51 protein-coding genes and 1 riboswitch (2 of these 52 cut by a window edge) are annotated in these 57,671 nt (G+C 48.2%); of the genes, 21 read left to right on the top strand and 30 right to left on the bottom strand.

Annotation, left to right across the window (positions count from 1 at the left end; translation table 11 throughout):
• Positions 1–604, bottom strand: partial view of an MFS transporter gene (locus tag MTBPR1_RS11665; protein WP_069189184.1) — the 5' portion only. It extends 599 nt beyond the left edge of the window; only the first 604 of its 1,203 coding nucleotides appear in the window; its start codon is at positions 602–604; the stop codon falls past the left edge of the window.
• A 290-nt stretch (positions 605–894) separates the two neighbouring features.
• On the opposite strand from MTBPR1_RS11665, the gene MTBPR1_RS11660 reads away from it, so the two are divergent.
• Positions 895–2,430 carry a YifB family Mg chelatase-like AAA ATPase gene (locus MTBPR1_RS11660; RefSeq protein WP_069189183.1) on the top strand — a complete coding sequence of 512 codons (1,536 nt, stop codon included), beginning with the start codon at positions 895–897 and terminating at the stop codon, positions 2,428–2,430.
• Between the two features lie 19 nt (positions 2,431–2,449).
• Here MTBPR1_RS11660 and MTBPR1_RS11655 read toward each other — a convergent pair whose 3' ends face one another.
• The 7 genes from MTBPR1_RS11655 to ftsE form a co-directional block, all read right to left on the bottom strand.
• A complete protein-coding gene (locus MTBPR1_RS11655) occupies positions 2,450–3,943 on the bottom strand; it encodes a DEAD/DEAH box helicase (RefSeq protein WP_165602665.1) in 1,494 nt (497 codons plus the stop codon).
• Between the two features lie 210 nt (positions 3,944–4,153).
• Complete coding sequence (locus MTBPR1_RS11650) at positions 4,154–4,675, bottom strand: phasin family protein (protein ID WP_240492890.1); 522 nt, start codon at positions 4,673–4,675, stop codon at positions 4,154–4,156.
• 221 nt (positions 4,676–4,896) lie between these two features.
• Positions 4,897–5,703: a pyrroline-5-carboxylate reductase gene (gene proC / locus MTBPR1_RS11645; RefSeq protein WP_069189182.1), complete on the bottom strand. Its 807-nt coding sequence runs from the start codon at positions 5,701–5,703 to the stop codon at positions 4,897–4,899.
• A 3-nt stretch (positions 5,704–5,706) separates the two neighbouring features.
• A complete protein-coding gene (locus MTBPR1_RS11640) occupies positions 5,707–6,432 on the bottom strand; it encodes a lysophospholipid acyltransferase family protein (RefSeq protein WP_069189181.1) in 726 nt (241 codons plus the stop codon).
• Positions 6,429–7,061 carry a YdcF family protein gene (locus MTBPR1_RS11635; RefSeq protein ID WP_069189180.1) on the bottom strand — a complete coding sequence of 211 codons (633 nt, stop codon included), beginning with the start codon at positions 7,059–7,061 and terminating at the stop codon, positions 6,429–6,431. Before MTBPR1_RS11635 ends, MTBPR1_RS11640 begins: the two co-directional genes overlap by 4 nt.
• Before the next feature lie 2 nt (positions 7,062–7,063).
• Positions 7,064–7,957 carry a cell division protein FtsX gene (locus tag MTBPR1_RS11630; protein WP_069189179.1) on the bottom strand — a complete coding sequence of 298 codons (894 nt, stop codon included), beginning with the start codon at positions 7,955–7,957 and terminating at the stop codon, positions 7,064–7,066.
• Positions 7,954–8,664 carry a cell division ATP-binding protein FtsE gene (gene ftsE / locus MTBPR1_RS11625; RefSeq protein WP_069189291.1) on the bottom strand — a complete coding sequence of 237 codons (711 nt, stop codon included), beginning with the start codon at positions 8,662–8,664 and terminating at the stop codon, positions 7,954–7,956. The genes MTBPR1_RS11630 and ftsE overlap by 4 nt, the downstream gene beginning before the upstream one ends.
• 193 nt (positions 8,665–8,857) lie before the next feature.
• Between ftsE and MTBPR1_RS11620 the strand changes: the two genes are divergently transcribed.
• The 4 genes from MTBPR1_RS11620 to ccmB all read left to right on the top strand — a co-directional run bounded on the left by MTBPR1_RS11620 (position 8,858) and on the right by ccmB (position 13,674).
• Positions 8,858–9,871 carry a DUF3426 domain-containing protein gene (locus tag MTBPR1_RS11620; protein WP_083223055.1) on the top strand — a complete coding sequence of 338 codons (1,014 nt, stop codon included), beginning with the start codon at positions 8,858–8,860 and terminating at the stop codon, positions 9,869–9,871.
• A gap of 105 nt (positions 9,872–9,976) precedes the next feature.
• Positions 9,977–10,081, top strand: a riboswitch (TPP riboswitch).
• A gap of 54 nt (positions 10,082–10,135) precedes the next feature.
• A complete protein-coding gene (gene thiC / locus MTBPR1_RS11615; protein ID WP_069189177.1) occupies positions 10,136–11,926 on the top strand; it encodes a phosphomethylpyrimidine synthase ThiC in 1,791 nt (596 codons plus the stop codon).
• A 406-nt stretch (positions 11,927–12,332) separates the two neighbouring features.
• Entirely contained in the window at positions 12,333–13,004 is a 672-nt protein-coding gene (gene ccmA / locus MTBPR1_RS11610) for a heme ABC exporter ATP-binding protein CcmA (protein WP_069189176.1), read from the top strand.
• A 4-nt stretch (positions 13,005–13,008) separates the two neighbouring features.
• Positions 13,009–13,674, top strand: a complete 666-nt coding sequence (gene ccmB / locus MTBPR1_RS11605) for a heme exporter protein CcmB (RefSeq protein WP_069189175.1) — start codon at positions 13,009–13,011, stop codon at positions 13,672–13,674.
• Here ccmB and MTBPR1_RS11600 read toward each other — a convergent pair whose 3' ends face one another.
• Both MTBPR1_RS11600 and MTBPR1_RS11595 read right to left on the bottom strand, forming a co-directional pair.
• Entirely contained in the window at positions 13,675–14,502 is an 828-nt protein-coding gene (locus MTBPR1_RS11600) for an FkbM family methyltransferase (RefSeq protein ID WP_069189174.1), read from the bottom strand.
• Between the two features lies 1 nt (position 14,503).
• Positions 14,504–14,926, bottom strand: a complete 423-nt coding sequence (locus MTBPR1_RS11595) for a rhodanese-like domain-containing protein (protein WP_069189173.1) — start codon at positions 14,924–14,926, stop codon at positions 14,504–14,506.
• Positions 14,927–15,029: 103 nt separating this feature from the next.
• Between MTBPR1_RS11595 and MTBPR1_RS11590 the strand changes: the two genes are divergently transcribed.
• Positions 15,030–18,419 (top strand): FAD-dependent oxidoreductase, encoded by a 3,390-nt coding sequence (locus tag MTBPR1_RS11590; protein ID WP_069189172.1) that lies wholly within the window; start codon positions 15,030–15,032, stop codon positions 18,417–18,419.
• Here MTBPR1_RS11590 and MTBPR1_RS11585 read toward each other — a convergent pair.
• The gene (locus tag MTBPR1_RS11585) at positions 18,416–19,393 is read right to left on the bottom strand and encodes an ABC transporter substrate binding protein (RefSeq protein WP_069189171.1); all 978 of its coding nucleotides are present in this window, start codon (positions 19,391–19,393) and stop codon (positions 18,416–18,418) included. The two genes, MTBPR1_RS11590 and MTBPR1_RS11585, sit on opposite strands and share 4 nt — an antisense overlap.
• 183 nt (positions 19,394–19,576) lie before the next feature.
• On the opposite strand from MTBPR1_RS11585, the gene MTBPR1_RS11580 reads away from it, so the two are divergent.
• The 9 genes from MTBPR1_RS11580 (at position 19,577) to MTBPR1_RS11540 (ending at position 30,907) form a co-directional block, all read left to right on the top strand.
• A complete protein-coding gene (locus MTBPR1_RS11580; protein WP_069189170.1) occupies positions 19,577–21,763 on the top strand; it encodes a putative bifunctional diguanylate cyclase/phosphodiesterase in 2,187 nt (728 codons plus the stop codon).
• Between the two features lie 72 nt (positions 21,764–21,835).
• Positions 21,836–22,573 carry a glycosyltransferase family 2 protein gene (locus tag MTBPR1_RS11575; RefSeq protein WP_069189290.1) on the top strand — a complete coding sequence of 246 codons (738 nt, stop codon included), beginning with the start codon at positions 21,836–21,838 and terminating at the stop codon, positions 22,571–22,573.
• Positions 22,570–23,310 (top strand): TVP38/TMEM64 family protein, encoded by a 741-nt coding sequence (locus MTBPR1_RS11570; RefSeq protein WP_069189169.1) that lies wholly within the window; start codon positions 22,570–22,572, stop codon positions 23,308–23,310. Before MTBPR1_RS11575 ends, MTBPR1_RS11570 begins: the two co-directional genes overlap by 4 nt.
• A 42-nt stretch (positions 23,311–23,352) precedes the next feature.
• Positions 23,353–24,984 carry an ArnT family glycosyltransferase gene (locus tag MTBPR1_RS11565; protein WP_069189168.1) on the top strand — a complete coding sequence of 544 codons (1,632 nt, stop codon included), beginning with the start codon at positions 23,353–23,355 and terminating at the stop codon, positions 24,982–24,984.
• Between the two features lie 165 nt (positions 24,985–25,149).
• Positions 25,150–25,440, top strand: coding sequence for a co-chaperone GroES (groES, locus tag MTBPR1_RS11560; protein ID WP_069189167.1), 291 nt, complete (start codon positions 25,150–25,152; stop codon positions 25,438–25,440).
• A 58-nt stretch (positions 25,441–25,498) separates the two neighbouring features.
• Positions 25,499–27,151: a chaperonin GroEL gene (gene groL / locus MTBPR1_RS11555; protein ID WP_069189166.1), complete on the top strand. Its 1,653-nt coding sequence runs from the start codon at positions 25,499–25,501 to the stop codon at positions 27,149–27,151.
• Positions 27,152–27,374: 223 nt separating this feature from the next.
• Complete coding sequence (locus MTBPR1_RS11550; RefSeq protein ID WP_069189165.1) at positions 27,375–28,133, top strand: SDR family oxidoreductase; 759 nt, start codon at positions 27,375–27,377, stop codon at positions 28,131–28,133.
• A gap of 143 nt (positions 28,134–28,276) precedes the next feature.
• Positions 28,277–29,665 (top strand): threonine synthase, encoded by a 1,389-nt coding sequence (gene thrC / locus MTBPR1_RS11545; protein ID WP_069189164.1) that lies wholly within the window; start codon positions 28,277–28,279, stop codon positions 29,663–29,665.
• Positions 29,666–30,907 (top strand): M16 family metallopeptidase, encoded by a 1,242-nt coding sequence (locus tag MTBPR1_RS11540; protein WP_069189163.1) that lies wholly within the window; start codon positions 29,666–29,668, stop codon positions 30,905–30,907.
• A 45-nt stretch (positions 30,908–30,952) separates the two neighbouring features.
• Here MTBPR1_RS11540 and MTBPR1_RS11535 read toward each other — a convergent pair whose 3' ends face one another.
• Together MTBPR1_RS11535 and MTBPR1_RS11530 are read right to left on the bottom strand one after the other, a co-directional pair.
• Positions 30,953–31,822: a DMT family transporter gene (locus MTBPR1_RS11535; protein WP_069189162.1), complete on the bottom strand. Its 870-nt coding sequence runs from the start codon at positions 31,820–31,822 to the stop codon at positions 30,953–30,955.
• A complete protein-coding gene (locus MTBPR1_RS11530; protein ID WP_069189161.1) occupies positions 31,819–32,010 on the bottom strand; it encodes a hypothetical protein in 192 nt (63 codons plus the stop codon). Before MTBPR1_RS11530 ends, MTBPR1_RS11535 begins: the two co-directional genes overlap by 4 nt.
• Before the next feature lie 142 nt (positions 32,011–32,152).
• Between MTBPR1_RS11530 and rbr the strand changes: the two genes are divergently transcribed.
• Positions 32,153–32,989 (top strand): rubrerythrin, encoded by an 837-nt coding sequence (gene rbr, locus MTBPR1_RS11525; protein ID WP_240492889.1) that lies wholly within the window; start codon positions 32,153–32,155, stop codon positions 32,987–32,989.
• A gap of 63 nt (positions 32,990–33,052) precedes the next feature.
• On the top strand, positions 33,053–33,838 hold the full coding sequence (locus MTBPR1_RS11520) for a substrate-binding periplasmic protein (RefSeq protein WP_069189160.1): 786 nt from the start codon (positions 33,053–33,055) through the stop codon (positions 33,836–33,838).
• A 2-nt stretch (positions 33,839–33,840) separates the two neighbouring features.
• Here MTBPR1_RS11520 and ipdC read toward each other — a convergent pair whose 3' ends face one another.
• Complete coding sequence (gene ipdC / locus MTBPR1_RS11515) at positions 33,841–35,463, bottom strand: indolepyruvate/phenylpyruvate decarboxylase (protein ID WP_069189159.1); 1,623 nt, start codon at positions 35,461–35,463, stop codon at positions 33,841–33,843.
• Positions 35,464–35,538: 75 nt separating this feature from the next.
• Positions 35,539–36,432 carry a transcriptional regulator GcvA gene (locus MTBPR1_RS11510; protein ID WP_069189158.1) on the bottom strand — a complete coding sequence of 298 codons (894 nt, stop codon included), beginning with the start codon at positions 36,430–36,432 and terminating at the stop codon, positions 35,539–35,541.
• A 149-nt stretch (positions 36,433–36,581) separates the two neighbouring features.
• Here MTBPR1_RS11510 and MTBPR1_RS17865 point away from each other — a divergent pair, with 149 nt between their 5' ends.
• Positions 36,582–36,815, top strand: coding sequence for a DUF1127 domain-containing protein (locus MTBPR1_RS17865; RefSeq protein WP_205631239.1), 234 nt, complete (start codon positions 36,582–36,584; stop codon positions 36,813–36,815).
• A gap of 151 nt (positions 36,816–36,966) precedes the next feature.
• Positions 36,967–37,875, top strand: a complete 909-nt coding sequence (locus MTBPR1_RS11505; RefSeq protein WP_069189157.1) for a DMT family transporter — start codon at positions 36,967–36,969, stop codon at positions 37,873–37,875.
• 5 nt (positions 37,876–37,880) lie between these two features.
• On the opposite strand, the gene MTBPR1_RS11500 is transcribed toward MTBPR1_RS11505, so the two are convergent.
• A complete protein-coding gene (locus MTBPR1_RS11500; RefSeq protein ID WP_069189156.1) occupies positions 37,881–38,405 on the bottom strand; it encodes a GNAT family N-acetyltransferase in 525 nt (174 codons plus the stop codon).
• Positions 38,406–38,467: 62 nt separating this feature from the next.
• Here MTBPR1_RS11500 and cobN point away from each other — a divergent pair, with 62 nt between their 5' ends.
• Positions 38,468–42,205, top strand: a complete 3,738-nt coding sequence (cobN, locus tag MTBPR1_RS11495; protein ID WP_069189155.1) for a cobaltochelatase subunit CobN — start codon at positions 38,468–38,470, stop codon at positions 42,203–42,205.
• A gap of 85 nt (positions 42,206–42,290) precedes the next feature.
• Here cobN and MTBPR1_RS11490 read toward each other — a convergent pair whose 3' ends face one another.
• From MTBPR1_RS11490 to MTBPR1_RS11470, 5 genes are all read right to left on the bottom strand, one after another.
• On the bottom strand, positions 42,291–42,683 hold the full coding sequence (locus tag MTBPR1_RS11490) for an RNA-binding S4 domain-containing protein (RefSeq protein ID WP_069189154.1): 393 nt from the start codon (positions 42,681–42,683) through the stop codon (positions 42,291–42,293).
• Positions 42,680–45,238 (bottom strand): helicase-related protein, encoded by a 2,559-nt coding sequence (locus MTBPR1_RS11485; protein ID WP_240492888.1) that lies wholly within the window; start codon positions 45,236–45,238, stop codon positions 42,680–42,682. Before MTBPR1_RS11485 ends, MTBPR1_RS11490 begins: the two co-directional genes overlap by 4 nt.
• 94 nt (positions 45,239–45,332) lie before the next feature.
• Positions 45,333–45,737 (bottom strand): hypothetical protein, encoded by a 405-nt coding sequence (locus tag MTBPR1_RS11480; RefSeq protein WP_069189153.1) that lies wholly within the window; start codon positions 45,735–45,737, stop codon positions 45,333–45,335.
• A gap of 169 nt (positions 45,738–45,906) precedes the next feature.
• Positions 45,907–46,680, bottom strand: a complete 774-nt coding sequence (locus MTBPR1_RS11475) for a ferredoxin--NADP reductase (protein WP_126465196.1) — start codon at positions 46,678–46,680, stop codon at positions 45,907–45,909.
• Between the two features lie 383 nt (positions 46,681–47,063).
• Entirely contained in the window at positions 47,064–47,423 is a 360-nt protein-coding gene (locus MTBPR1_RS11470; RefSeq protein WP_069189151.1) for an HPF/RaiA family ribosome-associated protein, read from the bottom strand.
• 222 nt (positions 47,424–47,645) lie between these two features.
• Here MTBPR1_RS11470 and htpG point away from each other — a divergent pair, with 222 nt between their 5' ends.
• Entirely contained in the window at positions 47,646–49,508 is a 1,863-nt protein-coding gene (htpG, locus tag MTBPR1_RS11465) for a molecular chaperone HtpG (RefSeq protein WP_069189150.1), read from the top strand.
• Between the two features lie 71 nt (positions 49,509–49,579).
• Here the strand turns inward: htpG and MTBPR1_RS11460 are convergent, their stop codons facing one another.
• The 9 genes from MTBPR1_RS11460 to MTBPR1_RS11420 all read right to left on the bottom strand — a co-directional run.
• Positions 49,580–49,789: a hypothetical protein gene (locus tag MTBPR1_RS11460; protein ID WP_069189149.1), complete on the bottom strand. Its 210-nt coding sequence runs from the start codon at positions 49,787–49,789 to the stop codon at positions 49,580–49,582.
• A gap of 75 nt (positions 49,790–49,864) precedes the next feature.
• Positions 49,865–50,548, bottom strand: coding sequence for a DUF1223 domain-containing protein (locus tag MTBPR1_RS11455; protein WP_069189148.1), 684 nt, complete (start codon positions 50,546–50,548; stop codon positions 49,865–49,867).
• 53 nt (positions 50,549–50,601) lie between these two features.
• A complete protein-coding gene (locus tag MTBPR1_RS11450; protein ID WP_069189147.1) occupies positions 50,602–51,711 on the bottom strand; it encodes a bifunctional folylpolyglutamate synthase/dihydrofolate synthase in 1,110 nt (369 codons plus the stop codon).
• Complete coding sequence (locus tag MTBPR1_RS11445; protein ID WP_069189146.1) at positions 51,708–52,820, bottom strand: Mur ligase family protein; 1,113 nt, start codon at positions 52,818–52,820, stop codon at positions 51,708–51,710. The genes MTBPR1_RS11450 and MTBPR1_RS11445 overlap by 4 nt, the downstream gene beginning before the upstream one ends.
• Positions 52,798–54,048, bottom strand: a complete 1,251-nt coding sequence (locus MTBPR1_RS11440; protein WP_165602664.1) for a bifunctional folylpolyglutamate synthase/dihydrofolate synthase — start codon at positions 54,046–54,048, stop codon at positions 52,798–52,800. The genes MTBPR1_RS11445 and MTBPR1_RS11440 overlap by 23 nt, the downstream gene beginning before the upstream one ends.
• A 19-nt stretch (positions 54,049–54,067) precedes the next feature.
• Positions 54,068–55,093, bottom strand: coding sequence for an acetyl-CoA carboxylase, carboxyltransferase subunit beta (gene accD, locus MTBPR1_RS11435; protein WP_083223051.1), 1,026 nt, complete (start codon positions 55,091–55,093; stop codon positions 54,068–54,070).
• Positions 55,094–55,103: 10 nt separating this feature from the next.
• Positions 55,104–55,931, bottom strand: a complete 828-nt coding sequence (gene trpA, locus MTBPR1_RS11430) for a tryptophan synthase subunit alpha (RefSeq protein ID WP_069189145.1) — start codon at positions 55,929–55,931, stop codon at positions 55,104–55,106.
• Positions 55,928–57,139 carry a tryptophan synthase subunit beta gene (gene trpB, locus MTBPR1_RS11425; RefSeq protein WP_069189286.1) on the bottom strand — a complete coding sequence of 404 codons (1,212 nt, stop codon included), beginning with the start codon at positions 57,137–57,139 and terminating at the stop codon, positions 55,928–55,930. Before trpB ends, trpA begins: the two co-directional genes overlap by 4 nt.
• Before the next feature lie 143 nt (positions 57,140–57,282).
• On the bottom strand, positions 57,283–57,671 hold the 3' portion of the coding sequence (locus MTBPR1_RS11420) for a phosphoribosylanthranilate isomerase (protein ID WP_069189144.1). 253 nt of this gene lie beyond the right edge of the window; the window shows 389 of its 642 coding nt (coding positions 254–642); the start codon falls outside the window, past its right edge — the gene reads right to left on this strand; it ends in the stop codon at positions 57,283–57,285.

The raw sequence follows: 57,671 nt of genomic DNA, 5'->3' as shown, positions 1-57,671 counted from the left end.
CCATGGTTTGATTGATTTGAGAAGGGTGATGCTCTTCCTCACCGGGTTTGGAGTTGACTTGTAAGGCAAGAAACACCCCAAGGGCGGCAATGGCAGCCAAGGTCGCCAAGGCAATGGACCAGCCATATTCATTGATTAAACCTTGAGAGACGGGGGCAAAAAGAAACTGCCCAAAAGAGCCCCCCATAGAGGCAATACCAAGGGCCGTGCTGCGTTTTTCTTCTGACACCATGCGCGCAACTGCACCCAGTACCACAGGCAAACCCATGGCGGCGACCCCAATACCAACCAACACGCCCGCACTCATATGAAGCATCATGGGGCCTTGGGGAAAGGCCATACCGACAAGGCCAAGTACATAGACAAACACCCCGACCAGCAAAACAGGGCGCGAGCCATATTTATCGGCTAAGGCCCCGGCAAAAGGCTGGGCCACCCCCCACATGAGGTTCTGGATGGCAAGGGCAAGGGCAAACACACCCAACTGCCAGCCCAGTTCCATGCGCATGGGTTCAATAAACAAACCATGGTTTTGACGCATGCCCATACCGATGGCTAAAATCAGTGCACCGCAGATGATAATCGTCCAAGCCCGTTTACCCATGAGGGGAATCCTTAATTACTTTGAATTATTCCAAGATAGGGATTGTTCGGAAAGGTAACAATTAAAAGATTGTCACCATGACAATATTAGGGGGTAAGTTTAACCCAGAGACCGTCTGCGCCATTAATCCATCTGGATGCTGGATCAAGCCCAGCATGACAGGGATAAAATGCCCCTGACCTTTTCATAGCAACTTTCAAACATGCATTCGTCATTCTGGCGAAGGCCAGAATCCACCTTAATGCAGGATCAAGCCCAGCATGACAGGGATTAAATGAAAGGGTTTTCTTATGACGGCACGCATTACAACAGTTACTTTTAGTGGCATAGACGTTATTGAAGTCGAAGTCCAAGTTTCAATCACCACAGGACTTCCCGCCCTTAATATTGTCGGCTTGGCGGATAAGGCGGTTTCTGAGGCGCGTGAAAGGGTGCGTGCAGCGCTTACGGCGTTGGGGCTCTCTTTACCACCTAAAAGGATCACGGTTAATCTTTCACCTGCTGATCTGGCAAAAGAAGGCTCACATTTTGATTTGCCTATTGCCCTTGGTTTGTTAGCCGCCATGGGGGTGATTTCTGAGGAAGAGCTTTTGCCTTTTATTGTGTTGGGGGAGCTTGCCTTGGATGGGCGGATTTCTCCGGTAACAGGCGTGTTACCTGCCGCCATTCATGCTCAAGTGAGTGAGCGCAATATTTTATGCCCCAAACCCCAAGGCGGCGAAGCGGTCTGGGCGGGGGATCTGGATGTGTTGGCTCCGCATGATTTACTGGAACTGGTCAATCATTTTAAAGGTCGTCAGCTTTTAAACCGTCCACAACCCATTAAAGTGGTGCAACAAAACACAGGTGAGATGCCGGATTTGCGCGATATCCGCGGACAAGAAAGTGCCAAACGTGCATTAGAGGTGGCGGCGGCTGGAAGCCATAATCTCTTGCTTTGTGGTCCCCCGGGTGCGGGGAAATCCATGTTGGCGCGTCGCCTTCCCGGTATTTTACCACCCCTTGATGCCCATGAGGCTTTGGAAGTTTCCATGATCCATTCCATTGCAGGCACCTTGCCTGAAGGCGGCTTGATGGTGGAGCGCCCGTTTCGCGATCCTCATCATAGTGCCTCTATGCCTGCCTTGATTGGCGGTGGTCATCGCGTGCGCCCCGGGGAGGTTTCCTTGGCCCATCTTGGGGTGTTGTTTTTAGATGAGTTGCCTGAATATAACCGCACGGCCTTGGAAGCCTTGCGCCAACCTCTAGAGACTGGGCGTGCTGAGATTGCGCGTGCCAATGCCCATGTGAGCTATCCCGCGCGCGTGCAACTTATTGCCGCTATGAACCCGTGTCGTTGTGGGCATTTAGATGATGCGGCCCTTGCCTGTTCGCGTGCGCCCAAATGCGCAGAAACCTATCGTGATAAAATCTCAGGTCCGCTTTTGGACCGGATTGATCTGCATTTAGATGTGCCGCCTGTAAGCCCCATGGATTTGCACCTGCCGCCTTCAAGTGAGGGAACACAAGAGGTGCGCGCACGGGTGTTGCGCGCACGTATGGTGCAAAAAGAACGTTATCAGGAAAAAGGCCTGCGCACTAATGCAGAGGCCGATGGGGAATTTCTTTTAAAAATCAGTCAGCCGGATCAAGCCGGGCAAAACCTGCTGTTGGAAGCGACCAATAAATTGAAACTTTCTGCGCGCGGCTATCACCGTGTCTTGCGTGTGGCCCGCACTTTGGCAGATTTGGAAGGGTGTGAGAATGTGAAGGCGGACCATATCGCAGAAAGCCTGTCCTATCGTCCCAATATGTCTAGGAAAACAGAACAGGCTTTTGCTGTTTAGTTCGTCAAGGCGCTTTTATTTAAGCCGCGCGACGTGGACCACCGCCTTTGCGGTGTGTCTTTTTCGGGCTGTGCTTTTTAAAGCCACCATCAGTGCGCTTTTTAAAACCGCCGTCAGACTTGTTCTTAAAGCCGCCCTCGGTTTTCTTTTTAAAGCCACCTTCAGGTTTTCTCTTGTTGGGGCCGCCACCGCCAAATTTGCGGTTGCCGCCACCACCACCGCCGCCAAAGCGACGACGTTTTTGCTCACCACCTGCTTTAAATGGTAGTGGGTCTTGGTGGAAAGGATGGTCTTTATCTACATCAACGCGTTGTTTGATGGTGCGCTCAATCTGTTGCAGAAGATCGCTTTCACCATCTGTACAAAATGAAAGGGCCATCCCGCTTTGACCCGCACGGCCTGTGCGACCAATACGGTGCACATAGGCATCGCCTTCAAGGGGCATGTCATAGTTGATCACGTGGGAAATGTCGGCCACGTCAATACCGCGTGCGGCAACGTCTGTGGCAACCAACAATTCGATATTGCCATTGCGAAACGCGCGCAAAACACGTTGACGGGCTGATTGTTGGCGATCGCCATGGATGGTATCTGTTTTGTGACCGCGTTCTTTGAGATTGTCACACAAACGATCTGCCATGGCTTTGGTGCGGGTAAAGATCAGGACTTTTTTCAAAGTCGGATCATCGAGCAGATGAGATAGAAGGCGCTGTTTGTCTTTTTGCTTTGTGTGCAAAACGCGGTGGTCAATGGTTTCGGCAACCGTGTTTTCACGCGCGACTTCAACTTGCTTGGGTTTGTTTAACAAACCACCGGCTAAGGCACGGACCTGTTTGGACATGGTAGCGGAAAACATAACGGTCTGTTTTTCGTCTGGCATTTCAGCGGCGACTTTTTTCACATCATGGATAAAGCCCATATCCAACATGCGATCAGCTTCATCCAAAACGAAGGTATGAACGGAGTCGAACTTAATGGAGCCACGTTCCATATGGTCCATGAGGCGACCTGGTGTAGCCACAACAATATGAACACCGCGCTGGAGTTGCTGGAGCTGTTGTTTATATGGTGAGCCACCGAAAATCACTGTATGGAAAATCTTTTGGCCTTTGGTGAAGGAACGAACGGCAACACCGATCTGTTGGGCAAGCTCGCGTGTTGGGGCCAAAATGACGCAACGCGGTTTACCAGATACGGTTTTCTCATTTTCTTCTAAAAGGCGATTAAGAATGGGCAGGACAAATGCGGCTGTTTTACCGCCACCTGTTTGGGCCACGCCCATGAGGTCAAACCCGTTCATCAAATGGGGGATGGCAATGTCTTGGATTTTGGTCGGGGCTTCAAAGCCTTGCTTTTCAACGGCGTCAAGAAATGGCTGCGCCAGACCCAACATATCAAATGTGGTCACGTTATGTGTTCCTATATCATCTGCGTTTAGGTCATCGAAATGCAACTGATAACCTGTAAAACTTCCGCACATGATGCCCAAATCGGGGCAAAGAAACGCATCCATATGTCTGTCTATCAGACTAAAGGGCACGTGCATTAACAAAGCACGTACGGAACAATATGAAAGTGAGCTCACTTAAAATGAGGACTTTCTAGGCGGCTTATCGACGTTTTTTGCACTTTTGTCAAGATAAGCTTCGCACCTGCAAAATGAAAAAGGCCGCTTTGATTGCTCAAAACGGCCTTCATCTCAAACCTTACAGGGGGGAAGGTTTTATTTTTTAAGCTTAAGAACTTGGTCTTTAACTTCGTCCAGAGACTCTGTGAAACGAGTGTGGATTGTGTCGAAAGCTTCAGTGTTTGATTTTCCAGCCATCTCAGCCAACTCACGCATGTTAGAAAGAGCTTTTTCTACAGCGTCTTTAACCAGATCAGTTTGTTGAGCAACTTTATCTTGTGGCTCACCAGTTGATGAAAGGTCTTTGAAAGTTGATTGCATTTCTTCCATAGCCTGACCGAGGATCTCAGCTTGGCGTTTGAATACTGCTTGCATGCCTTCAAGAGCAACTTTGTTTGCTTGAGCCAAAGCTTCAACGTTTTTCTTTTGGCTTTCGATGATAACGTTGCCGTCAACACCTGGGATTTTGTATTCAGAGAAAGCTTTCTGGAAGTCGCCCATGAATTTCTTAGGGTCGAATTCGCCCATCAATTTAGTCGGGTCGAAATCGCCAAACATTTTAGTTGCGTCGAAAGCGAATGGGTTAGCTTGAGAAGCTGGTTTTTTAGCTGCGGCCATGTGATTAACTCCAATAAAAGTAAAATAAGTTTGCTGCACTGCAAAATTTCTGAAGCCAATATGCTGGAAACCAATTTTAGAGTCAATCATTTTTTTGTGCGGCGCACAAAAATGGCTGCACAAAACTATACGAAAGGCGTAAGGATAATCTCTAACTAATTGTTTTTTAATTATATTAGAAAAAATAAAAACTGATAAAAAAAGTGAAAAAAGGTAGGAGGTTACCCTGCAAGTTCCTTTGAACGTTGCGTTGCAGCATCTACCGCCTTGTCCATGGCAGGCGCGATTCCGTCCTCGCTCATCAGCACTTCAAGGGCAGCTTGGGTTGTGCCACCCGGCGAGGTCACATTGATGCGCAATTGGCTGGCATCCGTGCCGCTTTGGCGCATAAGCTCACCGGCACCAGCAATGGTGGCGCGCGCAAGCTGGGTCGCTAGTTCTTCAGAAAGGCCAGCTTTTATGCCCGCTTGAGCAAGACATTCTGTCATATAAAAAACATAAGCCGGACCAGAACCCGAAACAGCGGTGACCGGGTCCATCAAAGCTTCATCTTCAACCCACGCCACTTCCCCAATGGCACCGAGCAGGTCTGTACAGATGGTTTTTGCTTCATCAGACACCTTATCATTAGCATAAGCCACACTGATGCCACGGCGCACGGCTGCGGGTGTGTTGGGCATCACGCGGATGATGGCAGCATTTTCACCCAGATGGCCTTCAAAATAAGAAACGGTTTTACCAGCAGCAATGGATAGGAAGGTTGTGTTATTGCCAAAACGCTGACAGGACTGTGCGGCGTCATCCATACCTTGGGGTTTGACAGCCAGCACAACGATGTCAGCTGGAAAACCGTCTTCAATATCCTTGATGTCATCAATAACGCGCACATCATGGGTATCGCGCAGGGCTTGGGCATGTTCCGCAGAATGTTCAACAATACGGATGGTGTCTTTTGGCACGCCTTGATCCAGCCAGCCTTCCAACATTGCCCCACCCATTTTACCGCATCCGATTAAGACCAAACCCATGATTTATTCTCCTGCTTTTTGACCTTCGGCTTCAAGCTCTCTGGTTTTTGTTTCAATCGTTTCTTCCAGTTTCGCCATAAAGTCACGACGTTTCATGCCCGCTTCAATCGGCGGCATAATTTCCATGATGATTTTACCCGGTTTTTTCAAAAAGCTGCGTCGTCCCCAATGAAGGCCTGAGTTTAAGGCCACAGGAATAACGGGCAGTTTGGTCTGGGTATAAATCGCTGCAATACCGGGATGGTATGTACCGGGTTCACCGGGGCTTGAACGTGTGCCTTCGGGAAAGATCACCACATTGCGTTCTTTCTCCAGTGCGTTTCTCACATCGCTCACCATGTTTTTCAATGCACTTGCCCCTGCGTTACGATCAACAGCAATGTGACCACTGCGTTTGACGTACCATCCATAAAACGGGATTTTAAGCAGTTCTTGCTTTAAAATATAGGCCGTGGAAATACGTAACAGCACAAAAATGGCAGTATCCCATGCCGATTGGTGCTTACAAGCCACAATTGCGCCGCTTTGTGGCAAATGCTCAATACCGCGCACTTCATAGGTAATGCCCGTGATATTGCGCATACCCCACATGACATAACGCGTCCAGAATTGAGAGCCTTTGCGCATTTCCTGTGAGGAAAAAGGCATGAGGATTAATAAGACCAAGGCAATCAGCGCCGTGCCACCAAAAAGGTAAATATTAAAAAGAAGAGAACGAATAAATGTCATTTTAAAAACTCAATATCTGTCAGTCGGGCCAATTCTTGGCGTAACCAGACCAAAATATACTTATTATATTCACCGATCAGCAATTCGGCCGTTCCCGGCCAACGCCACCATTGATCGATTTTCACATGTTCGGGGAAAACCGGATGGGCGATGATATGGGTTTCAGGTAAGGAAAAGGAAAATTCCAGCAGGCTGCGCGGCATATGATAGTTCGCTGTGACCAATCGTAAAGACTTAAAACCTGTTTTCTTGATCCATTGCATGGTTTCTTTGGCATTGCCGCGGGTGTCAAAGGCTTCATGACCGATATCAATGCAACATTCCAGCTCGCGCGGTGCACTTTTTGAAAGAGAGAGCAATTGTTCAAGGTCCACTCCGCGATAGACACCGGATATCAGAAGCTTTTCTGCCTTTTGATCAGTCAGTAAGGCAAGGCCTGTATTAAGGCGATGGGTGCCCCCTGTTAGCACGACGATACCATCGGTCAGGCTTTCGCCATCTTGAATATGGCGCGGGACATAATTGGTAAAGGCGATAAAACCAATCCCCCAAATCGCGCAGATCAATATGAGGGAGAGAACAAAGGGGCCAAAGAGGCGACGTTGCTTTCTTTGTGAAAAGCCCCCCATCCTTACACCATTTTCTGCAAGGTGCGCAGCACGGCAGAACGTGCGGTCATATAGCCAAGGAAAGCAGCTAAAACAGGCAGGCTCAACACCACAATCCATTGAATGATGGTAATATCAATCTGTGGCAAGAGCGCACTTTCAACTTGGCGATATAAATAGGCAAAAGCCCCAAAGGTTGGTCCGGCTGCTGCCAAACCTAACAGCCCGCCGCGAAGGGCAAGCCCCATGGAATGTTCAGCAAATTGGCGCGCAATATAACTGTCTTGGGCACCAATGAGATGGAGCACTTCAATGACTTCATGGTGAATGGCAAGGCCCGTGCGGGTCACAAAAAAGATCGTACCGATGGTGGCAAAACAGATCAGCCCCAAAACGATATAAGCCCCCCAGGTTAAGGTCTGGCTCATGCGAATAAGACGATCCAGCCAGACGCGGTGGTCATCCAATGTCGCCCCGGGTGCGACTTTATTTAAAGCATCCACAAGACCTTGGGCATCCATGGATACAGAACTGCGCAAAGATACATCAATGAGATGAGGTAATGGCATATCAGCGAGCGAATCGGTACCGCCCAACCAAGGTTCTAGCAATTTCAGCACATGGGACTTGGCAATGGGTTCGGCTAAAACAACAGCGGGATGGCTGCGCAAAACCTTTAACGCATTTTCAATTTGCGACTGGTCTTCTTTTACACTGCGTGCAGGCGGGATTTGCACGGTCAATGTATCGCTCACCCCGCGCTCCCATCTATTTGAGACCGATTGCATAATAGAGGTCGCAACCACGGAAAGAGCAGCGAGATAGACCATAAAGGCGATTAACCATGGCAAAAAACGCGTGCCCGGGTCTTTATCTAGGGGCAGGTCTTTATGATGGTTTAAAGACAGAAAGCTCATGTCACTTTGCCTTCCATGCGCACGGCGGCTTTGCGTGCAGGGCGCAGGGGTCCCATTTGTTCCACACGTCCGCCATCAATACAGATACGCGGATGACCAAACTGGCGCACTAACCCTTCGTTGTGGGTTGCCATGACGATGGTGGTGCCAAGCTTATTAAGTTCTTCCATTAAATGAAGCAGGCGCACGGCCAGTTTATCATCCACATTGCCTGTGGGCTCATCGGCCAGTAACAGGCGGGGGCGTTTGATGACGGCGCGCGCCAAGGCAACACGTTGTTGTTGACCACCTGAAAGGGTGCTGGGGCGTGCATCCATATGGTTTTTCAGACCGACCCAAGCCAGCAATTCGGTTACATGTTTTTTGATATCTTTTTCATGGATATTAGCCACACGCATAGGCAGGGCGACATTATCAAAGGTGGAAAGATGATCGAGCAGGCGAAATTCTTGGAACACAACGCCGACTTCACGGCGCAGGGCAGGGAGCTTGTGGCGATCAATCGTTGCAATGTCATTGCCAAACAGGGAAATCAGCCCGCGCGTAGGGCGATGGGCAAGATACATGAGTTTTAAGAGGGAGGATTTACCAGCGCCACTGGGCCCGGTGAGGAAGTGAAACGCGCCTTCTTCGAGTGATAAAGACACATCACGCAATACTTCCGGTCCAACCCCGTAACGTAAACCGATATTTTCCAGTTTGATGATAACCAAGTGAGTGGTCCCATAATTATTTATTTTCGATAGTCTTTTTACGCATTCTTGGCTGTTTCGTTAAGACCTTATTCACATATATTGTATTAAAGTGGATACTAACGAGTATTTTAGGTGATGGGTAGTCTTGCTTACCTTATAAGAAACGCCTATAAAGATAAGGACTTAGGTAGTAGTTGGTGGCCTCATGATTGTTAGTTGTCCAAGCTGTTCGGCACATTATTCCGTTCCCCTGAACGCATTAGGGGAAGACGGACGTACGTTGCGTTGCGCCAAATGTGGCCATTCGTGGGAGCAGCTTCCCTATGATGATACGGTTCTTGATCTTAATGAACATGAAGAAACCGCAGCGCCGCCACCCCCACCGCCAGCGCCCAAACCTATTGTAATCCCTGATCCAGAGCCGGAACCAGAGCCTGAGCCGGAACCCGTTTTCGCACCAGAGCCTGAGCCCGAGCCAGAACCGGAACCTGCCTTTGAGCCGGAACCCGAGCCTGAGCTGGAAGCCACACCTGAGCCTGTATCAGCAAGCGATAGTTTCGATACAGAGGATATGCCAAGCGATGAAGAGCTTAACGATATCTTTGGCGATACCGATGATATTGAGCCCATGGAATCCATGGCCGAATCCATGTACAGCTCGGATGATGTTTTAGATGACGTCGGTGATTCTGATGATATTCCGGATGTTTTCACCGCGCCTGTGCGCTTAAAAGAGAAAAAGAAGAAAGGGGGTTTCTTTAAATTCCTTTTCTGGTTGATTGTTTTGATCGGCATTTTGGGCTCCGGTGTGCATTTTGGTCGCCCGTATGTGATGCAATATGTGCCACAAGCCGGGGACTATTATAAAATTTATGACGAATATTTCGGCATGGCTCAGGAAATGATGGGCATGAAACCGAAATTGTCTGAGATGATGCAAATTCGTGATGTGCATTCATCGCGCCGCAAAGAAGGCAATGACGATATCCTTGTGATTGCAGGTGATGTGGGCAATATTTCAGAAACCACACAGATGATTCCGCAGTTGCGTGTCTCTCTTTATGATGCGACAGATCAGGAAGTCCAGTTTGTGGTTGTTGATACCAAGGATAAAGAAGTGGCTTCTGGTGGGACAACACCGTTTGAAGCATTGATTAAAAACCCGGTATCTTCTGCGCGTCGCCTTCAGGTGACCTTTATGGAAGCTGAAATGAAATAAGCAGGCTGTTATGCTGGTGAAGGCCAGCATGACGTCTCTTTTAAAATAATCTGGATCAGCTCTAGATTTGTTTCTTGACCTTTTTGCTCAACTATCCCACTTATAGTCCATTCCAAGGGGTGCTGCTTGGCTGAGAGTTTGCGTGTTTGCAAACAACCCTTAGAACCTGATCCGGGTCGTTCCGGCGTAGGGATGGACGCAATTTCCCCTAACTGCCTTTCTCCCGGATCTCCTTATGTATTATTTTTAGGAGATCCCTAAATCATGACCAAGCTTGATGTGACTACCGGTTCACTGCCGGGTTCTGAGAAAGTATTTTTTGGCTCTGACAGCCATGAAGATGTCAGCGTTGCCATGCGCTGTATCCACCTTGAAGGTGGTGAGCGCCCTGTGGTGGCCTATGATACGTCCGGTCCTTATTCGGACCCCAATGCTAAAATCGATATTCATAAAGGTTTGGCACCTATGCGCCGCCAATGGATTTTGGATCGCGGTGATGTGGTTGAATATGAAGGCCGTGATGTAAAGCCGGAAGATAACGGCCTTAAAAGTGAGGGCGATCAGCCCGGTGTGGAACCTTTCCCACGCGGTGATCTCAAACCTTTAAAATCAAAAAATGGTGAAGCGGTGACGCAGTTGGCTTATGCGCGCCGTAACATCGTGACACCAGAAATGGAATATGTCGCCATTCGCGAAAATGAAGGCCGCAAGGAAGCTTACCTGCGCGATGGTGAGCCTTTTGGTGCAGAAATTCCTGATGTTTGTACAGGTGAGTTTGTGCGCTCTGAAATTGCGCGCGGTCGTGCGGTTTTAGTCTCAAACGTAAACCACCCTGAATTAGAGCCGATGATCATCGGGCGTAACTTCCTGACGAAGATTAACGCCAATATTGGTAACTCTGCGGTGACATCCTCTGTGGCTGAAGAAGTTGATAAGATGGTCTGGTCCACGCGCTGGGGTGCAGATACGGTGATGGATCTTTCCACAGGCACCGATATCCACAATATCCGCGAATGGATTTTGCGCAATTCCCCTGTGCCGATTGGGACAGTGCCGATCTATCAGGCCTTGGAAAAGTGCGGCGGTATTGCTGAAGACCTGACATGGGAAATCTTTCGCGACACCTTGATTGAACAGGCTGAACAGGGTGTGTCTTACTGGACCATTCACGCAGGCCTTTTGTTGGAACATGTACCGCTTACAGTCAACCGTGTAACGGGTATTGTATCTCGTGGTGGCTCCATCATGGCGAAATGGTGCTTGCATTATCACAAGCAGAATTTCCTGTGGGATCATTTTGATGATATCTGTGATATTGCCAAACAATATGATGTGGCGATTTCATTGGGTGATGGCTTGCGCCCGGGCTCTATTGCCGATGCCAATGATGAGGCTCAATTTGCAGAATTGCGCGCCCTTGGTGAGTTGCAGAAAAAATGTATGAAACATGATGTGCAATGTTTCATCGAAGGCCCCGGTCACGTACCGATGCATAAGATCAAAGAAAATATGGACCTTCAGTTAGAGGTTTGTGACGAAGCGCCGTTTTATACGCTTGGTCCTCTTGTGACTGATATCGGTGCAGGCCATGACCATCTTGCCTCTGCCATTGGCGCTGCGATGATCGGTTGGTACGGTTGTGCCATGTTATGTTACGTGACACCAAAAGAACACCTCGGTCTGCCAAATCGTGATGACGTAAAAGAAGGTGTGATGGCTTATAAAGTGGCAGCACATGCGGCTGATTTGGCAAAAGGCCATCCCGGTGCACGCCTGCGCGATGATGCCATGAGTAAGGCACGTTTTGAGTTCCGCTGGAAAGATCAGTTCAATCTGGCCTTGGATAGCGAAAAGGCCTTGTCCTTCCATGATGAGACTTTACCGGCAGAAGGCGCGAAGATCGCTCATTTCTGCTCCATGTGCGGGCCAAAATTCTGCTCTATGCGCATCAGCCATGAAGTCAAAGAGGCTGCCCAGCAGGGTATGGATGAAATGGCAGAGAAGTTTAAGAAAGAAGGCGGCGAGATTTATAAAAAGATTGATGCGGCTCAATAAAGCTCTTAAATTTTAAAAAATGATAAGGTTGTCCTTTTGGGGCGACCTTATTTTTTTGCCTGAACAAAAACGGCGGTATTTCAGCCAGACCAAGCGTAATATCCATAAGGTTTTCATAAAATCAAATAAGGCAAATAAAGGCAGAATCCGCTCATAATGCTGCCTAAATTTGATCTCATATTACTAAACATGGAAAGAACGGTGGGTTGAAGAGCATTCCCCCTCTCGATAAGCCCAAGTATCGAGATCGCCCTCTAAAGCGGTTACTAGTTCAACATTCGCTCTTCAAAATGTCGCTTCTGACCAAATTAAATTAATCATGCTAGAATTCTAAATCATCCTCGGACTTGCCCTCCGGGGATGATTTGTTTTAACAATAGCAGGGCTCATAATAGGGGGAAAGTACATGGCATCTTTTACAGGACAGGATCTGGTCTGTATCCGTGGGGAACGCCTTGTCTTTGCAAAACTGGATTTCACCCTTGAAAGTGGCGGTTGCCTCACCCTTATTGGTCATAATGGGGCGGGTAAATCGTCTCTCTTGCGCATGATGGCAGGCTTGTTAAGCCCCGCAAGTGGCGTGATGAGCTGGGAAGGAGAACCCGTTTCACAAGATATGGATGAACACCGCGAGCGTTTGCATTATGTAGGACACCATGATGCCATCAAACCTGTTTTGAGTGTGGAAGAAAATCTTAAATTCTGGGCAGGTTTGCGCAGTGATGCCTCAAAAGCCCAAGCCAATTTTAAAGAAGCGCTGGATATTTTCTCAATCGGTCACTTAATTGATGTGCCGGGGCGTTTTTTATCAGCCGGGCAAAAACGCCGCGCTAACCTTGCGCGTATTATCGCCTCAAAATCACCGCTGTGGTTATTGGATGAACCAACCACCGCGCTTGATAAAGAATCCATTAAAAAGCTCGAAGATGTAATTGAAGCGCACCGTGAAAAAGGCGGTATGGTCGTGCTTTCCACACATTCTGATATGAATATCAAAGACCAGCAGGTTTTAAACGTCGGTGATTTTACAGCCGCGCGCGGGCATGAAAGTGCCTCGCTTTTGGCAGAGGGGATATAAGAGTATGGGACGTTTCATTTCAATCGTTCGACGCGACCTGCGTCTTGCCCTGCGCCAAGGCAGTGACAGTGTCATGGTGGTGATGTTCTTCGTACTCACCGTTGTGCTCTTTCCCTTTGGCATTGGCCCAGAAGGCAATATTCTTGCCCGCGTGGCAAGCGGGGTGATTTTTGTAGCGGCCCTTTTGGCCTCAATGCTGTCGTTGGAGCGCCTGTTTCAAACCGATTATGAAGATGGCTCGCTTGAGCTTTTGACGCTCTCGCCCCTGCCTTTAGAAGTGATTGTGCTGGCAAAAATTACTGCACATTGGTTGACCACGGGCTTACCCTTGATGATTGCCTCGCCTTTGCTGGCTGTGCTGATGAATATGGATAGCAATGGCTTTTCCATGTTGATGCTGGCCTTGTTGCTTGGCACACCTGTACTCAGCCTAATCGGGGCTATTGGGGCTGCACTTGTTTTAGGCTCGCGTCGTGGTGGGGTGTTGATTTCGCTTTTGGTTTTACCACTTTTTGTCCCGGTGCTGATTTTCGGTGTGGGCCTGATTGAAGCGGCCATTGGCGGTTTTGCAGTGAAGTCCCAAATCCTGATACTGTCCGGTATCTTGTTTGCTTGTCTCGCGCTTTGCCCGTTTGCTGCGGCTGCGGCCGTCAGACAATCGGTAGAATAATCACCAATATTGGGCAATGAGTTCGGGCTTGGTGAACACTACATTCATGGCATATTGGGTCTGGATATATTTACCTTCAGGCAAGAGCTGAGGCAGGCTGCCATCTTCTTTAGGGATATAGACCTCATAGCCACAGGCGCGCACACAGTCATAGAGGTCTTTTTGATGATATCCCATGGCTTCAAGCGCACTTGGGTTCAGCTCGCAGGCGATGAAATCAATCTGTCCGATCTTCAACACATTCTGGCTGGCAGAGAGGATTTTAACCTCAGCGCCTTCCGTATCAATCTTGGCAAGTTTGACTTTTCGAATGCGGTTGCTTTGCAGCAAGGACATGAGTGTGCGTGAGTGCACCGGGCGCTGGGTCGGGTTTTCTCGCGATTTCTGATTAAACTCATGGGTTCCCGGGTCCCATAAAGAATGCCCACCATCATTATCGGCATTAAAGAAAATCTGGCTTTCGCCATTTTCATCAGAGATGATGCCCTTCACCAGCTCCACATGGTCAAACCCATTAAGAGAGATGTTATGCTCAAAGGCTTGGTGATTTTCAGCCATGGGCTCAACAGAAATGCCTTTGCCTTCAGCCCCGACCAGATGCCCGGCTAAAACCGAGAAAAACCCCACATGGGCACCGATGTCTAAAAAAGTATCGCCGCTTCTTAAAACGCGCAAAAATAAAAAGAGCAGTTCCGGCTCATAGACATTGTTTTTGTTCAGGCAATTCAGAATATGGTTCTGACTCATCTGATCCGTATCAAACAGAAATTTCAGATGATGGTCTTTATTCTGATGATTGATGACAAAATCAAATGGAACCTTAGTCATGTTAGCCCTGCACCCATGGAAGGTTTGCAACTTTCCAACCATTCACCTGACCACGGTGACGCTCTTCATTGGGGTCACCTTCAAAACCGCCTGCGATATTATAGGCGGTTTTAAAACCAGCCGCCGTTAAGGCAATGGCTGCATATTTAGAACGTACACCAGAGCGACAGAGCATGAGCAGTTCGGCCTCTTTATTGGCAACCAGCTTTGCAACATCTTCAACGAAATTCTCGTTAGAAACCCCACCGGGGAAACGGTTCCATTCCACCAGCAGATGCTCTTTTTTGAGGGAGGAAAGATCAACCTGACCGACCCAGGCCCATTCAGCCTCGGTGCGTACATCAATCAAGATGGCCTCAGGTGAGTTTTGGAGAATTTTCCAAGCTTCTTTTGGGCTGATGTCGCCAGCATATTCTTCAGACACGTTTCTTTTTCCTCATTTATCAAACGGATCGCTTATCCCTCTTTTACCATCTGTTTTGCTTTACGGCAAAAGATATGGTTAGATAATAAAAAGGGAGGCTATCATGGTTGATCTATCGCTTTCTTACGATCTGGATTTTAATGATCTTTATCATCGAGACGGCTTGTTAAAAATCGATGCCTTATTCAGGGATTGGGTCAATCATTATCAACCCGCACTTGCTCAGCGTTTAAAGGCTGCACGACTTGCCCCTGATCAATTATCCAAAGCAGAAACATCCGGCTTGATCTTATCACTGGCCCCGCATCTAGATAGCTTTATCGCCCATCTCTTTCAGATTGAAGAGAGCGTGGGGCAGGAAACGTCCGACCATCTTGACTTTGATGCCTATATTGAATGTCGGCGTAAATTCATTCAACGAAAAGCCATCAAAGCCTATTCAAAAGAAGACGCTATCCGCTTTGATGGCAAGGCCTTGGAAAAAGAGCTCGGCGGCCCGTTTGATGATGTGGCATTTGCCAAGCTGGTTATAGGTTGGCTTGAGAATGAAGAAGCCCATCAAGATAAGTTAGAGGCCGCCACAAAATATGCAGCATGGGCCTATCACACCAAGGCTTTCCCACAAAGTAAGCTCTTTTGGGTGGCGGGGAAAACCGATTATGACAACCTGATCACCTCAGGCCCCATTAGCCCCCGCGATGGGTTTAAGCTCAGTGATGAAGGATGTTCGCGCACAGAGGCTATGGCTGAAGCGTCTTATTGTGTGCATTGTCATGAGCGCAACCGTGATAGCTGTTCTAAAGGGCTGTTTGTTAAAAAGACACAAGTGATTGATCAAAACCCGCTGGGTGTCGCCTTAAATGGCTGTCCGCTTGAAGAGATGATCTCTGAAATGCATGTGGCAAAACTGGGTGGGCATTTTATTGCAGCGGTTGCTATTGCCTGTGTGGATAACCCCATGTTGGCAGGCACAGGCCATCGTATTTGCAATGATTGTATGACGGCCTGTATCTATCAAAAACAGGACCCGGTTGAAATTCCCAAGGCGGAAACCCGTTTTTTAAAAGATGTCCTTGCCTTGCCGTGGGGCTTTGAAATTTATAGTCTGCTGACCCGCTGGAACCCGTTTCATATGGAACGCCCCATTCCCAAAGAGCCAAGTGGGCGCAAGGTGTTGGTCGTGGGATTAGGTCCTGCTGGCTATACCTTATCCCATCATTTGATGAATGACGGTCATGATGTGATCGCAATCGACGGGTTAAAGATTGAGCCGTTGCCGGAGCATATTTCAGGGGTGGATGAAGCAGGCAAGCGCCATGGGTTTAAGCCGATTTATGATGTGGAAAATTTGCGCGAAGATTTATCCAACCGCACCATGGCAGGGTTTGGCGGGGTGGCGGAATATGGCATTACGGTGCGCTGGGATAAAAATTACCTCAAAATCATCCGCTTGTTGTTAGAGCGGCGAAAAGCTTTTGCCATGTTTGGCGGGGTGCGTTTTGGCGGCACACTCACTCCAGCCGATGCTTTTAACATGGGGTTTGACCATATTGCCTTATGTGCAGGTGCTGGTGCGCCCACGGTTTTAGATATCCCCAATAATCTCGCCATGGGAGTGCGCCAAGCTTCAGACTTTTTGATGGGGCTGCAATTAGGGGGGGCAGCGCGTGAGACTTCCATTTCGAATTTAACGCTCCGTTTGCCTGTGGTGGTGGTTGGTGGCGGGCTCACCGCCATTGATGCCTGCACGGAAAGTCTGGCTTATTATCCGGTGCAGGTGGAAAAATTCTTATCGCGCTATGAGGTTTTGTGTGAGGAATTAGGCCAAGAGGTAGTGGAACAATTCTGGAGTGATCAGGACCGTGAAATTGCTGAAGAGTTCATCACCCATGCCAAGGCCTTGCGCGTAGAAAAACAAAAGGCCCATCCTGATGTTTTAGGCCTGTTGCAAGGCTGGGGCGGGGCGCAAGTTGCTTATCGCAGACGCATGCAAGATGCCCCGAGTTATCGCCTGAATGCCGATGAGGTCAGCCATGCCTTAAGAGAAGGTATTCACTTTCATGATCTCGTTTCTCCAACGGCGGTGGAGGTGGATGATTATGGTCACGCTAAAGCCTTGCGTCTTAAACATCAGGTTCGAGGTGAAAATGGGGCTTTAACACCCAGCGGGCAAGAAATCACCATGGCGGCGCGCACCATCCTTGTTGCAGCGGGAACCAAACCCAATACGGTCCTTGCCCGAGAATGCTTTGATGCAGGCTTAAAGCTTGAAGGGAAATATTACCGCGCGTTGAATGAAAAGGGCGAGCCCGTACAGCCTGAACAAACACCAAAGCCTGATCAGGCTTATATGTTGGCCCATATAGAAAATGATGGGCGGGCAATAAGTTATTTTGGTGATCTTCACCCCAGTTTTGCCGGTAATGTGGTGAGTGCCATGGCCAGTGCGAAACGGGGGTATCCGGTTATTACGAAAACAATGGCGGGCTTAAAGAAAAGCAAGGCGGAAACACCTGCGCTGATTGCCCGATTAAATGAAGAACTTCGCGCCCGTGTGGTTGAAGTTATCCGCCTTACCCCAACCATTGTGGAAGTGGTGATTAAAGCGCCCATGGCAGCGCGAAAATTTCAGCCCGGACAATTTTTTCGCCTGCAAAATTTTGAGGCCCATGCGCGCAAAAGAGCAGATGGCACCTTGTTATCTATGGAGGGGTTGGCCTTAACGGGGGCAGAGGTGGATGTGGAAAAAGGTCATATCTCTCTTATTGTTTTAGAGATGGGCGGCTCAAGTAATCTTTGTGCCACGCTTAAACCAAATGAGCCTGTCACCTTGATGGGGCCAACAGGCATGCCAACCGAAATCCCTGAAGGAGAAGCCGTGTTATTAGCCGGAGGGGGGCTTGGAAATGCGGTGTTGTTTTCCATCGGGCAGGCCATGCGGGCCAAGGGGTGCCGCGTACTTTATTTTGCAGCTTATAAAACCGCGCAAGATCGCTATCATGTGGAAAATATTGAAAAGGCTGCTGATTGTATTATCTGGTGCTGTGATCAGGCCCCGGGTTTTAAAGTGGGGCGTGATCAGGATTTTACCTTTGTGGGTAATGTGGTGCAGGCCATGAAAGCTTATCATGAGGGAAAGCTGGGGTTGGGCCCCATTTCACTGGGTGAGGTGGATCGTATCATTGCCATTGGTTCAGACATGATGATGCGCGCAGTGGCCCAAAGCCGCCATGAGGTGTTGAAGGGCTGTTTTAACGAGCATCATATGGCAATTGGTTCTATTAATTCGCCCATGCAATGTATGCTCAAAGAGATTTGCGCCCAATGTCTGCAAAAACAGATTGATCCTGAAACGGGCAAGGAAAAGGTCGTGTTTTCTTGCTTTAATCAAGACCAAAATTTAGATCATGTGGCTTTTGATGTGTTGCGCACACGTTTAAACCAAAATAGCTTACAGGAAAAACTCACCAAGCTGTGGATTGCACGAGGTTAGGGCGTATCAATAAAGCGCGTGCCTTTGGGCAGTTTGCTAAGGAGTTTGGGCGCAATTTCCCAGAGGTTTTTGCGGTGGGCAAGGATGCGGTTATCTTCACTATAAACCACAGGCATGTGAAAGACGGATTTGCCTTGTTCAATTTTTATGACCTGTTTGGCAAGGCGACGTCCAATATTGCCATAGTTGGGGCTAAGGCCAAGGGTTGCCCCATTTTCCACATATTTCTTAAAAGCACCGATGGAAGGGATTTTATGTTTTAGGGCAATCCTCCCCAAGGTCTCAGCCTGCGAAATCATAAAGCTATCGAGTGGAAAAAACAGTAAATCGATTTCTCTTTCACGCTCTAAAATGATGTTGAGCTGGCTTTTGATATCTTCTTTTTTTGGTTTTAAGCGAATGGGAATAATGCTGGCATCATAGATGGCAGCAATTTCTTGCATGACGGGGATGATCTCACTGCTTTGAGGCTCATAAAGATTAAAAGGAACCCCGATTTTCTTTGCCCCCATCATAGGCAAAAACAGTTCCAGAACTGAACTGTCTAAAATGCTTGGTCGGCCCAGCAGGAGTTTTTCTTGTGTGTTGATGCGATTAAGATGTGCATTAAGCAAGCCTGAAGCATTGCCAAAGGTAATCAAAGTGCCCGAAAAATCTGTTTTCTTAAGCTCTTCACGAACCTTTAAGCCATTGCGCGAGCCAAAACACAGAATGTAATCCATTTTTGCGAGCTGATCTTTCCAATCCTTGTGCAGAGCAGAGACCGTATTGCGCAGGTTTTGCTCGCTATTGATAATATGGAAAGCACTGTCTGGTTGTTGTTTTTTCAATTCATCCATAAAGCCACGATCAAAATCGGTTTGACCGCGCCAGAGCAACACCCCAACGGACAGCGGGGCGGCTTGTGCTATATTTGAAAGGAAAAAGAAGCCTGAAAAGAGTACGACTGAAAAAAAAGTTAGAAGTGTTCTCATTAGGCTCGTGTACAACTTGAATTTAGTAAAGAATTATATAATCACAGGTTTAAGTGAATTAGTAAAGTGAAATAAAATAAGATATTCACCTAGCTGTGATGGGTTGTTACGTGCAATTTCCTTTCCATATCTATAATGTTCTAATGAAGAGATTTAAATAAAAACGGGATAGTTGGATAGGTCATGGCGGTATTAAGCCTTTTTTCACCAAGACGGATTTTGGATTCCCTAGCGCATTGCCGCTTATGTCGCCAAGTCACGGGTGCTGTTTTTATTGCCATCTTGATTGTTGAAGGCGCAATCTTGATTTTTTCGGTTAATAACTTTGAGCGCGACCGTTTGCTTGAAGTAGAGCGCGAAGGCTTTGCCGTTGTGCGCGCCTGGCTCGAAATCAGCGGGGATAATCCGATCTCCCTTAATAAGATGGCCCCGATGATTGGGGGCGGCTCTGTTTTAATCTCTGCCCATGTGCGCGATGAAAAGGGAAAAGAGGTCTCTAACTTGTCGCAAAACTCTATCCTTGCACCAAAGCTTGAAACCTTTCAGGCTGAGTGGACCCCCAAAGAGCTGGGCTATCCCTATCATATCACCGCTACACTGGATAAATCAGAAATCCCCGGTCAGATAAACGCCTTTATCTGGCGCATTGTCGGGCTTGTTTTATTGATCTCGTTTTTCGTCACGGTTGTGACCATGGCAATTCTGGAACGTTTAATGCTCAGCCCCATTCGCAATTTGCGCGAAGGGATGAACAATGCCTGCGTTGATTTAACTCATCCCGAAAACCATCAAATCGAACAAAAACGCAATGATGAACTGGGCGATGTGGCGGTGGCCTATAATGATTTGCTCAGCCGCCTGTCTTCAGCCTTTAGTGAAATCCGCCTGCAACAAGATAATCTGCAACAAAACAACAGCCAGTTGGAAAATGAAGTCTCTGAGCGCACCAAAGAGCTTAATCTGGTAGTGCGCGATTTGCGCCGTGAAGCAGTTGAGCGTGAACGTGCAGAAAAAGCGCTGGATGCCTCAAACAGCCCTGTGTCATCAGAACATCTAAAGAAAATCGCTTATACCGATACGCTGACGGGTCTTGCCAATCGTGATCTGTTTATTGATCGCTGCAATCAGGTTTTACATCAGATGAAGCGCGCGGAATTAAAAGCAGCGGTCCATCTTGTGGATATTGACGGGTTTAATGCGGTGAACCAGAGTTATGGCCAACAAGCTGGTGATGCGGTGTTGCAAAGTCTGGCGGACCGTTTAGGTGCTTTAGTGCGCGATTCTGATACATTGGCGCGCCTGAGTGCAGATGAATTTGCCCTGATCCAGTTTGATATTGAGGGTAGTGATGATGCCTCTGTTTTTGCCCAACGCATGACTGAGCGTGTGAGCGAACCCATGGATTACCAAGGCGAACAGATTGATATCACCTGTTCTATCGGCATTACGCTTTTAAGTGAAGAAGACGAGTCTGTGGAAGATGTGCTTCATCATGTGGCCTTGGCGTGTCGCCGTGCAAAAGAAGATCAAGGTTCTAGCTATCATTTCTATGCTGAAGAAATGAACAAACAGGCCCTAGAGCGCCAGATTATTGAGCGTGATTTAAAAATTGCCATCCCCAATGGTGAGCTGGAAGTTTACTATCAGCCCAAACTGGATGTGAAAAACAACCGGGTGGCAGGTATGGAAGCTTTGGTGCGCTGGAACCATCCTGAGCGTGGCTTTATGCCCCCGGGACTGTTTATCCCGGTGGCAGAACGCAGCCCGCTTATTGTTTTAATTGGTGATTGGGTCTTGCGCGAGGCATGCCGTCAGGTTCGGCGCTGGCAGGCTGAGGGATTGGGCGATTTAAAGGTCGCGGTAAATGTATCTGCCGTGCAGCTCAAAGAAAACTGCATGGTGACCAATGTGCGCCAAGTCCTGCTGGAAACCGGATTAGCACCCCATTTGCTGGAACTTGAAATTACCGAAAGTGCGGTGATGGATGATGTGGAACATACCATTTCCGTGTTGGAAAATTTGCGTGATTTAGGGGTGTCCCTTTCCATTGACGATTTTGGCACAGGCTATTCCAGCTTGAATTACCTTAAACGTTTTCCGGTTAAACGCATTAAAATCGATAAGGCGTTCGTGGATGAAATCATTGATGAAACCAGCGAAGGCGTGATTGCGCGTGCGGTTGTCACCATGGGCCATAGTTTTGGTATGGAGATTACCGCAGAAGGGGTGGAAGAAGAATTCCAGCATGAATTCCTCTCTAAATTGGGCTGTGATGAAATTCAGGGCTATCTCTTTGGCAGGCCCATGCAGGCGGCAGATTTCAAAACTTTTGTGAAAGACAAGACTGCAGAGCAATTGGCAGCTGAGTAAGGACTAGACAAAACCAGTGAAAAGGCCATAATGCGCGGCGATTCTATTGCATTTGTCGCAAGGCCTTTTTTCATGACGTCTCCTAAAGAAATTTCTGTTGTTGTTCCGGTCAAAAATGAAGCGGAAAACATCCAGCCGTTGATTGAAGAAATCTGTGCGGCCTTGCAGGGAAAAGTCGATTTTGAAATCGTCTATGTGGATGATGGCAGCGATGATGCCACCCCACAAAAACTACGCGACATGCAGGCAAAACTGGATAACCTCACCATTGTGACCCATAAAGAGTCTTGTGGGCAAAGCACAGCGGTGCGCACCGGGGTGAAACATGCATCAGGGCGCGTTATTGCCACATTGGATGGTGATGGACAAAATGATCCGGCTGATATCCCCGCGCTTTATGACGAGCTTGTTAAAGATGATGCCCAAGACATGCTCTTGATGGCAGGTTGGCGCGCCAAACGTCATGATAGCGCCTTTAAACTGTGGCAATCGCGCAATGCCAATAAAATCCGCGCTGGTTTATTAGGCGATGATACGCCTGATACGGGCTGTGGCTTGAAAGTATTCACCCGCGCAGCTTTTCTTGATTTGCCGTATTTTAACCATATGCACCGTTTCTTACCGGCCTTGATGATCCGTCGCGGCGGTCGTGTGCAATCGGTCAAGGTAAACCATCGTGCGCGCGAACGTGGTGTTTCAAAATATGGCATGTGGAACCGCCTTTGGGTGGGGATTGTGGATATCATGGGGGTCATGTGGTTGCAGTCGCGCGGTAAAGTGCCTGTGATTGTCCCCCAGGATAAAGCATGAATTATAAGCTCTTCATAAAGGGGCTTCTTTTCCTGTGTGCCTTGGCAGCCGGGGCTTATCTTTTGTCCCAAGGGATGGATGAAAGCTGGATTGATAGCTATGTACGCGGTCAGGGCTTAAAGGGCTGGATTATCTTTATCTCCCTTGGTGGTTTGTTGGCGGCTTTTGGCTTTCCCCGTCAAATCCTATCGTTCATGGGGGGCTATGCCTTTGGCATTGTCAAGGGCACGACCATTGCAGTGCTGGCAACTGTGACCGGTTGCGTGATGACCTTTTTCTTTGCGCGTTTTTTAGGTCGTGCTTTTGTAAAGCGCAAATTCCCGCGCAAGATCAAACGCATTGATGATTTCTTGGCTGAAAATCCCTTTACCATGACCTTGCTGATCCGGCTTTTACCGGCTGGCAGTAACGTTGCCACCAATGCCGCAGCTGGTGTCTCAGGTGTTAACCCGCTTGCGTTTATCATTGGCTCCATGGTGGGCTATATCCCGCAATCACTTGTTTTTGCACTGGCGGGCAGCGGGGTTGAGCTAAACCCACAATGGTCCATTGCACTTAGTGTGATTCTTTTCATTGTCTCAGGCGTTTTGGGGGTGTATCTCTATCGTCGCTATCGCCATGGTAAAACCTTGGGCCGCGATATTGAAACGGCGCTGACAGGTGATGCAGAAAAAGCCGAAGAGATTGTTGAATCCTCACAATCGTCATCCCGCACGAAAAAAAGCGGGGTCTTTTAAGATCACATAGTGGCCTGCTTGGGCAGGCATGACGAGAAATAGATGCTGCAAAAACACTGGTCTCCTATCACCTTTACATTGCTCTGGCTTGTGCTGGTTGCAACAGCTGTTTTAACACGCCCGGCCTTGCCTGTGGATGAAACACGCTATTTGGCTGTGGCGTGGGAGATGTGGTTGCGTGGTGATTTTATTGTGCCTCACCTGAATGGCGAGACCTATAGCCATAAGCCGCCGCTTTTATTCTGGATTATGAATTTGGGTTGGGCCGTCTTTGGGGTGAATGACTGGTGGCCGCCAATGGTCGCCCCGCTCTTTGCTTTGGCTTGTCTGTTTCTCACACGTGCTATGGCGCAAAAACTCTGGCCTGAAGAAAAACTCATTGCGGACCTTTCTCCGATCATTTTGCTCGGCGCGGTTTTTTGGACGATTTTCACCACCGTAACCATGTTTGATATGTTGGTTGCCGCTTGCACCCTTTGGGGCTTACTTGGCCTTTTAATGGTATGGCGCGATGGTGATCAAAAAGGCTGGTGGTTTTTAACATTGGCAATCGGCGTTGGGGTTTTGGCAAAAGGTCCGGTGATTTTGCTGCAAATCCTGCCCATTGCCTTGCTCTTGCCCTTGTGGGATGTGGAGCGGCGCATTGAAAATCGCAAAAAATGGTATCGCAATATTCTTCTCTCAGTCCTTGGTGGCGCGGTGATCGCACTGGCATGGGCTGTTCCTGCGGGGATTCTGGGTGGGGAAGAATATCGTGATGCTATTTTCTGGGGCCAAACGGCGGGACGGGTGGTGAAGTCCTTTGCCCATGCGCGGCCTTGGTGGTGGTACCTCGCTGTTATTGGTCCCTTATTGTTACCTTGGGTTATTTGGCCCATTCTTTGGAAAGCGGCCTGGCAGGGCGGTAAAAACCTGCTTGGGCAAGCCCAAGTGCGTTTTTGTATCTTGTGGTTTGTGCCGATCTTTTTTGCTTTCTCGCTTATCAGTGGCAAGCAGTTGCATTACCTTTTGCCGATCTTCCCTGCCTTTGCCTTTATGCTGGCACGTCTTTTGGTGAAAGAGGATACCAAAGTCAGCCGCGTGGGGCGTATCGTTCCGGCAGGCTTTGTTATTATCCTTGGCTTGGCTGTTTTGGTTGCACCTTATCTGGGGATCAAGAAATTCCCCACTTGGGCGCTTGAACTGCCGACTTACTGGATGGCTCTGCCGATCCTTTGTGGGCTTTATGTTGTGACCCAAAAGCTGAAAACCCAATGCGGGGCGATTTTAAGCTTAACATCCATGATGACCGCTTTGGTGGTTGCCATTCATCTGGTGATGGCGCCCTATTTGGGGGCAGCTTTTGACCTTAAAGACATGTCGCTTAAGATTAAAGACATGCAGGATGAGGGCTATGACGTGGCCTTCATGGCGAAATATCATGGTACGTTTCAGTTTCTGGGGCGTCTTGAAAAACCCATTGCCGAACTATCAACAACACGCGGGCATAACCTAAATGAATGGCTGGCTGCTCACCCTAAAAGCAAGGTGATTACCCTGTGGAAACAGGCAGCGCCTGATCATGTGGCAGTGGAGTATGTGCAGAATTTTCGCAACAATAACTTCATTATTTTTGATGTGGAAAAGCTTAATGGTGCGCATGAGTTGCTAAACCGGCGTGGCAAAGCAAAATAACAGGCGATTGCTGCGCTGCACCATGCAGTTTTCCTGAAAAAAACGTGATTCACCGCTTGACAGTTTGAGCCTGTGAAATTAACTCTGTTAGCACTCGAACCTAACGAGTGCTAATCTGACTCGTTTGGGTCATCCACTTTGGTGAATATCACGGAGTTAAATACTATGAAATTTCGTCCTTTGCACGACCGCGTTCTCGTAAAACGTCTGGAGCAAGAAACGAAAACTGCTGGCGGGATCATCCTTCCAGAAGCTGCACAAGAAAAACCATCTGAAGGTGAAGTTGTTGCTGTTGGTTCTGGCGTACGCGCTGACAACGGTGAGTTCGTTGCGCTTGACGTTAAAGCGGGCGATCAAATCCTCTTTGGTAAATGGTCTGGTACAGAAATCAAGGTTGACGGTGAAGACCTGTTGATCATGAAAGAAACAGACATCATGGGTGTGATCGAGAAGTAATTCTCTCCATCCATCATTCTACTTATTAATTGACTGCTTAAAATAAGGGTCTAGCTACATGTCTAAAGAAATTAAATTCGGCACAGAAGCTCGTGCTAAAATGCTCGAAGGCGTTGACATTCTTGCCAACGCTGTAAAAGTAACACTCGGTCCAAAAGGTCGTAACGTTATTCTTGATAAGTCTTTTGGCGCACCACGCGTCACAAAAGACGGTGTTTCTGTTGCTAAAGAAATCGATCTGGAAGACAAGTTCCAGAACATGGGCGCACAGATGATCAAAGAAGTTGCCTCTAAAACAGCTGATCTGGCTGGTGATGGTACAACAACTGCGACAGTTCTGGCACAAGCCATCGTTCGTGAAGGTACAAAAGCGGTTGCTGCGGGCATGAACCCAATGGATCTGAAACGTGGTATCGACACAGCTGTAACAGCCGTTGTTGCAGACGTTAAAAGCCGCTCTAAGCCAGTTGCGACAAACGAAGAAGTTGCACAAGTTGGTACAATCTCTGCAAACGGTGAAAACACTGTTGGTGATTTGATTGCACAAGCTATGGAAAAAGTGGGTAACGAAGGCGTTATCACTGTTGAAGAAGCTAAAGGTCTGGACACAACTCTTGACGTTGTTGAAGGTATGCAGTTTGACCGTGGTTACACATCTCCTTACTTCGTCACAAACTCTGAGAAAATGATCTGTGAGTTGGACAACCCGTACATCTTGGTTAACGAAGGCAAACTGACGTCACTTCAGCCAATGTTGCACCTGCTTGAAGGTTCTGTTCAAGCCTCTCGTCCATTGTTGATCATCGCTGAAGATATCGAAGGCGAAGCGCTTGCAACTCTGGTTGTAAACAAACTGCGTGGCGGCCTGAAGGTTGCTGCAGTTAAAGCGCCTGGTTTTGGTGATCGTCGCAAAGCAATGTTGCAAGACATCGCTATTTTGACAAACGGTCAGTTGGTTTCTGAAGAGCTTGGCATCAAGCTGGAAGAAGTGACACTTGAAATGCTTGGTACGGCCAAGTCTGTTGTGATCACTAAAGAAGAAACAACAATCGTTGAAGGCGCTGGCGACAAAGACGATATCGTTCAACGTTGCAACCAAATCAAGGCGCAAACAGAAGAAACAACTTCTGAATACGACCGTGAAAAACTGCAAGAGCGTCTGGCTAAATTGGCTGGCGGTGTTGCTGTTATCCAAGTTGGTGGTGCAACAGAAATCGAAGTTAAAGAACGCAAAGACCGCGTTGACGATGCGCTGCACGCAACACGCGCTGCTGTTGAAGAAGGCATCATCTCTGGTGGTGGTACAGCTCTATTGTATGCTGTTCGCGCCCTTGAAGGTGTTGAAGGCGACAATGCTGACCAAAAAGTTGGTGTAGACATCATCCGTCGTGCGCTTCAATCGCCAATCCGTCAGATCGCTGAAAACGCTGGTCACGATGGTGCGGTTGTTTCTGGTAAGCTGCTTGAAGGCACTGATCCAAAAACTGGCTTTAACGCACAAACAGGTGAGTATACTGACCTTGTTGCAGCTGGTGTTATCGATCCGGTTAAAGTTGTTCGTACAGCTCTGCAAGATGCGGCTTCTGTGGCTGGCTTGTTGATCACAACTGAAGCTATGGTTGCTGATAAGCCTGAGGCTGCTGGCGCGGCTGCTGCACCTGCAATGCCTGACATGGGCGGCATGGGCGGCATGGGTGGTATGGGCTTCTAAGCCAAACCAACCAGTAAGCTATAAAGCTATTAAAGAGGGTCGCACTTTTAGGTGCGGCCCTTTTTTTGTGTCCCCCTGTCATACTGGCGAGGCTAGTATCCAGTTGTGTGGTAAATCGCTCGGGGCAGGCAGCTACGTTTTTCATTTGCAGCCCTCTTTTGCCTCTGATATAACATCTCCAAGTTTACGTTAACGTAAAGGTAAAGTGATTAAGGAGACGATGATGGACGTTAAAGGTTTAGGTGCGATTGTAACGGGTGCAGCTTCTGGTTTGGGTGAAGCAACCGCGCGCAAGCTTGCTGCACAAGGTGCAAAAGTTGCGATTTTTGATATGAATGTGGAAGCTGCGCAAAAAGTAGCCGATGAAATTGGCGGCATTGCGGTTGAATGTAACGTGGCTGATGCTGCCAGTGCTGAGGCTGCTTTTGCAACCGCGCGTGAAGCCCATGGGGTCGCCCGTATTGTGGTTTCTTGTGCGGGGATTGCACCGGCTTCCAAAATCGTTGGTCGCAATGGCGCGCATGATCTTGATCTGTTTTCCAAGGTGATCAATGTCAATTTGATCGGCACGTTTAATATGTCTCGTCTGGCTTGTGCCGATATGATTGCACAAGACCCTGTAAATGATGAAGAGCGCGGCGTTGTGATCAACACGGCATCAATTGCATTTGCCGATGGTCAAATCGGTCAGGCGGCTTATGCGGCTTCAAAAGGGGGTGTGGCCTCGTTGACTTTACCCATCGCGCGTGAAATGGCCCCAAAAGGTGTGCGTGTGATGACGGTTGCGCCGGGTATTATGGCAACGCCAATGTTGTTGGGCATGCCTGAAGAGGTGCAAGAGGCGTTGAATAAATCAGTGCCTTGTGGTCGCATGGGTAAGCCGGAAGAATTTGCAAATCTGGTTAACCATATTGTTGAAAATGCCTATCTCTCTGGTGAAGTGATCCGTATGGATGGCGCACTTCGTATGGCTCCAAAATAATAAAAATGTCATTTTGCTAGGGGCTAGAATCCAGATAGGGATGCTGGTTTTTATCAGAGTGACGCAATGTGTGTTTCGCCTTGGACTCTCTTTAAAACCGTGCTAAACAGCGCGAAAGTTTTTGTCTCTAAAAGAGGTCCAAGGTGCAATACGTTTCCACACGCGGCAAAGCCCCCGCACTTTCATTTGATGATGTTCTTCTAACGGGTCTGGCCCGCGATGGCGGTCTTTACCTGCCAGAAAGCTGGCCCCAGTTTAGCGAAGATGATATCCGCGATATGCGTGGGCTATCATATGCCGATATGGCTGTGCGTGTGATGTATCCGTTCGTTGAGGGATCAATCCCCAAGGACGATTTTAACGAGCTTGTTCAAGACGCTTATAAAGAATTCGGTCATCCTTCAGTTGCGCCACTTAAGCAGCTTGATGCTGATCAGTGGGTGATGGAACTGTTTCATGGTCCCACATTGGCCTTTAAAGATTACGCCCTGCAATTGCTTGGTCGTTTGTTTGATTATGTGCTTAAAAAACGTGGTGAGAAAGTCACCATCGTTGGCGCTACATCCGGGGACACAGGCTCTGCTGCGATTGAGGCATGCCGTGATCGTGAATGTATTGATATTTTCATTATGCATCCAAAGGGCCGCGTTTCTGATGTACAGCGCCGCCAGATGACAACGATCATGTCTGAAAATGTGCATAATATTGCGGTTGAAGGCACGTTTGATGATTGTCAGGATGCGGTGAAAGCCATGTTTAACGACATGGATTTTCGCGATAAGCTCAACCTGTCTGCGGTGAACTCCATCAACTGGGCGCGCATCATGGCGCAAGTGGCCTATTATTTCTGGGCGGCTGTGCAAGTGGGGGCACCGGATCGTAAAACACGCTTTGCCGTGCCAACAGGTAACTTTGGTAATGTATTTGCCGGATATTGCGCCCAACAAATGGGCCTGCCCATTGATGGTTTTATCATCGGGTCTAACCGCAATGACATTTTGACACGCTATTTCAACACAGGCGTGATGAAGATGGAAACGGTTGAGCCCAGCCTGTCCCCTTCCATGGATATTCAAATTTCCTCTAACTTTGAGCGTTTGCTCGCCCAGCATTACGCGGGTGATGGCGCTGCTCTTGATCAGGCGCTGACAGATTTTCGCAATAACGGCGAAGTCGATTTTGGCAAAGATCGCTGGCAAGCCATGTGCAAGGATTTCACCGCACAATGTCTGGATGATGAAGAGACTAAAAAAGCGATTTCTGATTTTTATCATCAAACAGGTGAATTGCTTGATCCGCATTCTGTCATTGGCTGCGCTGTGGCCCGTGATGGCGAGAAAACCGATGCGGTGACCGTGGCCCTTGCCACTGCCCATCCTGCAAAATTCCCAGCCGCTGTTAAAGAGGCAAGTGGTGTTCATCCTGATCTGCCAGAACGTCTATCTGATCTGTTTGATCGTGATGAGCGTTTTGATGTGCTGGAAAATGATCTTGATGGCATCAAGGCTTATATTGAAGAGACATTAGCGTAAATGACAGTTCGCGTAACAACGTTGGATAACGGTCTTCGCATCGTTTCTGACCATATGGCTTCTGTGCAATCGGTTTCACTAGGCGCATGGGTTGAGGTTGGTGCACGTCATGAGGACCCGCAGGTAAACGGAATTTCCCACCTGCTGGAACATATGGCGTTTAAAGGCACAAAAAAACGCACCGCCTTGCAATTGGCTGAAGAGATCGAGAATGTTGGCGGCCATATCAATGCCTATACGTCACGCGAAAACACAGCCTATTATGCCAAGGTGTTAAAAGAAGATACCGCCCTTGCAGTAGATGTTATTGCGGATATTTTGCAGAACTCCCTTCTGGATGAAGAAGAGCTGGAGCGCGAACGCAATGTGATTTTGCAAGAAATCCATCAGGCCAATGATACGCCGGATGATATTATCTTCGATCACTTTCAAAAGATTGCCTATCCTGACCAAGCCATGGGTCGCCCTGTTTTAGGCGAAGCTGAGATCATTCGCACCATGTCGCGCGATAAGGTTTTATCTTATATGCAGGATAATTATTCAGCCTCTAAAATGGTTTTTAGTGCGGCTGGTAATATTGATCATGATGAATTGGTCGCATTGGTTGGTGAAAAATTCCAATCCCTTCCAAAAGACACAGCCCTTTCAGCAGACCCAACCCGTTATGTCGGCGGGACCTTTATTGAGAACCGCCCAAGTCTGGAGCAGGTCCATGTGGTAGCCGGGTTTGATGGGATTCGTTATGACGATCCGCAGTTCTATTCTTTATCAGTAATGTCCACTTTGTTTGGTGGGGGCATGTCATCGCGCCTGTTTCAGGAAATTCGTGAAAAGCGCGCTTTGGTGTATTCCATCTATAGCTTTGTCTCTGCCTATGATGATGGCGGCATGCTGGGTATTTATGCGGGAACGGGCGCGGAAGAAACAAAAGAGCTCTTGCCTGTGTTGGTGGATGAGATCAGAAAAGTCTGTGAGACTGTTAGCGAAGAAGAAGTCTTGCGCTCACGTGCTCAGCTTAAATCCAGTATTTTGATGTCACTGGAAAGCACGTCAACACGTTGTGAGCAATTGGCACGCCAGATGATTGTTTTCAAACGTCCCATCACGGTTGAAGAAGTGGTCGAGAAAATCGATGCCATTGATGCACAAGCGGTGATGGAGGTCTCTCAACGGGTCTTTTCAAGCACACCGACTTTAGCAGCCATTGGCCCGATTGAAGAGCTTCCTGAATTTAAGATTTAAGAATGAGCAACACCCCTTTTAAGATAAATCTTAAGGGGTGTTTTGTTATTTCTTAACCGCCATCCAGACCCCAAGGCTGGCTACTGCCATACCGATAAGTGCGGCGAGCCCAAGTGTTTCATCAAATAAGAAGAAAGCTTCAAGGGCGGTGACGGGTGGCACCATGTAAAACAGGCTGGCAACTTTTGAAGCCTCGCCCTGTTTGATCATCCACATTAACAGTGAAATGGCACCAAAAGACGGCATAAAGATCAGCCAGAACAGGGCAAAGATAAACTGTCCTGTCCATTGCACCGCCATAGTTTCAAAACTGACAGCCGCAATGCTATAGAGCAAGGCTGCGGCACAATATTGAATGAAAGTGCCACTCATAAGCGGCATGTCGGTGCAGTATTTTTTCTGATAAAGTGAACTTGCTGTAATGCTCAGCACAGCAAAAAAGGCGGCAACCACGGCCCAAGGGCCAAAACCGTCAAAAAGATTGTTGCTTGCCAGATCAAGTTTCTCACTAAGCACCAGCACAATCCCCGCTAGACCAAGACTTAGGCCCAGCCATTGGACGGGTTTAACTTTTTCACCTAAAACAGGTTGGGCGGCAAAGGCGGTCAGCAAAGGTTGAAGCCCGGCAATGAGCGCCGCCAAACCTGAGGGCATGCCCAGTTTAATGGCGGTAAAAACTCCACCGAGATATCCGCAATGGATCAAAACACCGGATAAGGCCACATGGGAGCTGAGCTTCCATGAAGACGGCCATGATTTTTTAAGAACGAGCAAGACCACCAGCAAGATCGCACTGGTGATGGTCATGCGGATAAAGAGAAATGTATAAGGCTCGGCAAACGGTAGGCCGAGCTTGGCCCCGATGAAGCCTGTGCTCCATAAAAAAACAAACAGGATGGGGATGTAGCGGGTCAAAGCTCGATATTCGCCACTTCACGATACAGGTTTTGCAAACAGCCTGCTGCTTCTGCATTACCTTCTTTGTGACGGTTTTCTAAAACCCGAATGCAGGCTTCAGCCACTGCTTGAACTTCGCTTGTATCGAGCTCATTAAAGAACAGTTGTGGATTGGTTCTTAAGCCGAGAATAAATGGGTTAGACATGAGACCTTGCAACTCCTTTCGTGTTTCGCTCGCCAATCTATGTTTTTTTGCAGCAAAAAGAAAGTTTCATATGACATTTGCTTGTAAATTTTATGGGTGCTGCTTAATCTTCATAAAAATAATCTGATATAAGGAGAAGATCGTGACTGTTGAGATTTATACAAAAGATAACTGCATGTTTTGCAAAAAAGCCAAAGAGCTTATGAAGGAAAACGATGTAGCCTATAAAGAAATTGATGCAGGCACAGTCGCTGCTTTTAAAAAAATGCAAGATCGCCTACCCGGTGTGAGCACGGTTCCCCAGATCATTATTGATGGGCACCATATTGGCGGATTTGATGTGTTAGAAGCTCATCAAAATGCAATTTTCAAAAAATATCATTCAAATAAGAAACTGGAGGAACCTGTGAAATTTAAAGGCAGCAATACGGAAAAAAATATCCTTAAGGCTTTCGTCGGGGAATGTGTGGCGCGCATGCGCTATACGTTTTTTGCTTCTAAGGCCAAGAAAGAAGGCTATGTGCAAATCTCTCATGTGTTTGAAGAAACAGCTGATCAGGAAAAAGCCCATGCCAGTCGCCTCTATAAGTTTTTAGAAGGCCGTGAAGTTAAGATCACCGAGACTTTTCCTGCCGGTGGCAATGGCACGACAGAAGAAAACTTGCGTGATGCAGCAGGGGGTGAGCAGCACGAACATGAGCATATGTATCCCGAGTTTGCCCGCATTGCGCGCGATGAAGGCTTTAGCGAGATTGCGGACGTTTTTGAAAACATCGCGATTGCTGAACAACAACATGGCAAACGTTTCTTGGAGCTGGCTGAAAATATCAAGAATGAGCAGGTCTTTGTGCGCAAAGAATCCCATAAATGGCGTTGTCGCAATTGCGGCTTTGTCCATGAAGGCGAAGAAGCCGTTGATAAATGTCCAGCATGCGCGCACTCAAAAGCCTATTTTGAGCTGTTAGGCGAGAATTGGTAAGATAACCCCTACTTGTTTTATGGTCATTTCTCTTTTATCATAGGTAAAAAAGGTAAGAGAGAAATGATACGTTTGTTTATAGCCACCCTTTTATTGATAAACGGGTTTGGCAGCCTTGCTTATGGGGATGAGAAAACGCCTGATGATAGTTTTGTCATCGGGACCTTTTCCTATCCGCCACTTTTACATAAAGGCAAGGATGGCGCATTTTCCGGCACCTTAGGTGAAACCGTAAAGCTCATTTGTGAAAAAGCAGCCCTAAATTGCCGCTTCAAAATCTTGCCGCTCAAGCGGGTTTATCAAGAACTGCGCGGCGGCAAAGTTGATGCGCTGGTTACGCTGGATTTAGGCCAATTTCCCAAATGTTGTTTAATAAGTAAATGGCGCTCACCTTGGGCGGCGGGTCTGTTTTCAACCTTACCTGCCAATGAGATCCCCAAAATTGAAAAAGAAATCTATGGCAAGAAGCTGATCGTCGTTAACGGCATGCGCTCTCCTTATAGTTTTTTGCCTGAAATGGATAAGTTGGCAAAAGAAGGTAAAATCAAACTGTATGTCTCAAAGCATGTGTCTTCTTCAGCCAATATGTTTGCCAAAGGCCGTGCAGAGCTTTTATGGGGTGGGGAGGATTTCACATGGCATTTGAAAAAGATTGCTCCTCATATGGCTTATAATTTCAGACCTCTTTTAAAGAAGAATGTGGTGTTATGGGCGCGCAAAGAACATCAAGGCATCTTGGATAAGTTTGATGAAGCAGTCGCGCAATTGCGCACTGAGCAGACCATCGGGGAAGATGGGAAATTACATCCAGACCTGATGGCGCAAACATACCAAGAACCTGCTTCTTAAGGCTATTTTGCCACACTTAATCTTTTGACCGCATTCACAAAGCGATTAAGGGTTTGTGAAATCTCGCCACGTTCCAGCATAATCTCAATCAGGTGAAAACAGCTGCTATCTTGTTGGGCGGCTTCAAGGGCATCAATCAGCTCAGCATGGGTTTTAACGCGCACACCTTTACCGCCCAAAGGTCCCGCTATAGCCGCAAAACCCCAATCATCAAGGTCGTGATAGTTGGGGCCGGGCTGAAAAGTGCGCAGCATTTCCCAGCTTTTGTTGTTAAACAACAACACAATAGGGTTCCAGCCATATTTGCGACAATTGCCAAGCTCCCAGCCGGTCATTTGAAAGGCACCATCACCCACCATAATTAAGGGGCGCTGCCCAGATGTGGCCTGAATGGCAAGCCCGGCTGGTACGCCCGGCCCCATGGAGGCATAATAGCCCGGCGCAATAAGGGCGGTATTTTCAATATCCATGGCGGTAAACAGGCAATCGCCCATATCAGAGGCAATGGGCATGCGCCCGTGTTTGACAAACATATCATTGACCGCGCAGGCCACATCGGTGGGGGCAATGGCGCTGTCATCACTTTTAAGCCCATAAGGATAGGTCGGAGCGGGTAGTTTTTTTGCATCACCTAGCGGGCTGGCAATTTCAATCATGGCCTCAATCAGAAATTCAAGCGGGACATTGGGGTAACTGTGATGGGCAAAATGAACATCACGATCAAAAGCATGTACCACGCTGCGCATATCAATTTCCCGTTTTGATACCCCAAAATTGGTATCAGACAGGATCACACCGAGCATGAGCAGCCCGTCTGAGCGCTCAACGGTTTTGCGCACCTCTTCTGTGCCGGCAAGCCCAAGGTAAGTGCCGATTAAAGGGGCTTCGGTATCGACTAAAATACCGCGTGCCATAAAGGAGGTCACAACGGGAATGCCAAGTGTGTGGGTGAGTTCGGCCAGTTTTTCCTCCAACCCAAAGCGGCGCACTTCCACACCTGCCATGATGCAGGGTTTTTCAGCGCAGTTCAGATGGGCAAGCACTTCTTTTGCACATGCCCGTGCGGCCTCCATATCCTCACAACTGGGATGAAAGGCGGGAACGGGGTCAACCTCAACAGCCACCATATCGCGCGGGAACTCAATATAGATCGGGCGGGATTGTTCAATACAGCGATCTAATGCGTCTGCAATGAGTTTGGGGGCGGTTTTGGCATCATCAAGGATGATTTGCGCGCAGGTGATTTCTTCAAAAATCTTATATTGGGAATCGATGCGTTTGACCTGATGATGCAGGCCAAGACCACGCATGGATTCGAGCTTACCCGGTGCGCCAGAGATGACCACAAGGGGGGATTTCTCCACATAGGCTTGGGCCACAGGATTAACCATATTAAGCGCACCTGCCCCATATGTGACAGCCGCGATGCCAAGGCGGGAGTTAAACCGCCCCGCCGCATCAGCCGCAAAACCCACACCGGGTTCATGGCTTAGGGTATGTAAAGGGAGGATTTGGCTATCTTCAAGGATTTTAAAATAGGGAAGGGCGAAATCACCGGGGATACCAAAGACTTCACGCGCACCGCGATCTTTAAGGGCGTGAAAAAGTGCTTCTGCCAATAACATGGGAGGCCTCACTGCATTTAATTAATTTCATTTGAAACAATTATAGCAGAAGTGAGGCGAAATATCTGGTCGAACTTAAGCGCTTTCAGATAATAACCAATCGCGAAAAACTTTAATCTTGAACCTTTCGATCCCATTTTGTGAACAAACGAAATAGGCACTCATATCTGAGGAAACGCTGATGTTAAACAGGCGTAGTAATCGCCCAGTTTGAAGTTCTGATGAAATCATGGAGGAATGACCAAGGGCGATACCTTCCCCAGAAAGGCAGGCCTGCATTGCCATATGGGTATGGGAGAATTTCGGTCCCCGCGTATGGTCAACACCCGTGATGTTGGCATGTTTTAACCAATATGCCCATGTCTCTGCCTCTGAAAGAACGGCATAATCATGCAGTAAGGTATGATGTTGAAGGCCATTTGGCGTGATGACAGAAGGATTGCGTTCCAGATAGTGCGGGGCGCAAACCGGAAACATTTCATCATCCATAATATGTTCCACATAAAGATTATCCCATTTGCCTTTCCCATAGCGAATAGCGCAATCCACATCATCGCGGTCAAAATCAGCCAAGCTATCATAGGCGGCAATACGCACGTCAATATCAGGATGTTGCTGGGTAAATTGTTGCAAGCGCGGCACAAGCCATAAGGAAGCAAAAGAGGGCATGACCGAAACGGTCAGCACGCCGCTGCTGTCTGCCTTTAATAAGCTATTGGTTGCGATATCCAGTTGATCTAGGGCATCGCGCACATCAGGGAAATAGTGCTGACCTTCATCGGTGAGCATCAACGCACGGTTTAAACGTTTAAATAACTTGAGGCCGAGATGTTCTTCCAAGGCTTTGACCTGATGACTGACTGCGGCTTGGGTGACAAAAAGCTCATCAGCAGCACGGGTGAAACTGAGGTGACGCGCGGCGGCTTCAAAAGCGCGCAGTGCATTTAAGGGGGGAAGCCGTCTTGCCATTGTCTCGATACAATCCAGTTATTCAGATTAGAAAAACTAATGCAGAGTATCAAAAAAGCTCGTTTGTTCACAAGCGAAAAGAAACGTATAACATTCAACATAAGGGGCGCGCCTCTATTGGTATGAACTTAAACGTGATGAGGTTAGTTATGTCGGTAGAGACTCTTAAAATTAATGATTATTGTTCAGTAGGAACAGCTCATAAAGTAGAGACACGTTTGGTTATGATGCCAAAACAGGTCTTGCAAACACTTAAGCTATGGATGCAACGTCAACGCAAACGTAGTGACCTTGCCCGACTGGATGACCGCATTCTTGAAGATATCGGTCTGTCGCGCACGGATATTGAACGTGAAATTAAAAAACCATTTTGGGTTAAATAAATTCATGTTTACGATTACGTCATTGTGGTGATCAATGATTTTTATATAGAAATCTCTCGTGATCGCTCCCTAACCAAGGCCGCAATGACGTAAAGTTTTCCTTGCTGTTTTGATCCAGCAACCAGAGTGACAAAGCCCCTGAAAGGATATCATGTCGAATAGTGCTTTATATATTCTGACGGTTCTGATTTGGGGCTCGACTTGGCTGGCGATTAAATATCAGCTGGGCAGTGTGGCGATGGAAATCTCCATCGCCTATCGCTTTGCCTTGGCAAGCTTGGTATTGCTGGCTTTTTGTCTGATCCGGCGAAAAAATCTTAAATTTGATCTGCGCACCCATATGTGGATGGCCTCGCTCGGGGCGTTTTTATTTTCCGGCAATTACTTCTTCATGTATTGGGCCACGGGCCATATCACCACGGGGTTGGTCTCGGTGGTGTTTTGCGCCATGGTGGTGATTAACATCAGCCTGAGCCGCCTGTTTTTTAAAACCGAGATTACCCGGCGCGTGCTTATTGGGGCGTCATTGGGCATGATCGGGATTTGTCTGGTTTTCTGGCCTGAAGTGAAAACCTTTGACCTTTCAGATGAAGGATTCTTCGGCATGGTGCTCGCCTTTATCGGCACGGTCTCAGCCTCATGTGGCAATATGGTTTCAGCGCGCAATCAGAAAAACGGTGTCCCCGTCATGCAAGCCAATGCGTGGGGGATGGCCTATGGCACGATTTTTATAAGTATCGCCGCCCTTGTGCAAGGCCATGAGTTTGGCTTTGATCCAAGTCTTGAATATGTCAGCTCGCTTGTTTATCTGGCTGTCTTTGGCTCGGTTATCGCCTTTGGCTGTTATCTCACCTTGCTGGGTAACATCGGGGCGGATAAGGCTGTTTATAGTGTGGTGCTGTTCCCGCTGGTTGCCTTGAGCCTATCCACAGTGTTTGAAAATTATCACTGGCCTGTTGAAGCCATTATCGGCGTGCCATTGGTTTTATGGGGCAATGTGCTGGTTTTAAGTAAAGCCGGAAACTCCCGCCTTCTCAGGCTGGCGAAAGCCCGAAGCTAGTCTGATTATTCACTCCAGAACTCTATGGGGGCGATGGCATCTGCCACATTCACCGTGCCTTTAGCCTGCCCGATCACCCCATCGCGTAGTTCTTGCACCATCCATGCCTCATTATATTGTGCAGGGATGGGCTGTGGAGTGGGAAAACCAAGGGCGCCTGCATTACATTGAAAGCCAGAGCGTGGATAATAATTTGGATCACCCAGCACAAAGACCAGATCAACGCCCATTTTTTTTAAGCTTTTCAGCCCTGCGTTGATAAGGCGCTTACCCCATCCTTTATATTGCACATCTGGATGCACAGCTAAGGGGGCAAGCAGATAGGCTGATGTGCTATCGACTGATGCCTTGGTAAAGAGGATATGGGCCACGATTTGCCCGTCTTGTTCCCCAACCAGTGACAGGCACGGCTGGGCTGTTGGGTCGATGAGGAGTTGGTCTACCAGTTCGGCTTCGTCTTCCTCATTAAAAGCGAGGCGGTGAATTTCAAGAATGTCTTTAAGATCTTTTTCAACCGCTTTACGGATCATAATTTGTTTTCCTTTATAGCCTGTTCTATAAAGCAGGAAATAAAGGAAAATGGAAAGAAAAAATGCATCTTCTGGCTGCGACACCCGGTGCTGTTTCTGATGGGTCTGAAGCAATTGATTTGGGGCAAACCCCAGCTGACATTGTTGTGATGTCCGCTGCGGATACGGAACTGGCCTGTCTTGCCCTTGCCCATAAAAAACTTCATGAAGATGATGCTTCCATTCCCACCTTACGCTTAGCTTCCTTGCTCCATATGGGTCACAATATGTCTGTGGACCTGTATGTGGAGGATATCATTTCCCATGCAAAACTGGTGGTCTTGCGCCTGCTTGGGGGGAGAAGCTATCTGGAATATGGTGTTGATGAAATCACGCGCGTCTGTAGCGAAAAAAATATCCCGGTTGCTTTTCTTCCCGGTGATGACCAACCCGATGCGGAGCTGGCAAACCTGTGCAGCATTCAGGGCGAGGCTGCCCACCGCCTGTGGCAATATTGTGTCCATGGCGGTGTGGAAAATGCAACCGAGTTTTTAAATTTTGCCCATCACCTGTTGGGCCGCGACAGCCAATGGGCGGAACCTGCCCCCTTGTTGCGCGCTGGTATTTATGGCGCGCAAAGCCTTGCGCAGTTAAAAGAAAACGATTGGGTTGAAGGCCAGCCCGTTGCCGCCATTACCTTTTATCGCGCCTTGATGCAGGCGGGAAATACAGCGGTGATTGACGGGTTGATTGAGGCCTTGAAAAAACAAGGGCTCAACCCTTTACCACTTTATGGAGCAAGCCTGAAAGATGAAGTCGCTGCAAGTATTATTGAGCAGATGCTTGAGGAAAGTAACGCTTCCATTATTTTAAACGGCACGGGCTTTGCCCTATCCAAACCCAATGCAGCGCGCACAAAAACACCGTTTGATGTGGCAGATTGCCCTGTCTTGCAAGTGGTTTTTGCCGGATCAAACCTTGAGGCATGGAGCGAGGGGACAAACGGGTTATCCGCGCGCGATATCGCCATGAATGTGGCTTTGCCAGAAGTAGATGGGCGTATTTTATCACGCGCGGTTTCCTTTAAAGGCTTGGCTGAAAAAGACGCGCTTACCCAATGTGATATTGTGAGTTATCAACCGGTTGCAGACCGTTTGGAATTTAGCGCTGAGCTGGCGGCAAACTGGGCAAAGCTGCGCAATAAAGCGGCAAAGTCGCGCAAAATCGCTTTGATCCTTGCCAACTATCCTAATAAGGATGGGCGCATGGGCAATGGGGTCGGGCTTGATACGCCAGCCGCTTGCGTCAATGTGTTAAAGGCCATGGCGGGTGCGGGCTATCATGTGGAAAATATCCCTTTAAGCGGTAATGAGCTCATTGAGCGTTTACAAGCAGGCGTGACCAATGATTTCACCAAGCTTGATGAGCGCGATGTCATTGAAAGCCTCTCTCTTGAAGATTATCAGCGTTTCTTCTTAAGCTTGCCTCAAGCTGTTCAAGACGCGGTGAATGAGCGTTGGGGCAGCCCTGCCAAGGACCCGTTTTATAAAGAGGGTTCGTTTGTTCTGCCTGCTTATCAATGTGGTAATGTGGCGGTCTGTTTGCAGCCTGCGCGTGGCTATAACATTGATCCGGTGGAAAGTTATCACAGCCCTGATCTGGTGCCGCCCCATAATTATCTCGCCTTTTATGCATGGGTGCGCAAATCCTTTATTGCTGATGCTGTCATTCATATGGGCAAGCATGGGAATTTGGAATGGTTGCCGGGCAAAGCGATTGCTTTATCTGAAAACTGCTATCCAGAAGCCATCTTCGGCCCGCTTGTGCATCTTTATCCCTTTATCATTAATGACCCTGGTGAAGGCACACAAGCCAAACGCCGATCCCAAGCTGTGATCATTGATCACCTCACCCCGCCCTTAACGCGCGCTGAAAGTTATGGCCCGCTTAAAGACCTTGAGCAACTGGTTGATGAATATTATGAAGCCGCAGGTGTTGATCCGCGCCGCTTAAAAGTGCTGAAAAAAGAAATCCTCGCCTTATCGCGCACCACGGGGCTGGATGAAGATTGCGGCATTGGGCGCGATGATGGGGAAGAAGAAGCCCTTGCCAAGCTTGATAATCATTTATGTGAGCTCAAAGAATTACAAATTCGTGATGGCCTACATATCTTTGGTGAAAGCCCAGAAGATCGTCAGCTTAATGACCTGTTGGTCGCGCTTGTACGTGTGCCGCGCAATAAGGGCGAGGGTGCTGATGCTTCCATCATCCGTGCAATGGCTGAAGATTTTGATTTAAATTTTGATCCGCTTGATTGTGATATGGCAGGCCTTTGGGAGGGTTTAAAGCCGGAGTTGTTACAAGGTGGTGAAGAGGCATGGCGCACAAATGGTGATACGGTAGAGCGTTTAGAAATACTGGCGGCAAAATTCATCAGTAATGATATTGATGTTCCTGATTACATGGAGCGCACGAAGGCTGTATTATCTTATGTCAATGGAACTGTACGCCCCGCCGTACTTTCTTGTGGGGATGAAGAAATAAAGGCTATCCTGACAGGCTTGGATGGACGCTTTGTTGAGCCCGGTGCCAGTGGCGCACCAACGCGCGGACGCCCAGAGATTTTGCCCACGGGGAAAAACTTCTATTCAGTCGATACCCGCACGGTACCGACCCCTGCGGCTTGGACCTTGGGCTGGAAGTCGGCAAGCTTGATGATTGAGCGTTATATGCAGGATCATGGCGATTGGCCGCGCACCATGGCTTTAACCGCATGGGGCACATCTAATATGCGCACAGGCGGGGATGATATCGCCCAAGGGCTTGCCTTAATGGGGGTGCAGCCCACATGGGATAGTGTGTCGCGCCGCATTACCGGATTTGACATTATGCCCCAATCGGTCTTGGGCCGCCCGCGTGTAGATGTGACTTTACGGGTTTCCGGTTTTTTCCGTGATGCCTTTCCCTCACTCATTGATCTGTTTGATAGTGCCGCGCGCGCTGTGGCGGCTTTGGATGAGGGTGATGATATCAATCCGTTGGCAGCACGCGTTCGCCAAGAAAAACATCAGATGATGTCAAATGGGGCAAGCGAAGAAGAAGCCGATATGCGTGCAGGTTTTCGCGTTTTTGGTTCCAAACCCGGGGCTTACGGGGCGGGCTTACAAGCGCTTATTGATGAAAAAGGTTGGGAAACAGCGGACGATTTAGCCAAAGCCTATGTGGCGTGGGGCGGCTATGCCTATGGCTCAGGTGCAGGTGGGCAAACTGCCCATGGCCTGTTTGAAGAGCGCCTTTCCATGGTTGAAGCGGTGGTGCAAAACCAAGATAACCGTGAGCATGACCTGCTTGATAGTGATGACTATTACCAGTTTGAAGGCGGCATGAGCGCAGCCATTCGAAGCCTTAAGGGCGGTGAGGCACCAACGGTTTATCACAATGACCATTCCCGTCCAGAAAGCCCGCGCATTCGCACACTAGAAGAAGAAATCGCCCGTGTGGTGCGTGCGCGTGTGGTGAACCCGAAATGGATCGAAGGGGTGAAACGCCACGGCTATAAAGGCGCCTTTGAGATGGCGGCGACGCTAGATTATATGTTTGCTTTTTCAGCCACAGCCAATTGCGTGAAGAACCACCATTTTGATGCGGTTTTTGAGGCTTATGTCATGGATGAGGAAAACTATCAGTTCCTCAAAGACAATAATCCGGCGGCCTTAAAAGAAATGCTGGAGCGTTTTCAAGAAGCCCAAGACCGCAACATGTGGAACCCGCGCTCAAACTCAGCACGCTTTATGATCGAAGAAATGTTAGAGGGCCTTTAACCCTCCCCCTGTCATGCTGGCGCAGGCCAGCATCCAGCTCAAGATTTCCAGAATGACGGGTGTTGCCTATCGCAATAAGCGTTCTTTACTCCGCATCCGCGAGCCATTTATCCATGGTGCGGCGCTCGCGTTTTGTGGGGCGACCGGTGCCGGGCTCACGTTCTGCCACTTTCGCTTCTTTAGGTTTTTTCGGTTTGGGCTGGGGCGGGTCAAGGTCTTCATAAAGGGTACGGGCCTCAGGGGCGGGGCCACGTCTTGTACCCATTGCAATGACGCGGATGAGCCTGATATTGGGGCCTAGGGGAAAAGTGAGCACATCTTCAGGTTTGAGCATGACATGGGCTTTGGAAATCAAGTTCCCGTTGAGCCGCAATTTACCAGAGGAGACGAATTTACCAGCAAGGGTGCGGCTTTTAAAAAAACGGGTGTGCCAAAGCCATTTATCGACACGTAAAGTGGCAGGTGCTTCTTTTGTCATTTCCAATTTTTCAGTTTCGCAAAGGGTGAATCCGCATCGATTTTAATCGGGCGTTTCTTTTTCACCGCTTTCTTCTTTTTAATATGGTGCTTCTTGCGGCTGACTTTAAGGTCATCAGCAGTTTTTTCAAGATGATAGCCAAGCTGTTTTAAGATAATCCCCATGGTTTCAATGGAACATCCTGCAAGGCTGGTGAAATCTCCATCAACGGGGCAGCTGTGTTTTTTTGTGCGCTCCCACGCCAGTTCGGCTAAACGTTCCACCATGTCAATGCGCACGCAACGCCCCTTAAAATTGCGATAGCCAAGAATGGTATAAAAATCATCCGCTGTTTCTGTTTCAGCTTCAAAAGACATGAGCCCGTCTGCGGGCATGGCGGGGATGATTTCGGGCTTATAATAAATCACCCACAGGTCTGCGCGCAGGCGCACAGCCGCGGCTTTGAGAAGCTTGGGGCAATAAATCGCATGGCGACCAATCACCACGCCTTTTGTGCGCAAAATTTTTCGCTCTTTGGGCTCAATATTGCGCACAAGCTCATCAACTTTTGTGCGAGCAAGCGCGCCAAGGTTTTCGCGCAGTTGAAAGGCAAGTCCGCGAGAGGGGCCTTCAAGCTTTGTTTGATCAAGTTCAAACAGGGGCTTAAGGGTTTGGAGAATATAACGTGCCAGCCACTCATGCAGGCGGGCTTTAACGCGCTGGCGCAATGGCTCATCAAGCAAAGCAAAACTGAGTGTTTCAAGACGTGGGCTGAGTAGATCATGACCTTTAAACAGGCGCGCACAGGGGTGATCGCGCCACAAAATAAAACCATCATCACGAATGCGAAAGGCTGTATCTTTTTCTTCTTCAAAGACGCTTATGCGGCGCTCCATTTCTTGGCGAAGGGCTTTAAGAGCTGCTGAATTCACCGCGCGTTTGGCATGGGCATTATCGGTTTCATCTGCAGCAAAGTGAAAGCCTTCTAAGCGCCCCACAAAATGACCTTCCACCAACACATCACCGGATTTTGTCACAGCAGCAAGCAGGTCTTCTTTATCTTTAAGCTTTTTCATCAAGGTCGATGTGCGTCGATCAACAAAACGTTTGGTGAGCTGTTCGTGAAGCGCATCAGAAAGCTTATCTTCAATTTCGCGCGTCACATTTTGCCAATGGGTTGGATCATTAAGCCATTTGGAACGCTGCGAAATATAAGTCCATGTGCGGATATTGGAAAGCCGTTGGGTTAAGGTATCAATATCACCATCAATGCGCTCTAGACGTTGGACATGACCCGCCACCCAATCGGTTGGCAGGGTGTTTTTATGGGTGCACAGATGAATAAAAATCTGGCCCAATAAGCGCGGATGGCTATCGGACATCGTCTTGGCAAAATCAGGAACCTGGCAGACCTCCCATAAAAGCTTAACCGCTTTGGGATGGCTGGCATGGCCGATCACATCGGGGTTTTTGGCGAGAAATTCCAGCGTGACTTCATCTTCACAAATGCGCGGGCGAATGAGACCTTGGGTCTGTGGGCTGCGGCGCAAATCCATTTGTAGAGTTTCAACCGTGGTAAAGCGGATGCGTGAATTGCGCCAGTAAATTTGTTCAAGATTTTCAAATTCATGGGCTTCTAGGCGATCAACCATTTCAGAGTCAATGGGGGGGCAATCCGCGGTGACCCCAAAGGTGCCATCGCGCATATAACGCCCTGCGCGCCCGGCAATTTGGGCCATTTCTGCGGCGCGCAGACTGCGCATCTGATGACCATCAAATTTTGAAAGGGCAGCAAAAGCCACATGGTCCACATCCATATTGAGCCCCATGCCAATGGCATCGGTTGCTACGATATAATCAACCTCACCAGCTTGATAAAGTTCCACTTGTGCATTGCGTGTGCGCGGACTTAGGGCACCCAGAACAACCGCAGCCCCGCCTTTTTGACGCCGAATGAGCTCAGCAATGGCATAAACTTCAGCAGCGGAAAAGGCCACGATGGCAGAACGATTGGGCAGGCGGGTAATTTTCTTTGACCCCGTGTAAGTGAGGTTTGAAAAGCGCGGACGTTCTTCAAATTCCACCTCATCCACCAGATGGCGGATCAATGGGGCGATGGAGAGGGAGCCCATAAACATGGTTTCTGATCGCCCGCGTGCATTTAGCAGACGCTCAGTAAAGATATGACCACGATCGGGGTCAGAACAAAGCTGGATTTCATCAATACCGATAAATTCGACTTCACGCTCAAGCGGCATGGATTCGACCGTACACAGGAAATAGCGCGCGTGCGGGGGGACAATTTTTTCCTCACCTGTGATGAGGGCGACTTGTTCCGGGCCTTTAATGCTGACGACCCGGTCATAATTTTCACGTGCAAGCAGGCGCAGGGGAAAGCCAATGATGCCTGAGCTATGGGCCATCATGCGTTCAAGCGCGAGATAGGTCTTTCCGGTATTTGTGGGGCCGAGCACTGCAGAAATGCGTGCGCGATGTGAAGTATTAACCTGCATAACGGGGCGCACTTTGGACCAGTTTGCAAAGATAGGCAAGAAAAGAGGGAAGCGTTGGGGCACCTCCCTCTTTTCTTGCGGCTCACATAGGTGAGAAACGCCTTAAAAAGAGGTGGCAATAAATCTTAAGGCCCACTCACCTACGTAGAGGGGAACTTTAAGAATATGGAGGCGCGCGCGGTGCAGAAGGACGTGCACGTTCAGCCATGGCTAAACGGTTTGCATCCACACCCATATAGGGCTGGGGGAGCCCGGCTAGAATATCTTGTGAGACGACTTCGGGAAGGAGGTCGATGGATTTATGAGCATCAATGTTACACAGCACGCAGAGCTCACACACAAAACCATCCGTATGGCTTGGCAGGCTCGATGGGGTGTCTGTGGCAGAAACATCAACACGACAGATGCTGGCGCGCATCTGTTCTTCAAATTCTGTAAGCTGGCTTTCATCACCTGCTAGAACAACAACAGGGGTGAGAAGCTGGAATAAAAAAGCAATGAGCAGCAGGGCTGAAATATCAGCTCTGGCAACTTGCATGGCTTTTCTTAACTTCACGGGCATTAATGGCTTCCTGTTGGTGTAAGGTTAGTATCTTCTTATATAGATTGACGGCAAAATGCAAATAAAAACACCCTGCCAAAAAATGACAGGGTGTTTTTCAAGCAGCCCAGTTAGGGTAAGGGGGGGGGAAGGTTCTGGGCTACTTGTTCGTTCTTTATCTTTATGGGAATTAGCGCTCTACAAAGGCGCGCTCAAGAACGTAATCGGCTGCATCGCCTGTATGTTCTGAGGCTCTAAAACCCAGATCATCAAGGATTTTGCAGGTATCTTCATTCATCACCTGAGAGCCGCAAATCATGGCGCGGTCTGTTTCAGGGTTAAGCTGTGGGATGCCAAGGTTCTTACAGAGGCTACCATCCACAATTGAGTCGGTAATACGGCCTTGGTTTTTATAAGGCTCACGCGTAACCGTTGGATAATAGATCAATTGCTCAGAGATCATCTCACCCAGATATTCGTGGTTTGGCAGTTCATTGAGGATATAATCCTGATAGGCCAGCTCGCTCGTATAGCGCACACCGTGGCACAGAATGACTTTTTCAAAACGCTCATAGGTTTGGAAATCACGAATGATGCTCAAGAACGGGGCAAGGCCTGTGCCTGTGGCAAAGAGGAAAAGGTTTTTAGCAGGGGTGAGATCGTCAATCACAAGCGTGCCCACAGGCTTTTTGCTCACCAGTAATTTGTCATCAACTTTTAAATGCTGCAAACGTGATGTCAGTGGACCATCGGGCACTTTAATGCTGAGAAATTCCAGATGCTCTTCATAATTGGCACTGGCGATTGAATAAGCACGCATGAGCGGCTTGCCTTCCACTTCCAGACCGATCATGACAAAATGACCGTTTTCGAATCTCAAGGCTTCAGAACGTGTTGTTTTGAAGCTGAACAGCGTATCGTTCCAATGTTTTACTTCTAAAACGTCTTCTTGGAAAAATGCCATAATTACTCTCTTCGCGTTTGCTAGCAGTTGGACGAGCGAGAAAAACGAATCTCCTGCTCGAAATTTATATGCACAATAATGTGTGTTAATTATTTGTCAATTACAAATAAAATACGTTAAATAGATTTTATTATTCTATTCAAAAGATGTCAGATCACAGGCTGTTTTGATTTCGCAGCTATTCCTACTATTTCACTTGGTTTATGTAAAGTGAATATAAGAAAGGTTCTTAGGCACACCGTTGAACAGCATAATTAAATAATCAACTTTGACGAGTCACAGACTCCTGCAAAAGTAGTTAATCATTTGTTAACCTTTGCAATCATGAAAAAAACCCGCCTCCAGTTGAAGACGGGTTTAACTCTTTTCAGACTGGGTCAGTCTTAGCCAACAGCAGCTTCGCCGTGGGCTTTGACTTCACCGCGGTTGCGTTGAACCCATTCTTTAATTTGGCGACGAGCAGCATCAAAAGCGTCACGGATGGTCACGTAAACGTCTTCGTGCGCGTGGTCGTCATTGTGAGTTTTGTTCACAACAATTTCTTCGCCCGGCAATGTGATATCAAGACGGATATCGTAGAAGTTGCCTTTGGTTTTGCTTTTGTGCGGTGCGCTAACAGTGACGCGGCAAGCAACGATTTTGTCAGAGTGTTTTTCCAACATTTCAACTTTTTCGCGGATGCGCGATTCTACAGCGTCAGAGTGATCAACGTCGCGAAAAACGATTTGCAATGGAGACTGCATTAAACTTGAGCCCTATATTCTTTTTAAAGATGGCGATCTAAGACGCCCCCAAATGGTGCGAAGATCAGTGAAAATTTATTCCTCATACCTTCTTCTTCACGTAAGTGCAACATAAGAGATTGATGTTTTGCAGATTCTTTACAAGAAGGGCTTGCATATGAGACGAATTTAAAACATATCCTGTACATCCATTTTTAAACTAGGGACTTATGAATTAGGGCCATGACTGAAGAAAAACTTTCGTTTCAGGCAGAAGTCAGCAAACTTCTCCACATCGTTACGCACTCTCTTTACAGTAACAAAGAGATCTTCCTGCGTGAATTGATCTCCAACGCCTCAGATGCGTGTGACAAGTTACGTTATGAGTCTCAAACCGATTCTTCCCTCATTGATGGTGATTCGGAATTTAAAATCACGCTCAGTGCGGATAAAGAGGCCAAGACACTAACCTTGGCTGATAACGGCATCGGCATGAACCATGATGACCTGATTAACAATCTGGGCACGATCGCCAAATCCGGTACAGAAGCTTTCTTAAAAGCTGCTGAAGAATCCGGTAATTCAGATGTAAATCTGATCGGTCAGTTTGGTGTGGGCTTTTACTCTTCTTTCATGGTGGCTGATGAGGTCATCGTGAGTACACGCAAAGCCGGTGAAGATAAGGCTTGGGTCTGGACCAGCACGGGCCAAGGTGAATACACCATCACCGATGGCGAGCGCGATGGTCATGGGACAACCATCACCATGAAGATGCGCGAAGACCAAGAAGAATTCCTTGATGACATGCGCATTCGCAACATCATCAAGACCTATTCAGACCATATCGATATTGCGGTTGTGTTGAAGGGTGAGGAAGAAGAAACACTGAATTCGGCCTCTGCCATCTGGACACGCAGCAAAAGCGATATCACAGAAGAACAATATAAAGAATTCTACCACCATGTGGCTCACGCGTTTGATGACCCATGGCTGACTTTGCACAACCGGGTTGAAGGGGTGATTGAATATACCAATCTTCTGTTTATCCCGGGAACACGCCCGATGGATTTATTCACGCCAGAGCGTAAAAACCATCTCAAGCTTTATGTAAACCGTGTGTTCATTACAGATGATTGTGATGAAGTGATCCCGCAATATCTGCGTTTTGTGCGCGGTGTTGTGGATAGTGGTGATCTGCCGCTTAACGTTTCGCGCGAAATGTTGCAGCACAATCCGGTCTTGGCAAAGATCAAAGCGGGCCTGACGAAAAAAGTCTTGGGTGAGCTGAAGAAAAAAGCTGAAAAAGATGCAGAAGGTTATGCTGCATTTTGGGAGAACTTCGGTGCTGTCATGAAAGAAGGCATCTACGAAGATTTCGCCCATCAAAAAGATTGCCTCGCACTGGCACGCTTTAAATCAACCAATGGGGATGATTGGGTTTCACTAGCTGATTATGTGGAGCGTATGAAAGAAGGTCAGGACGAGATTTTCTATATCTCTGGGGATGACCTTGATGCGCTTAAACGTTCTCCACAATTGGAAGGCTTTAAAGCCAAGGGCGTTGAAGTTCTCTTGATGACAGACCCGATTGATGAGTTCTGGATCCCATCAGTTGGTCAGTTTGAAGAAAAGAACTTCCAGTCCATCACCAAAGGTGGCGCAGACCTGTCTAAAATCAAAAAAGACGGTGAAAGCGAAGAAGAAGCCAAAGAAGACAGTGCAGATAAAGACGGTGTGGACCGCCTATGTGCTGCCTTTAAAGTGGCTTTGGGGGACAGTGTGCAGGAAGTGCGCTCAACAGATCGTCTAACAGACAGTGCAGTTTGTATCGTGGCTTCTGAAACAGCTATGGATCGCAACTTACAACGTATGTTGAAACAACATGGTCAGGCCGTGCCGGATGATGCACCAATTTTGGAAGTCAACCCGACCCATAGCTTGATTAAAAAGCTGGTTGATCTATCTGCTGAAGGCACAAATGTAGCGTTGGATGATGCAGCACATCTCTTGCTGGATCAAGCCCGTATCATTGAAGGCGAAAATATCCCCGATATGACTTCATTTGCGCGTCGCATGACAAGTGCAATGGAAAAAGGCTTGATGTAACGTTTATACCAAACCGCTTTACATCATGAGAAAGGCCGCTTAAATGTGCGGCCTTTTTTAATGCGTTATTATTAATGATTGCGGCGCAAGCGTTGGCGCATGGTTTCAACTGAGCCGTCAAGCTCACCCGGTTTGATACGGTCAGCTTGGGCAATAAGATGGATGATGGGATCAGATAGTAAATCAGCAAGTTTCGGCTCAACACCGCCTTCACCAAATGGGGAGGTGGTGATGTTGACCTGCTTTTGCGCAGGCTTTCTCATATTCATACCAAAGAGCATATGTATCTCCAATTTCAGCTTTTTAGCTTCATAAGTGATATAGTTTGAATAAGAATGACTTCAAGGAGAGGAATGTTATAATTTTATGGCAGTGAGGATTTTCATATCACTTTGGCGTTGTAAGAAAATAGCCTGATCTTCATTTTCTTCTTTATTTACAGCACCTAAGGGAAGGCTCTGTGAGCCACCTTGCCAGTTGCCAAGTTTTTTAAGGGACGTGACAATATGGTAATCTGTCAGGGTTTTACCGCGATTTTCCCCACGTCTGACTTCTGTTGTAACTTCTTTAAGATAGCGCACATGATAGATGCTGATTGTATCATTATGATCACTGCCAGTGATGTTTAACACAGTTCCATTATGGCTAACTTCTAATCCTTTAGACGAAGACAGGTCATTTTTTATTGAACCGATTACCGCATGTTGCTTATTGCCGCTTGATTGATATGTCCCATTAACGATCATCTGCGGGGTATAGACATAACGCAGGTTAAACTTTTTGGCATAATCACGTTGGCGATCAGAAAAGGCGGCCTTGGCATGCACATCCTCCCAGCCGATATAATCCCAATAATCCACATGATAGGCAAGGGCGAGCACATCTGGGCGCTTGGCAAGCTTTCCTAAAAAAGCATCAGCAGGCGGGCAGCTTGAACATCCTTGTGAGGTAAAGAGTTCAACCACGCTGAGGCGTTCATTTGCAGGGGCGTGAGTTGGGGTGAAGACGAGAAGAGTGAGGAGTAAGATGATGCGCAGCATGGGGCGAAATCCAGTTGTGATTTACAGCCCTTTCACTTTACGCTGATGCGCCTTCACAAGCTAATCACATCATAGTGAACATCCCGATGATGTGCGAGCATGCGCCCTGCGATATTAAATCCACCCAGACAGAGGATCAGGCCATTTTCAGGCAGGCGGGCACTGGCAAGCTCAAGGGCTTGCTCAATTGTGTCGCAGGCCTCTTTATGTTCGCCTTGAAGGCAACTGATGATATCATCACAGGTCATCATGTCCGGCTCTGGCTGAAGGGCGATGAGATGGTGAAAGCTCGCTTTAATATCAAGAATGTTTTTATCATTTTTAAAGCCACAAATCAGGCTGATGGGGCGGCCTTTAAAATGATCAAGCACCGATTTAATCGCAGCTTTGGTATGGGCCACATCAATATAAACCGGCGGGTTGATTGAAACTTTGTGCAAGCGTGCCGGGATGCGCGCGCCATGGGTATCAGGTAAATGCCCCAGTTTGAAATGATGCTGGATGGCGTGGGCGCTTAGCCGCGCATTGCTTTGCATAGGTGCAAGGGCGGGAGAGCTGCAATCAATATAATTAACCCCCTTGGGCAGGCCGTTCTCGGCGGGGCCATAGGCGCTGATGAGTGTGTCACCTGTTTTACAAATGGCGGTTTTTTCCGTGGCGATAGCCTCATGGGTTTGCCCTAAAATGGCGGTATGTTCCAGATCAATTGATGTCAGTACTGATATATCGCCGCGTGCCACTTTCACAGGATCAAACCGCCCGCCAAGGCCAGCTTCCATAATGGCAATATCCACATCGGATTGGGCAAAATGATAAAGCGCTGCCAATGTTAAGGCTTCAAAACGTCCCACACCATCTGTAGCCGCAATTTTATCCATGGCCCAGTTGAGAATATAGTTGAGACCACGTTCTTCAATTTCCTGCCCATTAATGCGGATACGCTCGCCCACGCGCAAAATATGCGGTGAAGTATAAAGCCCGACCTTTTTACCCAGCTCCATCGCCATTTGCGCCATCATATGGGCGGTGGTGCCTTTGCCGTTAGACCCAACCACTTTAATTGTTGGCACCATCTCAAGGCCTTGGGTGAAGCTCTCCATGCGTTCAATCACGCCGGGCTCGCCAAAACGGGGGAGTTCTAAAAGTCGTTCAAGTCCGCTCATAAAAAATAGGCCTGTTTGATCAATCGAAGAAAAGTCTGTGTGCCGATAAAATAGCTCGCTTGTGTTTCATCCAGCTTTAAGGCCTTTTGAAGGGCGCTCACATCATCAAAAGGGCCTTCATAACAGACGGTGTGAAGACGTGCTTTTTCATAAGAGAGAAATCCGCGCTCCCCTGTTAAAATCACATGCTCCATTGTGGCGTTTAACCCAGCCAAGAGCTCACAGATACCCTCAATGTCTTTATCATCAGGCAGGGAGAGGATAAAGCGCAGATGGCCTTGATGCTGTTTTATCAGGCGTTCTAAAAAAACTTGATCAGCACTTTCACAGGCAATCATGCCTTCATAATACCACTTTCCTTTTTGCCCAAAAGAGGCAACGGGGCAAGCTGGTACGGGCAAGCTCTGGCCTAAAAAGACAGTTAAGGCTTCATGGGCGGTTTCTTGGCATTGGGCAAACCAATGAGGCCTCAAGCTGTTGTTTGCCTCATCCGTGTTGCCAAGGACCAGATGGGTGCAGCTTTGGGTAATAGACAGTTTATCTACCTTGATCTCTTCAAGGCTGGGGCCGAGATAATCTGCATGCTCTTTAAAAATGGAAGTGACCACACCCACATGGGCAGGCAGTTGCCCACCTTCATCAAAGCGCACGCCACGGCCTGTTTCAATGACGAAAAACTCAACGCCTTCTTCTTTAAACCATTGCAGGGCAATGAGCAGGAAAAGACCATACGGCGACAGATAATCTGGTTTTTGAGGTTGCTTTAAGTGAGGCAGGAGCTTTTCATAGCAAGCAACAAAACGCTCTTTAGAAATCGCCACCCCATTGATGCGCATACGATCTGTATGGTCAATCTCTTCCGGTGAGATCAACAAACCCACCTTGCCTTGGCTTTCAAGGGCGTTGGCGCTAAGGCGCGCGACCGTACCTTTCCCTTTTGATCCGGTGATCTTAAGGGTTTTTTGCGCATTGGGTAGAAGGTCAAGTGTGCGCGCAAGCTTGAGGATAATCTCAGGCTTGCGGGTCTCACGATCCAGCTTGCCTTTCAGCAAAGGCTTGACTGAAAGGTAGCTTGCAAAGATGTGATTAAGCGCATCCTTGTAAGTCATAAAATGCACCTAAAAGATAAAGGGAACCACATAGCAGAACGCGCGCTGGCTTATCACGCTCGGCCTTAATTAAATCAAAGGCAAGCTGCAAATCTTCACAGGCTGTGGCAAGCCCGCCGGCCTCTTGCACCTGACCTGCCAGTTTTTCAGGTTTTTTGGCGGGTTGATCAGGGATAGGCACGCAATAGACATGATCGGCAAGTCCGGCAATTTTTTGCAAGAAGGCTTTGCTGTTTTTGCGTTTCATCATGCCATGGATGATGTAAAGCGGGCGATCATTCCATTTTTTAATCTGGGTGCGCAGGGCTTGGGCAGCGGCCTCATTATGCCCCCCATCCAGCCAAAGCTCAAAACTGTCTTTTAAAAACGGGTCGGGTTCAACTCGCTCTAAGCGACCGGGCCAATAAACTGAGCCCATGGCATTGGTGATGGCTTCTCGCGGCAAGTTGAACTGGTCTTTTAAAACTTCAATACAGGCAAGGGCCAAGCCTGCATTATTGATTTGATGGTCCCCGGCAAGATTGGGACGCGGCCAGACGCTATCACCGTCCCAGCCTTCAAACACCATCTGTTTGCCTGCTTTTTTGACAAACCATTCACGGCCCTCACGATACCAGTCGATCTCAAGCTCTTTTATGCGTTCACGAATGGCTTGATAAGCTTCTTCATCCTGCTTTGCCATCACGCAGGGTACGTTCTTTTTCAAAATTCCGGCCTTCTGGCTGGCAATTTCGCCTAAAGTGTCGCCTAAAAATTCCTGATGATCATAAGAAATCGGCGTTAAAACGCTAAGGGCCGGGGCTTTTACCACATTGGTGGTATCGCCCGTGCCGCCAAGGCCGGTTTCCAGCAAAATCACATGGGCTTTGATGCGCGAAAAAGCAAGAAAAGCCGTGGCTGAAATGGCTTCAAAGACGGTTAAGGGCGCACCTTCATTGGCTTGAATGACTTCTTGCAGCAGGCTTGAAAACGTTTCCTCATCAATCTCATGGCCCTTTAAATTGATACATTCATGGGGGCGAACAAGATGAGGGGAGGTAAAACTGTGAACACGGTAGCCCACGGTTTCAAAAAAGCTTTGCAAAAAGGCAATTGTCGAGCCCTTTGCATTGGTGCCTGCCACATGAATAACAGGGGGGAGCTGGTCTTGAGGATTACCCAAACGCGACAAGAGGGCTTGGAACCTGTCCAAGCCCAGATCAATGTCCTTGGAGTGGAGTTTTTCCACTTCCTTGAGAAGCTTCTTGCTACTCAGCGGGAGTCTCCTCGTCTTTTTCTTTTGCGACAGGGGCTTCGCCTTCTTCAATTGGCGCGCCATCTGGGCGGCGGATATCCGGTGGTGGAGGGATATGGTTGATATTGTCTGTTGCTTCTGATTCAATCGGCGTATCTTCAGAAGAAAGCTCAACCACATCACCAGCAGGTTTTGTGTTGCGCAACAGGCTCAAGACCTTAATGAGGGTTGGGCGCAATTCATGGCGGCGCACCACCATATCCACCATACCATGCTCATAAAGATATTCTGCCGTCTGGAAATCATCAGGCAGCTGTTCGCGAATGGTTTGTTCAATAACGCGGCGTCCGGCAAAACCGATCACAGCGCCACTTTCAGCAATCGCCACATCACCAAGCATGGCAAAACTGGCTGAAACACCGCCTGTTGTCGGGTCTGTGAGCACCACGATATAAGGCAGACCTGCTTCTTTGACACGTTCCACACCAATGGTGGTGCGCGCCATTTGCATCAAGGAGAGGATGCCTTCTTGCATGCGTGCGCCACCAGAGGCTGGCACAACAATAAGGGCGGCATCTTGAACGATGGCAAGCTTGGACGCAGCCACTAGACCTTCACCCACGGCTGTTCCCATAGAACCACCCATATAGGCAAAGTTAAAGGCGGCAATGACCACATTTTGACCACCCATTTTACCATGGGCCACGATCAAGGCATCGTCTTCCTTGGTTTTGGCATGGGCTTCTTTGATGCGGTCTTTATATTTGCGACGATCGCTAAATTTAAGCGGATCACTCGGCACATCTGGCAGTTCAGCGCGGGTATATTCACCCTCATCAAACATCAATTCTAAACGTGCTGTTACGCTTAGGCGCATGTGATGGCCACAATGTTGGCACACGTGATGGTTTTTATCCAGATCACGGTGGAAGATCATCTGGCCGCACTTTGTACATTTATGCCAAAGGTTATCAGGGATTTCCTTTGGGCGCACAAGGTCGCGCAATTTAGGTTTTACGTAGTTGGTTAACCAGTTCATTTAATCTTCCTCACTTAGCAGCGCGAACGCCGTTAGCTAAATCTTTCACATAAGACAGTACAGCGTCAACCAAACCGTCTTTGGCCTTGCCATTTTCATCTACATTCTCAGCAATCTGTTTCACAATCGCAGAGCCAACAACCGCAGCATCACTGATGGAGGCCATGGTTTTAGCCTGATCGGGGGTATTGATCCCAAAACCAATGGCAACAGGCAGCTCGCTAAATTGGCGAATGCGTTTTACTGCCGATTCTACATCGGATGTGGCGGCTGATGCCGTGCCTGTCACCCCTGTGATGGAGACATAATAGATAAAGCCGCTGGCCTTGGATGTAATCATCTCAAGACGGGCATCATCTGCTGTTGGGGTGGTTAGATAGATGAAATCCAGACCCGCTTTTTGGGCAGGTAGTGCAAATTCTTTTTCTTCTTCAGGGGGCAGGTCAACAATGATGAAGCCATCAACGCCAACTTCTTTTGCTGCCGCAATGAAGGCCTCCACACCATAAGAATAAATCGGGTTGTAATAACCCATCAAGACAATCGGTGTGTCGTTATCGTTTTCGCGAAACTCACCCACAAGCTCCAGCACACCCTTTAAGGTCATGCCTGCAGCCAGTGCGCGTTGAGAGCCCAACTGAATGGCAGGGCCATCAGCCATAGGATCAGAAAACGGCATGCCGATTTCCAGCACATCTGCGCCCGCACCCGCCATACCACCGATGAGTTTTTTAGATGTTTCCAGGTCAGGGTCCCCTGCTGAAACAAAAGTCACAAGGGCAGAACGTCCTTCAGCTTTAAGGGCTGCAAAGCGTTTTCCAAGTCGTGTCTGGCTCATAGTTCTGTCCCCATGGCTTTAGCAATTGTATTGACGTCTTTATCACCACGACCGGACATATTGACCACAAGGATCTGATCGCTCGACATTTTCTTTGCCATTTTTTCAGCTTCTGCAATCGCATGAGAAGATTCAAGGGCAGGGATAATACCTTCAAGCTTGGTACAGAGCTGGAAGGCCGCAACGGCTTCGTCATCCTTGATTGAATGATATTCCACACGGCCCATGTCATAAAGCCAGCTATGTTCTGGCCCGATGCCGGGATAATCAAGCCCGGCAGAAATAGAATGGGCTTCTTCGATTTGACCGTCATCATCTTGTAAAAGATAGGTGCGGTTTCCATGAAGGACACCGGGACGCCCGCCTGTTAATGAGGCGGCATGTTCATCGGTATCGACACCATGACCGGCTGCTTCCACACCAATAATCTGAACGTCTTTCTCATCCAAAAATGGATAGAACAGACCCATGGCGTTTGAGCCACCACCCACACAAGCAACAAGCGTGTCAGGCAGGCGACCTTCTTGTTCCATGATCTGTTCGCGCACTTCTTCACCAATGATTTTTTGGAACTCGCGCACCATCACCGGATAAGGGTGAGGCCCAGCAACTGTGCCGATGAGATAAAAGGTGTTATGAACATTGGCAACCCAATCGCGCAAAGCTTCATTCATGGCATCTTTTAGGGTGCCTGAACCTGCTGTGACCGGGCGAACTTCAGCGCCGAGCAATTTCATGCGAAAGACGTTTGGCTGTTGGCGCTCAATATCCTTGGCACCCATGAAAACAGTACAATCAAGACCAAAGAGCGCACAGACTGTTGCGGTTGCCACACCATGTTGGCCCGCACCTGTTTCTGCAATAATGCGTTTTTTGCCCATACGTTTGGCAAGTAGGATTTGCCCGATACAGCTGTTGATCTTATGAGCACCGGTATGGTTGAGGTCTTCACGTTTGAAGTAAACCTTGGCCCCGCCGCAATGTTCGGTAAAACGCTCGGCAAAATAAAGCGGGCTTGGGCGACCGACATATTGTTTCAGGTAGCCTTGAACTTCGGCCTGAAATTCAGGATCGTCTTTGGCTTCATTGAAATATTTTTCAACTTCCAAAATAAGCGGCATCAGGGTTTCAGCCACAAAACGGCCCCCGAAAATACCAAAGCGTCCGTCTTCGTCTGGTCCAGCCATAAATGTATTGGGTGTGTTCATCTGTTCAATCACTTCAAAGGTGTGAGAATTTGCAAGTCTTATAGCGCATGTGCAAAAGCACTGGCAAAGGAAAACGTATATATTTTGTCATTCTGGGGTGCGTCTAAACCTATAATGGGTACTGGTTTTCACCCCTGCAAGGCTTACCCCTTCACAGCGGCAATAAACTTTTCAATGAGCTCGGGGCTTTTAACGCCTTTTTCAGCTTCCACACCGCTTGAAACATCTACGGCTTTACAGCCGCTTTGGGCGATCGCGTCCTTTACATTTTCAACGTTTAGGCCGCCTGCAAGCATCCATGGGCTGTCCCATGATGTATCGGTTAACAAGTTCCAATCAAAGGCAATGGCATTGCCCCCCGGGCGTGTCGCGCCTTTGGGTGGTTTGGCATCAAATAACAAACGATCTGCCACCTTGTCATAGGCGCGTGCGGCCTCAACATCTTGGGCAGTTTCAATAGGCAGGGCTTTCATGACCGGAAGGCCGAAATTAAGCCGGACCTCTTCCACGCGGCTTGGTGTTTCATGCCCAT

It is taken from the genome of Candidatus Terasakiella magnetica (assembly GCF_900093605.1).
GTDB lineage: Bacteria > Pseudomonadota > Alphaproteobacteria > Rhodospirillales > Terasakiellaceae > Terasakiella > Terasakiella magnetica.
Note: the sequence above shows the minus strand (reverse complement) of the source record. Positions and strands in the feature narration are given on the sequence as shown.

Bases quoted from the DNA above. Each gene is read 5' to 3' on its own strand.
- MTBPR1_RS11575 (WP_069189290.1), top strand. From the start codon at position 21,836: ATGACGTCTCCTAAAGAAATTTCTGTTGTTGTTCCGGTCAAAAATGAA.
- MTBPR1_RS11460 (WP_069189149.1), bottom strand. From the start codon at position 49,789: ATGCTCTTTGGTATGAATATGAGAAAGCCTGCGCAAAAGCAGGTCAAC.
- MTBPR1_RS11565 (WP_069189168.1), top strand. From the start codon at position 23,353: ATGCTGCAAAAACACTGGTCTCCTATCACCTTTACATTGCTCTGGCTT.
- MTBPR1_RS11445 (WP_069189146.1), bottom strand. From the start codon at position 52,820: ATGACTTACAAGGATGCGCTTAATCACATCTTTGCAAGCTACCTTTCA.
- MTBPR1_RS11635 (WP_069189180.1), bottom strand. From the start codon at position 7,061: ATGGGGGGCTTTTCACAAAGAAAGCAACGTCGCCTCTTTGGCCCCTTT.
- MTBPR1_RS11455 (WP_069189148.1), bottom strand. From the start codon at position 50,548: ATGCTGCGCATCATCTTACTCCTCACTCTTCTCGTCTTCACCCCAACT.
- MTBPR1_RS11550 (WP_069189165.1), top strand. From the start codon at position 27,375: ATGGACGTTAAAGGTTTAGGTGCGATTGTAACGGGTGCAGCTTCTGGT.
- MTBPR1_RS11510 (WP_069189158.1), bottom strand. From the start codon at position 36,432: ATGGCAAGACGGCTTCCCCCCTTAAATGCACTGCGCGCTTTTGAAGCC.
- MTBPR1_RS11630 (WP_069189179.1), bottom strand. From the start codon at position 7,957: ATGAGCTTTCTGTCTTTAAACCATCATAAAGACCTGCCCCTAGATAAA.
- groES (WP_069189167.1), top strand. From the start codon at position 25,150: ATGAAATTTCGTCCTTTGCACGACCGCGTTCTCGTAAAACGTCTGGAG.
- MTBPR1_RS11570 (WP_069189169.1), top strand. From the start codon at position 22,570: ATGAATTATAAGCTCTTCATAAAGGGGCTTCTTTTCCTGTGTGCCTTG.
- MTBPR1_RS11585 (WP_069189171.1), bottom strand. From the start codon at position 19,393: ATGAGAACACTTCTAACTTTTTTTTCAGTCGTACTCTTTTCAGGCTTC.
- ipdC (WP_069189159.1), bottom strand. From the start codon at position 35,463: ATGTTATTGGCAGAAGCACTTTTTCACGCCCTTAAAGATCGCGGTGCG.
- proC (WP_069189182.1), bottom strand. From the start codon at position 5,703: ATGGGTTTGGTCTTAATCGGATGCGGTAAAATGGGTGGGGCAATGTTG.
- ccmB (WP_069189175.1), top strand. From the start codon at position 13,009: ATGGGACGTTTCATTTCAATCGTTCGACGCGACCTGCGTCTTGCCCTG.
- MTBPR1_RS11500 (WP_069189156.1), bottom strand. From the start codon at position 38,405: ATGATCCGTAAAGCGGTTGAAAAAGATCTTAAAGACATTCTTGAAATT.
- MTBPR1_RS11655 (WP_165602665.1), bottom strand. From the start codon at position 3,943: ATGGATGCGTTTCTTTGCCCCGATTTGGGCATCATGTGCGGAAGTTTT.
- trpA (WP_069189145.1), bottom strand. From the start codon at position 55,931: ATGAGCCAGACACGACTTGGAAAACGCTTTGCAGCCCTTAAAGCTGAA.
- MTBPR1_RS11475 (WP_126465196.1), bottom strand. From the start codon at position 46,680: ATGGCATTTTTCCAAGAAGACGTTTTAGAAGTAAAACATTGGAACGAT.
- MTBPR1_RS11660 (WP_069189183.1), top strand. From the start codon at position 895: ATGACGGCACGCATTACAACAGTTACTTTTAGTGGCATAGACGTTATT.
- cobN (WP_069189155.1), top strand. From the start codon at position 38,468: ATGCATCTTCTGGCTGCGACACCCGGTGCTGTTTCTGATGGGTCTGAA.
- ccmA (WP_069189176.1), top strand. From the start codon at position 12,333: ATGGCATCTTTTACAGGACAGGATCTGGTCTGTATCCGTGGGGAACGC.
- MTBPR1_RS17865 (WP_205631239.1), top strand. From the start codon at position 36,582: ATGTCGGTAGAGACTCTTAAAATTAATGATTATTGTTCAGTAGGAACA.
- MTBPR1_RS11505 (WP_069189157.1), top strand. From the start codon at position 36,967: ATGTCGAATAGTGCTTTATATATTCTGACGGTTCTGATTTGGGGCTCG.
- groL (WP_069189166.1), top strand. From the start codon at position 25,499: ATGTCTAAAGAAATTAAATTCGGCACAGAAGCTCGTGCTAAAATGCTC.
- thiC (WP_069189177.1), top strand. From the start codon at position 10,136: ATGACCAAGCTTGATGTGACTACCGGTTCACTGCCGGGTTCTGAGAAA.
- accD (WP_083223051.1), bottom strand. From the start codon at position 55,093: ATGAACTGGTTAACCAACTACGTAAAACCTAAATTGCGCGACCTTGTG.
- MTBPR1_RS11620 (WP_083223055.1), top strand. From the start codon at position 8,858: ATGATTGTTAGTTGTCCAAGCTGTTCGGCACATTATTCCGTTCCCCTG.
- MTBPR1_RS11590 (WP_069189172.1), top strand. From the start codon at position 15,030: ATGGTTGATCTATCGCTTTCTTACGATCTGGATTTTAATGATCTTTAT.
- MTBPR1_RS11600 (WP_069189174.1), bottom strand. From the start codon at position 14,502: ATGACTAAGGTTCCATTTGATTTTGTCATCAATCATCAGAATAAAGAC.
- MTBPR1_RS11520 (WP_069189160.1), top strand. From the start codon at position 33,053: ATGATACGTTTGTTTATAGCCACCCTTTTATTGATAAACGGGTTTGGC.
- MTBPR1_RS11450 (WP_069189147.1), bottom strand. From the start codon at position 51,711: ATGAGCGGACTTGAACGACTTTTAGAACTCCCCCGTTTTGGCGAGCCC.
- MTBPR1_RS11490 (WP_069189154.1), bottom strand. From the start codon at position 42,683: ATGACAAAAGAAGCACCTGCCACTTTACGTGTCGATAAATGGCTTTGG.
- trpB (WP_069189286.1), bottom strand. From the start codon at position 57,139: ATGAACACACCCAATACATTTATGGCTGGACCAGACGAAGACGGACGC.
- MTBPR1_RS11580 (WP_069189170.1), top strand. From the start codon at position 19,577: ATGGCGGTATTAAGCCTTTTTTCACCAAGACGGATTTTGGATTCCCTA.
- MTBPR1_RS11480 (WP_069189153.1), bottom strand. From the start codon at position 45,737: ATGCCCGTGAAGTTAAGAAAAGCCATGCAAGTTGCCAGAGCTGATATT.
- MTBPR1_RS11640 (WP_069189181.1), bottom strand. From the start codon at position 6,432: ATGACATTTATTCGTTCTCTTCTTTTTAATATTTACCTTTTTGGTGGC.
- MTBPR1_RS11470 (WP_069189151.1), bottom strand. From the start codon at position 47,423: ATGCAGTCTCCATTGCAAATCGTTTTTCGCGACGTTGATCACTCTGAC.
- MTBPR1_RS11540 (WP_069189163.1), top strand. From the start codon at position 29,666: ATGACAGTTCGCGTAACAACGTTGGATAACGGTCTTCGCATCGTTTCT.
- htpG (WP_069189150.1), top strand. From the start codon at position 47,646: ATGACTGAAGAAAAACTTTCGTTTCAGGCAGAAGTCAGCAAACTTCTC.
- MTBPR1_RS11650 (WP_240492890.1), bottom strand. From the start codon at position 4,675: ATGGCCGCAGCTAAAAAACCAGCTTCTCAAGCTAACCCATTCGCTTTC.
- MTBPR1_RS11530 (WP_069189161.1), bottom strand. From the start codon at position 32,010: ATGTCTAACCCATTTATTCTCGGCTTAAGAACCAATCCACAACTGTTC.